General features: G+C 69.9%; 55 protein-coding genes and 4 tRNA genes (2 of these 59 running past the window's edge). 25 read left to right on the top strand and 34 right to left on the bottom strand.

Annotation, left to right across the window (positions count from 1 at the left end; translation table 11 throughout):
* The 3 genes from AC3A46_RS02690 to AC3A46_RS02680 form a co-directional block, all read left to right on the top strand.
* A protein-coding gene (locus tag AC3A46_RS02690; RefSeq protein ID WP_487663683.1) for an MFS transporter crosses the window boundary here: on the top strand, positions 1–694 show its 3' portion. It extends 644 nt beyond the left edge of the window; 694 of the gene's 1,338 nt are visible here — the last part of the coding sequence; its start codon lies beyond the left edge, outside the window; its stop codon occupies positions 692–694.
* Between the two features lie 146 nt (positions 695–840).
* Positions 841–3,456, top strand: coding sequence for a valine--tRNA ligase (gene valS / locus AC3A46_RS02685; protein ID WP_487663682.1), 2,616 nt, complete (start codon positions 841–843; stop codon positions 3,454–3,456).
* Position 3,457: 1 nt separating this feature from the next.
* Positions 3,458–3,706: a hypothetical protein gene (locus AC3A46_RS02680; protein WP_045302758.1), complete on the top strand. Its 249-nt coding sequence runs from the start codon at positions 3,458–3,460 to the stop codon at positions 3,704–3,706.
* Positions 3,707–3,717: 11 nt separating this feature from the next.
* Here the strand turns inward: AC3A46_RS02680 and AC3A46_RS02675 are convergent, their stop codons facing one another.
* From AC3A46_RS02675 to AC3A46_RS02665, 3 genes are read right to left on the bottom strand one after another with little or no spacing between them, the layout of a single operon-like run.
* On the bottom strand, positions 3,718–5,070 hold the full coding sequence (locus AC3A46_RS02675) for an MFS transporter (protein WP_487663681.1): 1,353 nt from the start codon (positions 5,068–5,070) through the stop codon (positions 3,718–3,720).
* Entirely contained in the window at positions 5,067–5,297 is a 231-nt protein-coding gene (locus AC3A46_RS02670; RefSeq protein ID WP_487663680.1) for a hypothetical protein, read from the bottom strand. The genes AC3A46_RS02675 and AC3A46_RS02670 overlap by 4 nt, the downstream gene beginning before the upstream one ends.
* Complete coding sequence (locus AC3A46_RS02665) at positions 5,294–5,932, bottom strand: ArsR/SmtB family transcription factor (protein ID WP_487663679.1); 639 nt, start codon at positions 5,930–5,932, stop codon at positions 5,294–5,296. Before AC3A46_RS02665 ends, AC3A46_RS02670 begins: the two co-directional genes overlap by 4 nt.
* Before the next feature lie 120 nt (positions 5,933–6,052).
* On the opposite strand from AC3A46_RS02665, the gene AC3A46_RS02660 reads away from it, so the two are divergent.
* Positions 6,053–8,104, top strand: coding sequence for a M3 family metallopeptidase (locus tag AC3A46_RS02660; protein WP_487663678.1), 2,052 nt, complete (start codon positions 6,053–6,055; stop codon positions 8,102–8,104).
* A 95-nt stretch (positions 8,105–8,199) separates the two neighbouring features.
* On the opposite strand, the gene AC3A46_RS02655 is transcribed toward AC3A46_RS02660, so the two are convergent.
* From AC3A46_RS02655 to AC3A46_RS02630, 6 genes are all read right to left on the bottom strand, one after another.
* On the bottom strand, positions 8,200–9,186 hold the full coding sequence (locus AC3A46_RS02655; protein WP_487663677.1) for a serine hydrolase domain-containing protein: 987 nt from the start codon (positions 9,184–9,186) through the stop codon (positions 8,200–8,202).
* Positions 9,187–9,216: 30 nt separating this feature from the next.
* Complete coding sequence (clpX, locus tag AC3A46_RS02650) at positions 9,217–10,485, bottom strand: ATP-dependent Clp protease ATP-binding subunit ClpX (protein ID WP_487663676.1); 1,269 nt, start codon at positions 10,483–10,485, stop codon at positions 9,217–9,219.
* A 195-nt stretch (positions 10,486–10,680) separates the two neighbouring features.
* A complete protein-coding gene (locus AC3A46_RS02645) occupies positions 10,681–11,358 on the bottom strand; it encodes an ATP-dependent Clp protease proteolytic subunit (RefSeq protein ID WP_487663675.1) in 678 nt (225 codons plus the stop codon).
* 32 nt (positions 11,359–11,390) lie between these two features.
* Positions 11,391–11,984 (bottom strand): ATP-dependent Clp protease proteolytic subunit, encoded by a 594-nt coding sequence (locus AC3A46_RS02640; RefSeq protein ID WP_487663674.1) that lies wholly within the window; start codon positions 11,982–11,984, stop codon positions 11,391–11,393.
* Between the two features lie 157 nt (positions 11,985–12,141).
* On the bottom strand, positions 12,142–13,656 hold the full coding sequence (gene tig, locus AC3A46_RS02635; protein WP_487663673.1) for a trigger factor: 1,515 nt from the start codon (positions 13,654–13,656) through the stop codon (positions 12,142–12,144).
* A gap of 81 nt (positions 13,657–13,737) precedes the next feature.
* Positions 13,738–13,811 (bottom strand) — tRNA-Pro (locus AC3A46_RS02630).
* A gap of 137 nt (positions 13,812–13,948) precedes the next feature.
* Between AC3A46_RS02630 and AC3A46_RS02625 the strand changes: the two genes are divergently transcribed.
* Together AC3A46_RS02625 and AC3A46_RS02620 are read left to right on the top strand one after the other, a co-directional pair.
* Positions 13,949–14,019: transfer RNA gene (locus tag AC3A46_RS02625), tRNA-Gly, on the top strand.
* Between the two features lie 151 nt (positions 14,020–14,170).
* Positions 14,171–15,076 carry an alpha/beta fold hydrolase gene (locus AC3A46_RS02620; protein ID WP_487663672.1) on the top strand — a complete coding sequence of 302 codons (906 nt, stop codon included), beginning with the start codon at positions 14,171–14,173 and terminating at the stop codon, positions 15,074–15,076.
* Positions 15,077–15,088: 12 nt separating this feature from the next.
* Here AC3A46_RS02620 and AC3A46_RS02615 read toward each other — a convergent pair whose 3' ends face one another.
* Together AC3A46_RS02615 and AC3A46_RS02610 are read right to left on the bottom strand one after the other, a co-directional pair.
* A complete protein-coding gene (locus tag AC3A46_RS02615) occupies positions 15,089–15,628 on the bottom strand; it encodes a gamma carbonic anhydrase family protein (protein WP_487663671.1) in 540 nt (179 codons plus the stop codon).
* Entirely contained in the window at positions 15,625–17,772 is a 2,148-nt protein-coding gene (locus tag AC3A46_RS02610; RefSeq protein WP_487663670.1) for an acyltransferase family protein, read from the bottom strand. Before AC3A46_RS02610 ends, AC3A46_RS02615 begins: the two co-directional genes overlap by 4 nt.
* A gap of 144 nt (positions 17,773–17,916) precedes the next feature.
* On the opposite strand from AC3A46_RS02610, the gene AC3A46_RS02605 reads away from it, so the two are divergent.
* Positions 17,917–18,399 carry a Dps family protein gene (locus AC3A46_RS02605; RefSeq protein WP_487663669.1) on the top strand — a complete coding sequence of 161 codons (483 nt, stop codon included), beginning with the start codon at positions 17,917–17,919 and terminating at the stop codon, positions 18,397–18,399.
* 44 nt (positions 18,400–18,443) lie between these two features.
* Here the strand turns inward: AC3A46_RS02605 and AC3A46_RS02600 are convergent, their stop codons facing one another.
* The 8 genes from AC3A46_RS02600 to AC3A46_RS02565 form a co-directional block, all read right to left on the bottom strand.
* Positions 18,444–19,112 (bottom strand): response regulator transcription factor, encoded by a 669-nt coding sequence (locus tag AC3A46_RS02600; RefSeq protein ID WP_487663668.1) that lies wholly within the window; start codon positions 19,110–19,112, stop codon positions 18,444–18,446.
* A 20-nt stretch (positions 19,113–19,132) separates the two neighbouring features.
* Positions 19,133–20,524 (bottom strand): sensor histidine kinase, encoded by a 1,392-nt coding sequence (locus AC3A46_RS02595; RefSeq protein WP_487663667.1) that lies wholly within the window; start codon positions 20,522–20,524, stop codon positions 19,133–19,135.
* Complete coding sequence (locus tag AC3A46_RS02590) at positions 20,505–22,070, bottom strand: multicopper oxidase family protein (protein WP_487663666.1); 1,566 nt, start codon at positions 22,068–22,070, stop codon at positions 20,505–20,507. The genes AC3A46_RS02595 and AC3A46_RS02590 overlap by 20 nt, the downstream gene beginning before the upstream one ends.
* 88 nt (positions 22,071–22,158) lie before the next feature.
* Positions 22,159–23,664 carry an amidohydrolase gene (locus tag AC3A46_RS02585; protein ID WP_487663665.1) on the bottom strand — a complete coding sequence of 502 codons (1,506 nt, stop codon included), beginning with the start codon at positions 23,662–23,664 and terminating at the stop codon, positions 22,159–22,161.
* The gene (locus AC3A46_RS02580) at positions 23,661–24,302 is read right to left on the bottom strand and encodes an FMN-binding negative transcriptional regulator (protein ID WP_487663664.1); all 642 of its coding nucleotides are present in this window, start codon (positions 24,300–24,302) and stop codon (positions 23,661–23,663) included. Before AC3A46_RS02580 ends, AC3A46_RS02585 begins: the two co-directional genes overlap by 4 nt.
* A gap of 41 nt (positions 24,303–24,343) precedes the next feature.
* Complete coding sequence (locus tag AC3A46_RS02575; protein ID WP_487663663.1) at positions 24,344–25,342, bottom strand: Fpg/Nei family DNA glycosylase; 999 nt, start codon at positions 25,340–25,342, stop codon at positions 24,344–24,346.
* Positions 25,343–25,345: 3 nt separating this feature from the next.
* Complete coding sequence (locus tag AC3A46_RS02570; protein ID WP_487663662.1) at positions 25,346–25,891, bottom strand: ribose-5-phosphate isomerase; 546 nt, start codon at positions 25,889–25,891, stop codon at positions 25,346–25,348.
* 84 nt (positions 25,892–25,975) lie between these two features.
* Complete coding sequence (locus AC3A46_RS02565) at positions 25,976–27,244, bottom strand: ferrochelatase (protein ID WP_487663661.1); 1,269 nt, start codon at positions 27,242–27,244, stop codon at positions 25,976–25,978.
* A gap of 115 nt (positions 27,245–27,359) precedes the next feature.
* On the opposite strand from AC3A46_RS02565, the gene pepN reads away from it, so the two are divergent.
* From pepN to AC3A46_RS02525, 8 genes are all read left to right on the top strand, one after another.
* Complete coding sequence (gene pepN, locus AC3A46_RS02560) at positions 27,360–29,906, top strand: aminopeptidase N (protein ID WP_487663704.1); 2,547 nt, start codon at positions 27,360–27,362, stop codon at positions 29,904–29,906.
* A 143-nt stretch (positions 29,907–30,049) separates the two neighbouring features.
* Positions 30,050–30,961, top strand: coding sequence for an ABC transporter ATP-binding protein (locus AC3A46_RS02555; protein ID WP_487663660.1), 912 nt, complete (start codon positions 30,050–30,052; stop codon positions 30,959–30,961).
* Positions 30,958–31,767, top strand: a complete 810-nt coding sequence (locus AC3A46_RS02550) for an ABC transporter permease (protein ID WP_487663659.1) — start codon at positions 30,958–30,960, stop codon at positions 31,765–31,767. The genes AC3A46_RS02555 and AC3A46_RS02550 overlap by 4 nt, the downstream gene beginning before the upstream one ends.
* A 10-nt stretch (positions 31,768–31,777) precedes the next feature.
* Entirely contained in the window at positions 31,778–33,079 is a 1,302-nt protein-coding gene (locus AC3A46_RS02545; RefSeq protein WP_487663658.1) for a sensor histidine kinase, read from the top strand.
* Positions 33,076–33,777 (top strand): response regulator transcription factor, encoded by a 702-nt coding sequence (locus AC3A46_RS02540; protein ID WP_487663657.1) that lies wholly within the window; start codon positions 33,076–33,078, stop codon positions 33,775–33,777. The genes AC3A46_RS02545 and AC3A46_RS02540 overlap by 4 nt, the downstream gene beginning before the upstream one ends.
* 46 nt (positions 33,778–33,823) lie before the next feature.
* Entirely contained in the window at positions 33,824–34,936 is a 1,113-nt protein-coding gene (locus AC3A46_RS02535; protein WP_487663656.1) for a mechanosensitive ion channel family protein, read from the top strand.
* Positions 34,933–35,415, top strand: coding sequence for a globin (locus AC3A46_RS02530; RefSeq protein ID WP_487663655.1), 483 nt, complete (start codon positions 34,933–34,935; stop codon positions 35,413–35,415). The genes AC3A46_RS02535 and AC3A46_RS02530 overlap by 4 nt, the downstream gene beginning before the upstream one ends.
* 37 nt (positions 35,416–35,452) lie before the next feature.
* Positions 35,453–37,108 (top strand): FAD-binding dehydrogenase, encoded by a 1,656-nt coding sequence (locus tag AC3A46_RS02525; protein ID WP_487663654.1) that lies wholly within the window; start codon positions 35,453–35,455, stop codon positions 37,106–37,108.
* 15 nt (positions 37,109–37,123) lie between these two features.
* On the opposite strand, the gene AC3A46_RS02520 is transcribed toward AC3A46_RS02525, so the two are convergent.
* A complete protein-coding gene (locus AC3A46_RS02520; protein WP_487663653.1) occupies positions 37,124–37,801 on the bottom strand; it encodes a DUF8185 domain-containing protein in 678 nt (225 codons plus the stop codon).
* Positions 37,802–37,912: 111 nt separating this feature from the next.
* Here AC3A46_RS02520 and AC3A46_RS02515 point away from each other — a divergent pair, with 111 nt between their 5' ends.
* Complete coding sequence (locus AC3A46_RS02515) at positions 37,913–38,773, top strand: acyl-CoA thioesterase (protein ID WP_487663703.1); 861 nt, start codon at positions 37,913–37,915, stop codon at positions 38,771–38,773.
* Between the two features lie 33 nt (positions 38,774–38,806).
* Here AC3A46_RS02515 and AC3A46_RS02510 read toward each other — a convergent pair whose 3' ends face one another.
* From AC3A46_RS02510 to ssb, 4 genes are all read right to left on the bottom strand, one after another.
* Entirely contained in the window at positions 38,807–39,319 is a 513-nt protein-coding gene (locus AC3A46_RS02510) for an acyl-CoA thioesterase (protein ID WP_487663702.1), read from the bottom strand.
* Between the two features lies 1 nt (position 39,320).
* Complete coding sequence (gene ettA, locus AC3A46_RS02505) at positions 39,321–41,000, bottom strand: energy-dependent translational throttle protein EttA (protein ID WP_487663652.1); 1,680 nt, start codon at positions 40,998–41,000, stop codon at positions 39,321–39,323.
* Between the two features lie 112 nt (positions 41,001–41,112).
* Positions 41,113–41,640, bottom strand: coding sequence for a DUF6993 domain-containing protein (locus tag AC3A46_RS02500; RefSeq protein ID WP_487663651.1), 528 nt, complete (start codon positions 41,638–41,640; stop codon positions 41,113–41,115).
* Between the two features lie 42 nt (positions 41,641–41,682).
* Positions 41,683–42,225, bottom strand: coding sequence for a single-stranded DNA-binding protein (gene ssb, locus AC3A46_RS02495; protein ID WP_487663650.1), 543 nt, complete (start codon positions 42,223–42,225; stop codon positions 41,683–41,685).
* A 227-nt stretch (positions 42,226–42,452) separates the two neighbouring features.
* On the opposite strand from ssb, the gene AC3A46_RS02490 reads away from it, so the two are divergent.
* Positions 42,453–42,716, top strand: a complete 264-nt coding sequence (locus AC3A46_RS02490; protein ID WP_487663649.1) for a hypothetical protein — start codon at positions 42,453–42,455, stop codon at positions 42,714–42,716.
* A 35-nt stretch (positions 42,717–42,751) separates the two neighbouring features.
* Here AC3A46_RS02490 and yczR read toward each other — a convergent pair whose 3' ends face one another.
* Positions 42,752–44,176 carry a MocR-like transcription factor YczR gene (gene yczR, locus AC3A46_RS02485; protein ID WP_487663648.1) on the bottom strand — a complete coding sequence of 475 codons (1,425 nt, stop codon included), beginning with the start codon at positions 44,174–44,176 and terminating at the stop codon, positions 42,752–42,754.
* Positions 44,177–44,237: 61 nt separating this feature from the next.
* Between yczR and yczE the strand changes: the two genes are divergently transcribed.
* The gene (yczE, locus tag AC3A46_RS02480) at positions 44,238–44,843 is read left to right on the top strand and encodes a membrane protein YczE (protein WP_487663647.1); all 606 of its coding nucleotides are present in this window, start codon (positions 44,238–44,240) and stop codon (positions 44,841–44,843) included.
* Between the two features lie 44 nt (positions 44,844–44,887).
* Here the strand turns inward: yczE and AC3A46_RS02475 are convergent, their stop codons facing one another.
* Positions 44,888–45,100: a hypothetical protein gene (locus tag AC3A46_RS02475; protein ID WP_056367484.1), complete on the bottom strand. Its 213-nt coding sequence runs from the start codon at positions 45,098–45,100 to the stop codon at positions 44,888–44,890.
* A gap of 106 nt (positions 45,101–45,206) precedes the next feature.
* Between AC3A46_RS02475 and AC3A46_RS02470 the strand changes: the two genes are divergently transcribed.
* The 6 genes from AC3A46_RS02470 (at position 45,207) to AC3A46_RS02445 (ending at position 47,292) form a co-directional block, all read left to right on the top strand.
* Positions 45,207–45,279, top strand: a tRNA-Arg gene (locus AC3A46_RS02470).
* Positions 45,280–45,356: 77 nt separating this feature from the next.
* Entirely contained in the window at positions 45,357–45,983 is a 627-nt protein-coding gene (gene orn / locus AC3A46_RS02465) for an oligoribonuclease (RefSeq protein ID WP_056367485.1), read from the top strand.
* A 37-nt stretch (positions 45,984–46,020) separates the two neighbouring features.
* Positions 46,021–46,096, top strand: a tRNA-His gene (locus AC3A46_RS02460).
* Positions 46,097–46,154: 58 nt separating this feature from the next.
* Positions 46,155–46,502: a metallopeptidase family protein gene (locus AC3A46_RS02455; protein WP_082496959.1), complete on the top strand. Its 348-nt coding sequence runs from the start codon at positions 46,155–46,157 to the stop codon at positions 46,500–46,502.
* A complete protein-coding gene (gene clpS / locus AC3A46_RS02450) occupies positions 46,499–46,801 on the top strand; it encodes an ATP-dependent Clp protease adapter ClpS (protein WP_487663701.1) in 303 nt (100 codons plus the stop codon). Before AC3A46_RS02455 ends, clpS begins: the two co-directional genes overlap by 4 nt.
* Positions 46,798–47,292, top strand: a complete 495-nt coding sequence (locus AC3A46_RS02445) for a DUF2017 family protein (RefSeq protein ID WP_487663646.1) — start codon at positions 46,798–46,800, stop codon at positions 47,290–47,292. Before clpS ends, AC3A46_RS02445 begins: the two co-directional genes overlap by 4 nt.
* Positions 47,293–47,299: 7 nt before the next feature.
* Here AC3A46_RS02445 and AC3A46_RS02440 read toward each other — a convergent pair whose 3' ends face one another.
* The 6 genes from AC3A46_RS02440 to gatC form a co-directional block, all read right to left on the bottom strand.
* Positions 47,300–47,893 carry a nucleoside/nucleotide kinase family protein gene (locus tag AC3A46_RS02440; protein ID WP_487663645.1) on the bottom strand — a complete coding sequence of 198 codons (594 nt, stop codon included), beginning with the start codon at positions 47,891–47,893 and terminating at the stop codon, positions 47,300–47,302.
* A complete protein-coding gene (locus tag AC3A46_RS02435) occupies positions 47,868–48,188 on the bottom strand; it encodes a hypothetical protein (RefSeq protein WP_487663644.1) in 321 nt (106 codons plus the stop codon). Before AC3A46_RS02435 ends, AC3A46_RS02440 begins: the two co-directional genes overlap by 26 nt.
* An 80-nt stretch (positions 48,189–48,268) precedes the next feature.
* Positions 48,269–49,531: a DNA polymerase IV gene (locus AC3A46_RS02430; RefSeq protein WP_487663643.1), complete on the bottom strand. Its 1,263-nt coding sequence runs from the start codon at positions 49,529–49,531 to the stop codon at positions 48,269–48,271.
* A 103-nt stretch (positions 49,532–49,634) separates the two neighbouring features.
* Entirely contained in the window at positions 49,635–51,158 is a 1,524-nt protein-coding gene (gatB, locus tag AC3A46_RS02425; protein ID WP_487663642.1) for an Asp-tRNA(Asn)/Glu-tRNA(Gln) amidotransferase subunit GatB, read from the bottom strand.
* Positions 51,158–52,678, bottom strand: a complete 1,521-nt coding sequence (gatA, locus tag AC3A46_RS02420; RefSeq protein ID WP_487663641.1) for an Asp-tRNA(Asn)/Glu-tRNA(Gln) amidotransferase subunit GatA — start codon at positions 52,676–52,678, stop codon at positions 51,158–51,160. The genes gatB and gatA overlap by 1 nt, the downstream gene beginning before the upstream one ends.
* 10 nt (positions 52,679–52,688) lie before the next feature.
* Positions 52,689–52,988, bottom strand: a complete 300-nt coding sequence (gene gatC / locus AC3A46_RS02415; RefSeq protein WP_116196676.1) for an Asp-tRNA(Asn)/Glu-tRNA(Gln) amidotransferase subunit GatC — start codon at positions 52,986–52,988, stop codon at positions 52,689–52,691.
* Positions 52,989–53,048: 60 nt separating this feature from the next.
* On the opposite strand from gatC, the gene AC3A46_RS02410 reads away from it, so the two are divergent.
* Positions 53,049–54,749 (top strand): long-chain-fatty-acid--CoA ligase, encoded by a 1,701-nt coding sequence (locus AC3A46_RS02410; protein WP_487663640.1) that lies wholly within the window; start codon positions 53,049–53,051, stop codon positions 54,747–54,749.
* A 4-nt stretch (positions 54,750–54,753) separates the two neighbouring features.
* Here AC3A46_RS02410 and AC3A46_RS02405 read toward each other — a convergent pair whose 3' ends face one another.
* Together AC3A46_RS02405 and ligA are read right to left on the bottom strand one after the other, a co-directional pair.
* Positions 54,754–55,062 carry a YciI family protein gene (locus tag AC3A46_RS02405; protein ID WP_487663639.1) on the bottom strand — a complete coding sequence of 103 codons (309 nt, stop codon included), beginning with the start codon at positions 55,060–55,062 and terminating at the stop codon, positions 54,754–54,756.
* Between the two features lie 53 nt (positions 55,063–55,115).
* On the bottom strand, positions 55,116–55,815 hold the final stretch of the coding sequence (ligA, locus tag AC3A46_RS02400; protein WP_487663700.1) for an NAD-dependent DNA ligase LigA. The gene runs 1,601 nt beyond the window's last position; the window shows 700 of its 2,301 coding nt (coding positions 1,602–2,301); its start codon lies off the right edge, out of view; its stop codon occupies positions 55,116–55,118.

The following is a 55,815-nucleotide window of genomic DNA, read 5'->3' as shown; positions in this document are numbered from 1 at the left end:
GATCACCGAGACCCCGGTGTTCGAGCGTGTCGTCGCCGAGGGGCGCCGCGACCGCGTCCCCTTCCTGACGATGTTCGCGAAGCGACCCGGCGCCATGGCCATCGCCATCGGCGCCGCCCTCCTCGGCATCGGGTCGTACTCGCTGATGAACACGTACACCGTCAACTACGGCGTGGAGCAGCTGGGCTTCAGCTTCCAGGACCTGCTCATCGCGACTACGATCGGCGGCTTGCTGCAGCTCGTCACCATCCCGCTGTTCGGCGCATGGGCCAGCCGTGTCGGCTCCGCGAACGTCGTCGTGTGGGGCGCCCTGGGCACACTCCTCATCACATTCCCGATGTACTTCCTCCTCCAGTTCGCGACCTTCCCGATCCTCATCGCGACGATGCTCGTCGGCGGCATCCTGCCGACGATGGCCTGGGCCGCGCTCGGGGGTCTCATGAACGACCTCTTCCCGGATCGCTTCCGGTACTCGGCGCTGTCGTTCGCCTACGCCCTGGCGGCGACGATCAGCGGCTTCGTGCCCTACCTCACGTTCGAGCTCGGCGTGGCGACGGGCTTCGCGTGGTGGCACCCGGGCGTGATCCTCGCGATCATGTCGGTCATCACCCTCGTCTCCGCGTGGCTGGCCTCCCGTCGCAGCGTCGAGCCCGAACTCGCGAGCGACCCGGCGACCGCGACGATCGGCGCCTGAGGGAAGACGCGTGAAGGCCAGCGGATGCCGGAACCCCCGGCATCCGCTCGCTTCTGCCGGTGCAGAGACACCCGGGTAGAATCGAGCGACATCCCACACTCAGGCACGCTCACACAGTGCCGCACATATCGCCTCGAGGAGACGCCATGACCGACGCCCGCCCCGCACAGGGTCAGATCCCGGACAAGCCCGCCCTGGAGGGCCTCGAGGAGAAGTGGGATGCTGCCTGGTCCGGGCAGGGTACGTACCTGTTCGACCGCGCCCGTGCCGTACAGGTCGGTCGCGCCGGCGTGTACTCGGTCGACACTCCCCCGCCCACGGCGTCCGGGAGCCTGCACATCGGGCACGTGTTCTCGTTCACGCACACCGACCTCAAGGTGCGGTACGAGCGCATGCGCGGGAAGACCGTGTTCTACCCGATGGGCTGGGACGACAACGGGCTGCCCACCGAGCGCCGCGTGCAGAACTACTACGGCGTGCGCTGCGACCCGTCGCTGCCGTACGACGCCGACTTCACGCCGCCGTTCGAAGGCGGCGACAACAAGTCGAGCCGCGCCGCCGACCAGGTGCCGGTCAGCCGCCGCAACTTCATCGAGCTGTGCGAGAAGCTCACGGTCGAAGACGAGAAGCACTTCGAGGCGCTCTTCCGCCAGCTGGGCCTCAGCGTCGACTGGACGCAGACCTACCGCACCATCTCCGACGACACGATCCGCACGAGCCAGCGCGCGTTCCTGCGCAACCTCGAGCGCGGCGAGGCGTATCAGGACCTCGCGCCGACGATGTGGGACATCGACTTCCGCACTGCCGTGGCCCAGGCGGAGCTCGAGGACCGCGAACAGCAGGCGTCGTTCCACACCATCGACTTCCCGTTCGCGGACGGCTCCGGCGCGATCACGATCGAGACCACGCGACCCGAGCTGCTGCCCGCGTGCGTCGCGATCGTCACCCACCCCGAGGGCCCCCACAAGCACCTCATCGGCACGAAGGTGCGCAGCCCGTTCTTCGGCGCCGACATCGAGATCCACGGCCACCACCTCGCCCAGCCCGACAAGGGCACGGGCGCGGCGATGGTCTGCACCTTCGGCGACGTGACCGACATCGTGTGGTGGCGGGAGCTGCGCACCACCGACGGCCGCCACCTGCCCAACATGACCACGATCGGCCTCGACGGGCGCTTCCTCCCGCAGGCGCCATCGATCGTCGCGAACGCGGAGGCGAGTGCCTGGTACGAGGCCGAGATGGCGGGCAAGACCGTCTTCTCCGCCCGCAAGGCTCTCGTCGAGAAGCTGCAGGAGACCGGCGACATCACCGCCGTCGGCAAGCCGTTCAGCCACGCGGTGAAGTTCTTCGAGAAGGGCGACCGTCCGCTGGAGATCGTCTCGACGCGCCAGTGGTACATCCGCAACGGCGCGCGCGACGCCGAACTGCGCGACAAGCTCATCGCGCTCGGACAGCAGATGTCGTGGCATCCCGATTTCATGCGGGTCCGCTACGAGAACTGGACCAACGGTCTCACCGGCGACTGGCTCGTGTCGCGCCAGCGCTTCTTCGGCGTGCCGATCCCGCTGTGGTACGCGCTCGACGAGAACGGCGAACGCGACTACGACCGCGTGCTCACCCCCGACCTGGCGTCCCTTCCCGTCGATCCGTCGACCGACGTGCCCCCGGGTTACAGCGCCGACCAGCGCGGCGTCGCGGGTGGTTTCGACGGCGAGAACGACATCTTCGACACGTGGGCGACGTCATCGCTCACGCCGCAGCTCGCGGGCGGCTGGGATCGCGATCCCGAACTCTGGAGCCTCGTGGCTCCGTTCGATGTGCGCCCGCAGGGTCAGGACATCATCCGCACGTGGCTGTTCTCGACCATGCTGCGCAGCGCCCTCGAGGACGACCGCGCACCGTGGTCGGATGCCGCCGTCTCAGGCTTCATCGTCGACCCCGACCGCAAGAAGATGTCGAAGTCGAAGGGCAACGTCGTCACCCCCGCCGACATCCTGGCGCAGCACGGCTCGGACGCGGTGCGGTACTGGGCGGCCTCGAGCCGTCTGGGCACCGATGCGGCGTTCGACCCGCAGAACCCGACGCAGATCAAGATCGGCCGCCGCCTCGCGATCAAGGTTCTCAACGCCGCGAAGTTCGTGCTGTCGTTCCCGGTGCCCGAGGGTGCCGAGGTGACGCACGCCCTCGACGCATCGATGCTCGCAACGCTCCACGGCGTCGTGCGCGACGCCACGAAGGCGCTCGAGAACTACGACCATGCCCGTGCGCTCGAGGTGACGGAGTCGTTCTTCTGGACGTTCTGCGACGACTACCTCGAGCTCGTCAAGGAGCGCGCGTACAACCAGACCGACGACGGCCAGGCCTCCGCCGCACTCGCGCTGCGCCTGGCGCTGTCGGCCCTGCTGCGGCTTCTCGCCCCCGTGCTGGCGTTCGCGGCCGAAGAGGCCTGGTCGTGGTTCAACGACGGTTCGGTGCACACCGCAGACTGGCCCGTGGCGCCTGAGGAGGACGGGGGCGACCCCGCAGTGCTGACCGCCGCGAGCGCGGCGCTCATCGGCATCCGCCGCGCGAAGACCGAGGCGAAGGCCTCGCAGAAGACCGCGGTCGCCCGCGCCGTCCTCGCCGGACCGGCCGCGGCACTCGATGCGCTGCGGCTCGCGGAGGGCGACCTCAAGGCGGTCGGCCGGATCGCCGAGATCGAGTACGCCGACGCCGACGCCGTCTCCGTCACGGAGATCGAGCTCGCCCCTCAGGAGGTATGACATGCAGCTCGGAACACGTTGGACATCGGGCGACGAACCGCCGAAGGCCGTCCCGGACGCGCTGGTGCGCGGCATCCGTTCCGTCGATGAGACGATCCCCGCCGACCAGCTGGGTCAGCCGCGTCCGCGCTGGACGCTCACGTGGCTGGAGGGCAAGCCGATCGCGGAGCTCGACACGGGAGTGATCGTGTCGCTGGACGCCGACGGCGAAGCCGTCGTCCGGCATGATCCGGACGACGGCTTCGCGTAAGCCTCAGCGGCTCATTCCTCCGGCGCGTCGTGATGCGACGCCGAGAGGAGCAGCCGGATGGCGAACAGGGTCGCGACGAGCGTCACTCCCGCGGCGATGAGGAACGGCAGCCGCAGATCGATGCGGGCGACCCACCCGCCGAGAAGCGTCGCGAAGGGGAAGATGCCCCACGTGAAGGTGCGGGTGATCCCCAGCACGCGTCCGAAGATGCGACCCGGCACGATCGTCTGGCGCAGCGCCCCCCACGGCACGTTCCAGACGGAGACGGCCGCGGCCATGAGGCCGTACGCGATGGTCCCCGTGATCGCCTCGGGCGCCGCCCACACCGCAGCGAGGCTGATCGCCGCGACGACGTTGGCGCCGAGCATCACCGGGCCGCGGCCGAACTTCGCGACGAGGGACGAAGCCACCAACGAGCCCGCGAGCCCTCCGAGCCCGATCCCGGCGGTGACGACGCCGATCGCGGCCGCAGGCACGTGCTGCACGTCGAGGAAGTACAGGTACACCGGTGCCTGGGCGAACGCGAAGGCCGAACCGACGATCGAGGTGAAGATCACCATCGAGCGCAGGAACCGGTGATTCCAGAGGTACACGAAGGCGTCGCGAGCCGAGACGTTCGCGGAGGCGGGGGCAGCAGCATCCGTCTCCGCAGCCTCTTCTGAGGCCGCCAGGGGGTCGCCGGCTGCGACGGCCGCCTCAGCCCGCACCGGCGTGGCGCCCGCATCGCGCAGTGGACGAGCGGCTGAGAGCGGGAGCATCACTGCGAGGACGATCGGGATGAGGTAGCCCGCGGCTCCCACCCACAGCGGGAGCGCGAGCGAGATCGCGAACAGCACGCCCCCGATCGGCGAGGAGATGAAGCTGTCGATCGTGATCTGCGCGGCCTGCATCCAGCCGTTCGCGCGATCCAGCGCCGGGCGCTGGACGACCGCCGGCATGATCGCGTTCGTCGCGTTGTCGAACAGCGTCTCGCCGAGACCGAAGACCAGCACGCCGGCGAACAGCCACCAGATGTCGAGATTCCCCGAGACGGTGAGCAGAGCGAGCCCGACCGCAGCGAGCCCACGGATGCCGTTCGCGACGGCCATGATCCAGCGGCGGTCGAACCGGTCGACGAGCATGCCGGCCGGCAGGCCGAAGACGAGCCACGGGAGGAACGCGAGCGCGGTGATCGCCGAGATCGCGAGCGGGTCTCGGGTCAGGGTGGTGGCGATGAGCGGGACCGCCACGCGACCGAGGCCGTCCGCGAGGTTGCTGAACGCGGCCGCGGTCCACAGCTTTCCGAAATCGCGGCCGAGCGGGACCCTGCGCGCCCGCCCGGCCGACGATCCGGTCCGCTCGGCCGCGTCGACGCGTTCGCTCATCGCGGCAGCAGCCCCATCGCGGCTCGGGCCTCGGCGTCACGCCGAGCCCCGATCGCCGCGGCCTGTGCGGTCAGTGCGCGACGCTCTTCGGCGTCGTCTCGCCTTTCGACGCGTGCGACGACGTACGCGTCGAGAGCGGATGCTGCGCGCAGCAGCGCGCGGTCGAATCGGGTGGCGGATGCCCGGAACCCACGTGCCGCGAGTTCGTCTGCCGTGATGGCGGTCATGACTGTCCTCCTATTTGCGGGAGCGGGAACAGGTCGGCCCGGATGGTGACGGGGCGGACGTTCTCGCCTGTCTGATTGCGGTAGTTGTCGACGGTCTCGTCGATGAGCGCCATGATCTTGAGCGCCAGGTCTTTGCTCTGCTCGGGGGTGAGGCGCGCGGTCGCGGTGGAGATCAGCGTGCCTTCCTGCCACATCTGGTCCTCGCCGCCGATCCCGCGGTTGACGAAGTCGAGCAGCTGGTCGTTGCGGTTGCGCAGGAACTCGTTCATCACGACCTGCGTCGCCGCACGACCGGCGGGCGTCGCCATCGCATCGGGGTTCGCGAACGACACGCCTCCGACGGGGCGCTCCCACCACCGCTCGCGGCCCGTGCCGCGGTCCTCCGCCTCCCGGATGAGGTCCTGCTTGGCGAGAGCTCGGAGGTGGTAGCTCGTCGAGCCGCTGGATTCCCCCAGCCGCTCCGCGAGCGAGCTCGCCGTCTGCGGGCCGTACTGGCTGAGGATGTCGTAGATCTTCACGCGCAACGGGTGCGCCAGAGCCCGCAGCGCCCCGGAGTCGAGGACGCGATCCTGGTTGTGGCGCTCCTCGGTGCGGGCGGCGGCATCCGCGGTCTCGGGTGTCTCGTTCTCTGCCATGACCTCAGACTAGCGATGCAAAGAGTTCTTTGCAAGCACTTCTTTGCAATCAATCATTTGCAAGTGGTTCTTTGCAAAAGAGCCGCGGCATGGCCGACCCGCGTGACTAGGCTGGACGCCATGCCGAACGAGAACCCGCTCCTGTCCCCCAGCACGCTGCCGTACGGCCTGCCCCGATACGCGGACATCCGTCCCGAGCACTACCTGCCGGCGTTCGAGCAGGCGTTCGCGGATCACACCCGCGAGGTGGCGGCGATCACGCGCGTGCGCTCGATGCCGACGTTCGAGAACACGCTGGTGCCGCTGGAAGAGAGCGGACGTCTTCTGGGTGACGTCGCCCGCACGTTCTACACCGTGTCTTCGGCCGACGCGGCGCCCGAGATCCAGGAGATCGAGGAACAGCTCGCGCCCCTCATGTCGGCGCACCGGGACTCGATCCAGCTCGATGCGGACCTGTTCTGGCGCATCAGGACGATCCACGAACAGCTCGACGAGCTCGATCTGACGCCTGAGCAGCGGTACCTCGTAGAGCGCCACCACACCGAGATGGCGCACGCCGGCGCGGGACTGGACGACGCGTCGAAACAGCGTCTCACGGAGCTCAATCGGCGGCTTTCGACCCTGACGACGCAGTTCGAGAAGAACCTCCTTGCCGACACCAACGACCTGGCCGTCGTGTTCGACGACGCGTCCGAACTCGACGGGCTGTCGGAAGGCGAGCTGTCGGCGGCGGCGCAGGCGGCGGCCGACCGCGGACTCGGCGGGAAGTGGGTCGTGACGCTGACCCTCTTCACGGGGCACCCCTACCTGTCGAGCCTGACGAACCGCGGATCCCGTGCGCGCCTGCTCGCGGCATCCCGCTCCCGGGGCTCGCGCGGCAACGAGCACGACAACCGTGCGACCCTGCTCGAGATCGTCCGCCTCCGCGCCGAGCGGGCTTCGCTGCTCGGCTATGACTCGCACGCGGCGTACATCACGTCGGACGAGACCGCCGGCTCCCCCGCAGCGGTCCACGATCTGCTGCGACAGCTCGCGGCGCCGGCCGCACGCAATGCCCGGCGTGAGCAAGCCAAGCTGCAGGCCATCATCGACGCCGAGGCGGAGCCGTTCGCGCTGGAGGCGCACGACTGGGCGTTCTACACCGAGAAGGTGCGCGCGGCCGAGTACGACCTCGACCGCGCCGCGCTGCGCCCGTGGTTCGAGGCGGAACGAGTGCTCCAGGACGGCGTGTTCCGGGCCGCCACCGATCTGTACGGCATCACGTTCGCCGAGCGCACAGACCTCAGCGGCTACCACCCCGACACCCGCGTGTTCGAGATCCACAACGCGGACGGATCGACGCTCGGGCTGTACATCCTCGATCTGTACACACGTGACAGCAAGCGCGGCGGCGCGTGGATGAACTCGATCGTGCTGCAGTCGGGGCTGCGCGGCACGCAGCCGATCGTGGTCAACAACCTCAACGTGCCGAAGCCGGCCGAAGGGCGGCCGACGCTGCTCAGTCTCGACGAGGTGACCACGCTGTTCCACGAGTTCGGACACGCCCTGCACGGGCTGTTCGCGACCGTGACCTACCCGCATTTCGCCGGTACCAACGTCTACCGCGACTTCGTCGAGTTCCCGAGTCAGGTCAACGAGATGTGGATCTACTGGCCCGAGATCCTTGCTTCGTATGCCCGCCACATCGACACCGGCGAGCCGCTGCCCGCCGAGATCGTCGAGAAGCTGCACTCGTCGGAGGCGTTCAACCAGGGCTTCGCGACGAGCGAGTACCTCGCCGCGGCATGGCTCGACCAGGCGTGGCACTCGCTGTCGGTCGACGACGCTGCGGCGGACATCGACGTCGCGGACTTCGAGGCGGCCGCACTCGCCGACATCGGGCTCGACAACGCGGTCGTGCCGACCCGATACTCCTCGACCTACTTCGCCCACGTCTTCTCGGGCGGCTACAGCGCCGGCTACTACTCGTACATCTGGAGCGAGGTGCTCGACGCCGACACGGTGGAGTGGTTCCGCGAGAACGGCGGCCTTCGTCGCGAGAACGGCGATCGCTTCCGCGGCCGGCTGCTGGGGGTGGGCGGTTCGAAGGACCCGCTCGAGGCCTACCGCGACTTCCGAGGCCGCGACGCCGAGATCCAGCCGCTGCTCGAGCGCCGCGGACTGGCAGGGTAGCCGACGCTCACCGCAGGTCGAGCCCGCGGGCGACGGCGCGCACCCGCTCGGCCATCACGGCCGAGAAGGGGCGCACGGTCGGCATGGGCCGAAGGCTACCCGGCCCCTCCGACACCGCCTGCCCGGATCGCGCCCATCAGCTCGCGGACGCGCACGAAGGTCGGCACCTCCACGTTCGCGAGGCCGGTGACGGTGGTCGCTGTCGGAGCGTGGTGCCGGCTCACCGCCACCACGCCGTGGTCGCCGCCTGAGATGACGAGATCCCCGCCATCGAGCCACACGCCGCGGCCGTAGCCGAGATCGTCGCCCGCGTCGGCGATGACCCGCTCGGTGAGCAGCGCCACCAGCGAGGGGTCGATGATGCGCCCCGCCAGGAGAGCCAGCCAGAACCGGTGGAGATCGCCCACGGTGGAGTGCGCTCCCCCGTCACCGGACCCGACGACCGGCAGTTCGAATATGTTGGTGCGGCCGTCATCCTTGTAGCCGGTCGCGGTGCCCGGCGGAAGCAGATCGGAGCGGGGGAAGCCGGTTGACGTCATGCCCGCGGGCTCGAACACGCGTGCCCGCAAGAGGTCGGCGAACGGGGTGCCCGAGACGCGCTCGGCGATGATCGCAAGCACCACGTAGCCGCCGTTGCAATAGGAGAACCGTTCGCCCGCGCGGAACTTCGTCGGGAAGCCCTCGAGCATCGGCAGATAGGCCGGCGTGGAGTCCAGAGTCTGCACCGGCACGCTGAGGGGCGCCAGCGCATCCACCTCCTCGTCGAGATAGTCCCCGATTCCGGACGTATGGCTCAGCAGATGGTCGATCGTGACGTCGTCGGCGATGAGCGGCAGGTCGTCCTGGAGGATCTCACGCGCGGGGCTGTCCTGCCGCAGCAGACCGTCGCCGATGAGCGAAAGCGTGGCGACGGCGGTGAAGGTCTTCGTTCCGCTCGCAAGCCCGAACCGCGTCTCGGGGCTGTTCGGCGCACCCGCCGTTCGGTCGGCGAGCCCGACAGCCCACTCCTCCAGCACATCGTCACCACGGCGCACGCTGATGACGCCGCAGAAGCCCTCGAGGTCCGGTACGACATCGCCCATTCGTGGAACTCCCGCGGTCGTGGATTCCGGTCAGGCGCTCTTGCGCTTCTCCCGCAGCACGAGAGTGGGCGGAGCGCCCTCGTCGACGGCGGCACGGGTCACGATGACCTTGTCGACGTCGTCGGTGGACGGGATCTCGAACATGATCGGGCCGAGGACGTCCTCGAGGATCGCTCGCAGTCCGCGCGCACCGGTCTTACGCGCCACCGCGAGGTCGGCGATCGCCTCGAGCGCCTCGCGATCGAACTCGAGCGTCACCCCGTCGAGTTCGAACATGCGATGGTACTGCTTCACGAGCGCGTTCTTCGGCTCGGTGAGGATCTCCATGAGCGCCTCGCGGTCAAGCGGCGAGACCGAGGCGACGACGGGGAGCCGCCCGATGAACTCGGGGATCAGGCCGAACTTGTGCAGGTCTTCCGGCTGCACGTCGCCGAACAGGTTGAGGTCTTCGTCCTTGCGGTGCAGCGAGGCGCCGAAGCCGACACCGTGCTTCCCGACGCGAGAGGAGATGATGTCTTCCAGCCCGGCGAACGCGCCGGCCACGATGAACAGCACGTTCGTCGTGTCGATCTGGATGAACTCCTGGTGCGGGTGCTTGCGGCCGCCCTGGGGCGGGACCGAGGCGACGGTGCCCTCGAGGATCTTCAGGAGCGCCTGCTGCACGCCCTCTCCCGACACGTCGCGCGTGATCGAGGGGTTCTCCGCCTTGCGGGCGATCTTGTCGACCTCGTCGATATAGATGATGCCGGTCTCGGCGCGCTTCGTGTCGAAGTCGGCGGCCTGCAGAAGCTTGAGGAGGATGTTCTCGACGTCCTCGCCGACGTAGCCGGCCTCCGTCAGGGCAGTGGCGTCGGCCACCGCGAACGGCACGTTGAGGCGTTTTGCGAGTGTCTGTGCGAGGTAGGTCTTGCCGCAGCCCGTCGGGCCGAGCAACAGGATGTTGCTCTTCGCGAGCTCGATCTCGTCGGCGCGCTGCTCTGCGGACTGGATCGTCCCGTGGGCACGGACGCGCTTGTAGTGGTTGTACACGGCGACCGACAGCGCGCGCTTGGCGTCGGTCTGGCCGACGACGTACTCCTCGAGGAAGGCGAAGATCTCCCGAGGCTTCGGCAGGTCGAAATCAGCGACGACGCCGGACGACGACTCGGCCATGCGCTCTTCGATGATCTCGTTGCACAGCTCGACGCATTCGTCGCAGATGTAGACGCCGGGGCCGGCGATCAGCTGCTGGACCTGCTTCTGGCTCTTGCCGCAGAAGGAGCACTTGAACAAGTCGGCGCTCTCACCGATGCGTGCCATGCCGCTCCTCCTCGTACGTCGGGGGCGAGCCCCCAGCTGTTCTCCGAGCCTAATAGCTGACGCCGACATGCGGCGGCATTGCGACGCACGTTGTGGATGACCCGCGGTTCGCGGAGAGAGAACCCCGCCCGCGCACGCGAGTGCCCCGCCGCCCGGTCCTCCGGGCGGCGGGGCACTGAGCTCCGCGTGGAGCGACTACTTCGTCAGGGCCTGCTGGCCGCGCTTGCGCGTGGTCAGCACCTGATCGACGAGGCCGTAGGTGACCGCCTCCTCCGCGGACAGGATCTTGTCGCGATCGATGTCCTTGTTGACCTCTGCCTGCGTCTTGTGCGAGTGCTTCGCGAGCGTCTCCTCGAGCCAGGTCCGCATCCGCAGGATCTCGGCCGCCTGGATCTCGATGTCCGACGCCTGACCGTGGCCGGCCTCGCCGACGGCGGGCTGGTGGATCAGGATGCGGGCATTCGGCAGCGCCAGGCGCTTGCCGGGTGCGCCGGCAGCGAGCAGGACGGCCGCAGCGGACGCCGCCTGACCCAGCACGACCGTCTGGATCTGCGGCGAGACGTACTGCATCGTGTCGTAGATCGCGGTCATCGCCGTGAACGAGCCGCCGGGCGAGTTGATGTACATGATGATGTCACGGTCGGGGTCCTGCGACTCGAGCACGAGCAGCTGGGCCATGACGTCATCGGCCGAGGCATCGTCGACCTGGACTCCCAGGAAGATGACGCGGTCCTCGAAGAGCTTGTTGTACGGATCCTGGCGCTTGTAGCCGTAGGCCGTGCGCTCCTCGAACTGCGGCAGGATGTAGCGGCTGCCGGGCATCTGGAGGCCCTGGGGCGCCAGCGGGGCGCCGCCGAAGGTGGGGGTCTGCATGCGGGTTCTCTCTCTTTCGCCTTCGGTTGCCGTCAGTTCGCGGATCCGGCGGTGCCGCCGCCGCCGATGACGTCGAGCGCCGAGTCGCGGATGTGGTCGACGAAGCCGTACTCGAGCGCCTCTGCGGCGGTGAACCAGCGGTCGCGGTCGCCGTCGGCGTTGATCTGCTCGACCGTCTTGCCGGTCTGCGAGGCCGTGATCTCTGCAAGCCGCTTCTTCATGTCGAGGATCAGCTGCGCCTGGGTCTGGATGTCGCTCGCGGTGCCGCCGAAGCCGCCGTGCGGCTGGTGCAGCAGGACGCGGGCGTTCGGCGTGATGTAGCGCTTGCCCTTCGTGCCTGCGGTGAGCAGCAGCTGGCCCATCGAGGCGGCCATGCCGATGCCGACCGTGACGATGTCGTTGGGCACGAACTGCATCGTGTCGTAGATCGCCATGCCTGCCGTGATCGAGCCGCCGGGCGAGTTGATGTAGAGGTAGATGTCCTTCTCGGAATCCTCAGCGGCGAGAAGCAGGATCTTCGCGCAGATCTCGTTGGCGTTGTCGTCACGCACCTCCGACCCCAGCCAGATGATGCGGTCCTTCAGCAGCCTGTCGAAGACGCTGGTCGCGACAAGTGGTTCGGCCATGTGTACTCCTGTTTCCTTGGGTCGCCATCGAATCTACCGGCGCCTCGCGAACGACCCGCCCGTGTTCGCCCTGGGCAGAGCGGGGTGAAGACGGAAGAGGACGGATGCCGCGGCATCCGTCCTCTTCTGTCGACCGGTCAGCAGACCGAAACGGGTCTCACTCGGCGTCGGCGGCCTTCTTGGCCGGGGCCTTCTTGGCGGCCGGCTTCTTGGCGGGAGCCTTCGCGGCGGTCTCGGCGCCCTCCGCGGCCGCCTTCTTCGCGGCGGGCTTGCGCGCGGGAGCCTTCTTGGCGGGCTTCTCGGCGGCCTCGGCCTCTTCGGCCTCGATCACGGCGTCGGCGTCGGCTGCGGCATCCGCGATCTCCTCCGCCTCCTCGACGACCTCTTCCTCGTCGTCGGTGGCGACGAAGCCGCTGAGGTCGACGGGCTTGCCGTTCGTGTCGACGACGTTGACCTTGCCGAGCGCCACGGCGAGAGCCTTGTTGCGGGCGACCTCGCCGATGATGGCGGGGAGCTGGTTGCCCTCCTGCAGCGCGTTCACGAAGTCCTGCGGTGCCATGCCGTACTGGGCGGCCGACTGCACGAGGTACTGCGTGAGCTCGTCCTGCGAGACCTGCACGTCGACCGTCTCGGCGATCTTGTCGAGCAGCATCTGCGTCTTGAACTGCTTCTCGCTCGCCTCGGCGACCTCGGCGCGGTGGACGTCGTCCTCGAGACGGCCTTCGCCCTCGAGGTGGTTGTGCACCTCGTCCTCGATGAGCTGCGGCGGGACGGGGATCTCGACCTGCTCGAGCAGCGTCTCGATCAGCTTGTCGCGGGCGGCAGAGCCCTGCGTGAAGGCGCCCTGCTGGCCGACGCGCTCCTTGAGGCTGTCGCGCAGCTCGGTGATCGTGTCGAACTCGCTCGCGATCTGGGCGAAGTCGTCGTCGGCCTCGGGCAGCTCGCGCTCCTTGACGGCCTTGACGGTCACCGAGACCTCGGCCTCGTCGCCGGCGTGGTCGCCGCCGACGAGCTTCGAGCGGAAGGTGGTGTCCTCACCGGCGGTGAGCGAGTCGATGGCCTCGTCGATGCCCTCGAGCAGCTCGCCCGAGCCGACCTCGTAGGAGACGCCCTCGGCGCGGTCGATCTCGTTGCCGTCGATCGTGGCGACGAGGTCCAGCTCGACGAAGTCGCCGGTGGCGGCGGGACGGTCGACGGTCACGAGCGTGCCGAAGCGGGCGCGCAGGCGGTCGAGCTCCTCGTCGATCGCGGCCTCGTCGACCTCGATCGCGTCGACCTCGACGGTGGTGCCCTCGAAGGACGGCAGGTCGAACTCGGGACGCACGTCGACCTCGACGGTGACCTCGAGGTCGCCCGAGAAGTCCTTCTCGTTCGGCCAGGTGGTGACGTCGGCCGACGGACGGCCGAGCACGCGCAGCTCGTGGGCGGCAGCGGCCTCGCGGTAGAAGGTGTCGAGACCCTCGCTGACGGCGTGCTCGAGCACCGCGACACGGCCGATGCGCTGATCGATGATCGGCGCGGGCACCTTGCCCTTGCGGAATCCGGGGATCTGCACGTCCTGCGCGATGTGCTCGTAAGCGTGCTTGATCGACGGCTTGAGCTCGTCGGGGGTGACCGTGATGTGCAGCTTGACCCGGGTGGGGCTGAGCTTCTCGACGGTGCTGTTCACCATGCCTGTACTTCTCCTCTTTCCGGCCGCACGCGGCAGCGTGCGGTTGAAGGTCTGGGTTCGAAAATTCCGAGGGCCGTGATGTCGGGGCGACAGGATTTGAACCTGCGGCCTCCCGCTCCCAAAGCGGGCGCTCTACCAAGCTGAGCTACGCCCCGGGCGGGTTCGCACGCGTGCGTGCGCCTTTCGGCCCCGAGAAGTCTAGCCGACGAGCCCGGGACGTTGCCCATCGCGGGTCGGAACGGGATGACCTCCGCGATGTAATACGATTGAGCGGTGCCCCTCAGCGGGCCTCGGGGATGTAGCTCAATGGTAGAGCCTCAGTCTTCCAAACTGATGGTGCGGGTTCGATTCCCGTCATCCCCTCCGAATGCCCTTCCGCGGCGGGCCGAAGGCCGCCGCGGAAGGGCTCTCTCATTCACATCGTGCGATCTGCTCCCGCGTGCCCTACTGTTCCCGGGTCGCACTGTCGCGGCACACTGGGTGCGGAACTGTTGCATGCCCTCCAGGAGTCGCGATGAGCAGCCGTAAGCCGAGTCCCGAGCCGGGTGAGCGCAAGCTCCCGCGGCGCCCCGCGTCGCAACTCGCCGAGAAGTGGACGCGCATCGACGGCGTCGACGTCTTCTACCGGGAGTCGCCGAATCCGACCGCGGACGAGCGCGTCATGGCGCACGTGCACGGGTTCGGGCTCTCCGGCCGCTACCTCCTGCCGACGGCCGAGCGGCTCGCCGACGAGTTCCACACCTATGTCCCCGACCTTCCCGGATTCGGCCGCAGCGGCAAGCGCAGGGACATGCTCGACATCCCCGATCTCGCGCGTGCCGCGGTCGACTTCCTCGACGACCGCGGCGTCGAGAAGGCGACGCTCGTCGGCAACTCGATGGGCTGCCCCGTCATCATCGAGTTCGCGCACCGCTACCCCGAGCGCATCGATCGCGCGGTGCTGGTCTCGCCGGCGGGCGGACTGTTCAACCAGCCGCTGCGCCGGGCGATCAAGCAGCTCTCGCAGGATGCTCCGCGCGAGCCGGTGAAGATGGCGCGGGTCGCCGTGCCCGACTACGTGCGCTTCGGGGTGCCGAGCACGATGAAGATGTTCCGCTCGCTCACGCAGTACCCGTCACTGCAGCGGCTGCTCGAGATGCGCATCCCCACGCTGGTCGTGCTGGGCCAGCGCGATCCGCTCCTGCCCCACGCGCACCGCGTCGACGAGATCGCCAGTCAGACCGACAGCCATGTGCTCGTCGTCATGCTCGAGGGCGCCGCCCACGCGATCAACTTCAGCCATCCGGGGCAGCTGGCCCACGTCATCCGTCACTTCATGGACGACCTGCCGATCGAGAACGATCCGGCCTGGCCCGGCCACGTGCGCCTGTACGAGGTGCACCGCGGCAAGCACCACCCGCCCGCGCAGCCGCGCGGCTGACGCCTCGCCGCCTCAGACGAGGGGCATCGCGTCGCGGTGCTCGTCGATGTGCGCGAGGTAGTGCTCGGCGTTGCGGAGAAGCCCTGCACGCTCCTGCGCGCTGAGCTCCCGGCGCACCTTCGCGGGCACACCCGCGACCAGGGACCCGTCCGGGATCTCGGAGCCCTCGAGCACGACCGCCCCACCGGCCACGAGGCATCCCGATCCGATCTTCGCGCCGTTGAGCACCACCGCGCCCATGCCGATGAGCGAGCCGTCGCCGATCGTGCAGCCGTGGACGACGGCGTTGTGGCCGACGGAGACGTTCTCGCCGATCACGACGGGCCTGCCGGCGTCGACGTGGACGGAGACGTTGTCTTGGAGGTTGCTGTTGGCCCCCACGGTGATGGTGTCGCCGTCGGCGCGGAGAACCGCGTTGTACCAGACGCTGGCACCGGGGCCGAGGGTGACGCCCCCGACCACGCGCGCACCGGCGGCGACGAACGACGTGGGGTCGAGCGAGGGCGTCCTGCCCGCTGCGACGAGGACCGATGCTCCGGGTGCGACCGTCATGATCCGACCCTATTCGTCAGCGCCTTCTCGATGGCGTCGGTGTACCAGGGCGCCAGCGTGTCGGAGAACGTGACCGTCAGGTGGTCCTGGTCCCGGTAGATGTTCGCCCCGCCGACGACCGGCGCGCAGGTGTCGGCGCCGCAGAACACGTCGGTGAAGTCGAGCAGTGTGACGGAGTCGAGACCGGATGCTGCGCCCCGGAGCGGATCGTCCTCCACCAGCACGTCGGAGCGCGGGCCATCGCATTCAGACATGTCGTGCGTGCGCAGGCACTTGTTCGGGTCGGTCTCCCACACCGGGTTGTCGGCGACGGTGATGACCGGGATCCCGCGGTCGGTGACCGTGCTCCACGCGTCGCGGTAGCCGGCGACGGCCGCGTCGTAGGAGGAGTCGTAGCCGGCCGCCGAGTACGGAGTGGTCGCGATCGCCGCGGTGAACACGGCGTCGAGGTCGGCGTCGTCGATCGCGTTCTGCACGCGGTCTCGCCATTCGGTGCAGGCCGCGCCGAACGCCCCCGGCGTAGCCAGCGGTGTGGCGTTCCAGGGACAGGCGCCCTTGAACCAGGTCACGAGCTGCCAGCCGTTCTCGTCCGCCATGCGCTGGAACGTCGACAGCAGCTGGTAGGCGTGGCTGTCGCCGATGAGCGCGACGCGCGGGGCGTCGGGGTCGTCCGAGCCGAAGGTGCACGAGACGGGTCTCGAATCGGTGAGCTGCACGAAGCAGTCCGGGTTCTCGGGCCGGTCGATGCCCGCGAAGCCGGGTGCGGGGAGGATCGTGTCGCCGAAGTCCGCGTCCGCGCAGGAGGGGTCGAGGACGGACGCTGCGCCGAAGCAGTCGGGCGGACTCTGCTGCAGCTCCGCGATGTCGCGGGTGCCCTGGCTGTACAGGGGCGCGTTGACGAACCAGGCGGAGGCGGCCACCAGAGCGACCACGATCATCGCGGCGAGCGACGACCACAGGGTCACGCGGGCGGGGCGCGAGGTGAGCACCTTCCAGCCGCGGGCGGGATCCTCGACGAATCGCTTCGTGAGCCATGCGAGAACGAAGCACAGCACCAGCAGCGCGACGCGATGGTAGATGGTGAGGCCCCAGAACGGCACGGAGGGTGCGATGACGATCAGCGGCCAGTGCCACAGGTAGAGCGAATACGAGATGTCTCCGACGAACTGCGCGGGACGGATCGCGAGGATGCGGGTGGGGTACCACCAGCGCTCGGTGTTCGAGGCTGCGATGACCGCGGCCGCGCCGAGAGTCGGCAGCGCCGCCATGTAGCCGGGGAACGGCGTCTGCCCGTCGAACGTGAAGGCGACGTAGAGAAGGAGCAGGATGCCGCCCCAGCCGAGCACGAAGCTCCCGATCGCATGACGGATCCTGAGCATCGGCACGAGCGCGATCAGGGCGCCCACGCCGAACTGCCACATGCGGCCGAACGTGACGAAGTACGCGGGCGCGGGGTTCGTGATCGTGAAGACGACGCAGAACACGAACGAGACGGCGGTCACGATGCCGAGCGTCGCGATGATGACGCGGCGCCGGGCGCCGCGGAAGAACTTCACGCCGATCCACGCTGCCAGCAGCATGATGAGCGGCCACATCACGTAGAACTGCTCTTCGAGCGACAGCGACCAGTAGTGCTGCACCGTGGTGGGCGAACCCGAGTGGTTGAGGTAGTCGGCGGAGTTGAGCGCCAGGTACCAGTTCTCGACGTAGAACGTCGACGCGAGGATCTCGCGCACCTCGTTCGGCAGCGCCGACGTGGGCATGAGATACGGCGACATCACGACGACGGCGCAGAACAGCAGGACGAGGAGGGAAGCCGGGAGCAGGCGCCGTGCGCGTCGCGCCCAGAACTGGCCCAGCTTCACCGAGCCGGTGGCGGTCAGCTCGCGCATGAGATGCGCGGTGATGAGGAAGCCCGAGATCACGAAGAAGATGTCGACGCCGATGTAGCCGCCCGTGAGCCGGCCCGGCCAGAAGTGATACAGCACGACGCACAGCACGGCGATCGCACGCAGACCCTGCACATGCGGGATGAAGCGCGAGGGCTCGGCGTGTTCGGGCGAGCGGTCGCGGGGCTCGCCGGTCACGGTCTTGGCGGGAACGCTCAGATGCTGCGGTCCGAGGTCGTGGTCGGCGGAAGGCACGAATCGACGTTAGCCGCTGTCAAGCCGTCGCCCCGCACCGACGGTGCGGATTCCCCGGTTTAGCCCAGCCTTCTCTTGCTTGCGGAATGACTCCCGCTGAGTAGCGTTGCAGTCACCGGAGGCCGAAAGATGGAGACGAGCGACATGACGAACACCCAGACCACCCCCGCAACCGCAGCGAACCCCGACGTCGCCGCCGCGACGGCGCAGTTCCTCACCCCCGTCGTCCTGGGCCTGCAGGCCCTGGCTGTCAACGGAAAGCAGGCGCACTGGAACGTGCGCGGCGCGAACTTCATCGCGATCCACGAACTGCTCGACTCCGTGGTCGCCCACGCTCAGGCCGGCGCCGACCAGGCCGCCGAGCGCATCGTGGCCCTCGGGCTTCCGATCGACGCCCGCGTCGGCACGGTCGCCCAGAAGACCTCGACTGCGGTCCCCGCAGGCTTCACGCAGTGGGATGCGCTCATCCGCAACGTGATCTCCGACATGGACGCGGTCATCGCCGACACGCAGGCCGCGATCGACGGACTGGACGAGTTCGATCTCACCAGCCAGGACATCGCGATCGGCATCAAGGAGTCGCTCGAGAAGGACCGCTGGTTCCTCTTCGCGCACCTCGCCGAGTGATCCGATGACGAAGGCCCCCGGGATTCCCGGGGGCCTTCGTCGTGTCACGGATTCTGCAGGAAGGCGAGCACCGCGAGGACCCGGCGGTGCTCGGTGCCCGACTCCTCGAGCCCGAGCTTCGCGAAGATCGCGCTGATGTTCTTCTCCACCGCTCCCACGCCGATGAACAGCCGCTGCGCGATGCTCGCATTGCTGCGCCCCTCGGCCATCAGCGTCAGAACATCGCGCTCGCGCGGCGTCAGCGTGGAGAGCGGATCCGGCCGCGCCGAGAGCAGCCCTTGTACGACGAGTGGATCGAGCACGGTCCCCCGCTCGCGGACACGGCGGACGGCGTTGGTGAACTCGTCGAGGGACGTGACGCGATCCTTCAAGAGGTAGCCGACGCCGCCCTCGCCGCCGGCGAGCAACTCCTTCGCGTAGACGCCCTCGACGTACTGACTGAGGACGAGGATGCCGACGGCGGGGAGAGCGGCGCGCACGGCCAGCGCCGCACGGATCCCCTCGTCACGGAAGCCGGGCGGGAGGCGGACGTCGAGGATCGCGACATCCGCCCGTGCGTCCGTCACACGCTCCACGACGTCATCGGCGTCGCCCCACGCTCCCGCGGTCGTATACCCGGCCTCGTCGAACAGGCGCACGAGTCCTTCGCGCAGCAGCACGGAGTCCTCGAACAGGACGACACGAAGGGGTGCGGAATCGGGCGACGCGGCCATCCCCTCAGAATAGGGATCCGTCATGGCGTCACCACGAGCGGGATGTGCGCGCCGACCGACGTCGGGCCGCCGACCGGACTCGTCATCACGAGCATCCCACGCAGGCCCGCGACGCGCTCGCGCAGACCTTCCAGGCCATGCCCCGGCGTGACGACGGCTCCGCCGCGACCGTTGTCGACCACCCAGACGTCCAGATGCGTGGGCGTGCCCGCAGCGCTGCGCCGCAGCGACGCGCGCAACGTCGCGCCGGTGGCGCCGGAATGCTTGACGGCGTTCGTCATCAGCTCCGCGACCACGAAATAGACCGTGCGGGCGACCTCCTGACTGACGACGCGGTCGATGGCCGGATCGACGTCCACCTGGACCCGCAGCGGCGAGCCCGTCGCGAGCGCGTCGAGCGCGGCGGCCAGGCCACGGTCCTGCAGAAGGGGCGGCGCGACGCCGCTCGACAGCGCACGCAGCTCGTCGAGCGCGGCCTTCGCGTGACCGCGCGCCTCGCGGGCGAGCTCGGCCGCGGCATCCGCGTCTCCCGATTCGGCGCGGCGCTCCAGAGCGGCCAGGTCCATCTGCAGCCGCACCAGGCGCTGCTGCGGACCGTCGTGGATGTCCCGTTCCAGGCGGCGCAGCGCCAGGTCTTCGGCATGGACGGCGGCACCGCGGGCGGCGGCTTCCGCGCGCACCTCGGCGGCGAGCTCGTCCGAGGTCCACCGGCCGAGCATGCCCTTCGCGACGGCGTGGTGGCCGAGGGCGAGCCCGCCGAGCACCCACGGCATCGTGAAGGTGAACACGATGCCCGCGACCAGGTAGAGCGTGACCTCGATCGCCCAGCCGCTCCATCCGCCGAACAGCCCCGGCACGGCGTCCGCAACGAAGCGGCCCCAGTCGCCGCCGTCGCCCCGGGGCAGGAAGACACCCCAGAACCAGTACGTGAGGCCACCCAGCCCGACGCTCAGCCATACGGTCGTCAGCACGAACGAGATGGTGCTGATGATCGGGCTCACGATCATGCCGTGAACGAGGTACAGCCAGTAATGGGCATTGCGGATGGGGCGCGTGAGCGTCATCCAGAATCCGGAGGTGTCGGGCTTGTCGCGGTTCCACTCCGGCTCGGCGATCGCGGGCAGACCCGTGAGCAGCAGCAGGAACCGGTCGGCCACGCCGAACCCGCGCGCGATGAGCAGCGTCAGCACGACGAGCGGCAGGCCGATCACGAGGATGAGCAGGCCCACACCCGTCGAGAAGAGCGCGGCGAGCACGCTCACCGAGACCATCGCGAGGACGAAGACGGCCAGGAGGTACAGCGCACTGCCCGGTGTGCGCACCCAGGCGCGTCCGTAGTGCGCCCAGAACCCTGCGGCGGGCTGAGCCGCGGCCGGCGGCAGCGGGGCGGGCTCAGTGGTCGTGACGGTCATCGGTGTCTCCCTCGGGACGCTTCAGCTCGGACCGCTGGCCCGGTTCGACGACCAGGAACTGTCCCATCATGCCCTGGTCCTCGTGCCACAGCAGGTGGCAGTGATACATGTACGGCGTGGTCGGATCGGCGTAGTCCTCGAACCGCACCAGCAGGCGGTACTCACGCTCGCCCTCGAGCGCGATCGTGTCTTTGAGACCCGCGAGTCGCGGCGGCGGCGGAGCGCCGTCGACGCTGAGGATCCGGAACTGCGTGTCGTGGACGTGGAACGAGTGCGGGAGCGGATTGCCGTTGCGCACGGCCCACACCTCGCTCGTGCCGACCGTTGCGACGACGTCGGCGCGGCCGAGGTCCATCTGCCGGTCGTCGATGCTGTGCCCCGACATCACGAACGTGCGCTCGGCGGCGGCATCCGCATCGTCCGCGGCCGGCAGGTTCGCGAGCCGTGTCGGCACCTCCGGCGAGGGGGTCAGGGATGCCGCGGCCCGCAGTTGCATCACGTCGAACGCCGCGGAACCCGCGTGAAGAGCCGGGTCGGGAGCCTCGGAGCGCAGCACGACCCGCTCCCCCGGGCTCATCGTCACCACGACCTCCGCACGTTCGCCGGGCGACAGCGGGATGCCGGTCGCGCGCACCGGCTCCTCGAGCAGGCCGCCGTCGGTCGCGATGAGGTCGAACGGGCGGCCATCGGCGAACGCGAAATCGTACATGCGCGCGCTCGAGCCGTTGAGCAAGCGCAGCCGCACCCGCTCGGTCCCGACCTCGAGATACGGCGCGACGGTGCCGTTGACGAGGATCGTGTCGCCGAGCACGCCGTCGAACTGCATGCCGAGCCCACCGGCGAACGACCCGTCGCTGTGGAACGAACGGTCCTGCACGATCACCGGGAAGTCGTCGACGCCGTACTCGCGCGGGAGCGGCAGCGCCGACTCGTCGTCGTCGCGGACCAGGAACATGCCGGCCAGCCCCGCGTCGACCTGCTCCCTCGTGCGCTCGTGCAGATGCGGGTGGTACCACAGCGTCGCGGCGGGCTGATCGATCGTCCACTCCGGCTGCCACGTGGCCCCGGGCGCGATCGGCGCGTACGGACCTCCGTCCATCGCTGCGGGCAGATGCATGCCGTGCCAGTGCACCGTCGTGGGGTCGGGGAGCCCGTTCGTCACATCGACGCGCACGGTCTCGCCGCGATGGGCGACGAGGGTGGGTCCGAGGTAGGCGCCGTCGTAGCCGAGAGTGGGCGTCTCGCCCGCGGTGACGAACGACGAGCTCCCTTCCTGAGGTGTCAGCTCGAAGACGCGCACGCCGTTGTCGACGCGCGATGGGGCGAGCGGCGGCACGGCGAGCGGTGCACCGAAGTCGAGCGTGCCCGCGGCGGGAGGTGTCGCCCGAACGGCGTTCGTCGCGAACCAGATCCCGGCGGCCCCGACGAGCAGGACGATGACGGCGAGAGGGATGGTGACGAGCGCGATGACGAGCCGGCGGCGTCGCCTTCTCCGGGGCGGAGCCGGCGGTGCGGCGGCGCTCACGGCAGACGGAGGGAGGGTCATGCCTCCAGCCTCGCGACGACGCCGGCGCGGCGGCATCCGACCCCCTCCCGAACCCGTACGGGGGAAGACCCCCGGACGAGGCGCGGGATTACGCGCGGTGCGTCAGGCGCCCGCCGAGGAGCGTCGCAGTTACGGGCATGCCTCGCAGGGCCGTCTCATCGGCGCACAGCGGGTCGCGTCCGACGATCGCGAGGTCGGCGAGGTCTCCCGGCTCGATGCGCGCGGGCACGGCCGAGCCGCCGCGCGTGGACGCCGCCAGCGCCGTCGCGGCGTCCACCCGCTGCTCGGGCTGCCAGGCGTCGCGGCCGTCGCGCGTGCGGAACACCGCCGAGGCCATCGCCGCCCACGGATCGAGTGGCGACACGGGTGCATCGGAGCCGAACAGCAGGTTCGCGCCGATGTCGGCGAAGGCGCGGAGCGGGTATGCCTGCGCGGTCTGGCCGGCCCAGATGCGGTCGGTCAGGTCGCGATCGTCCAGGGCGTGCTCGGGCTGCACGCTCGCGCCGATGCCGAGGCGGGCGAACCGCGGGATGTCGGCGTGCGCGACGAGCTGCGCGTGCTCGATGGTGCCCCAAGCACCGGTCGCGGCGAACGCGTCGAGCGCGTGCGAGTTCGCGACGTCGCCGATCGCGTGGATGGCCGAGGCGATGCCCGCCGCTGTCGCCCGCGTCATCAGGTCGACGAGCGTGGCGAGATCGACGGTGAGCAGGCCGTGGTTGGGCGGATCGCCGGGATACGCGTGCGAGCACGCGGCCGTGCGGGTGCCGAGCGATCCGTCGGTGATGACCTTGAGCGGGCCGACACGGACGAGATCGGATGCTGCGCCCCGAGGGACGTCTCCGGATCGGAGCCCGTCTGCGATCGCGCGATCGAGGAACTGAGGGTAGATCCCGAACGAGATGCGCAGCGCGTCGAACCCGGCGGCGAGGCGACGAGCCCAGGCGTCCTCGTTCCACGACATGTCGAGGTCGACCAGGCCCACGACGCCGCGGGCCGCGGCATCCTGCGCCATCCGCGCGACGAGCGGGTCGGACACCGCCGCGTCGACGGCGTTGAGCCTGCGGGAGATCTCGAACGCCGGCTCCTCGCGGAGGAGGCCGGACCCGTCCGGCTCGAACCCCTCGCGCCGCAGGGCGGCCGAGTTGAGCCACACGCTGTGCACATCGGCGTTGATGAGGTAGGTCGGGACCTCGCCCGTCGCGGCGTCGAGCAGAGCGAGGTCGGGCTTGTCGGGCCAGAACGCGTCACGGAAACCGCTGCCGACGCGGCGCCCGTCGGGCATCGGGTCCTCGGCTTGCATGAGACTCGCCGCCTGCGCGGCGGACGCCGCCCCTGCGAGCGGCACGCGCTGGGCCGAAAGGGCCCACTGCACGGTGTGGACGTGATGGTCCCAGAGCCCCGGGATCACCCAGCCGCCGTCGACGTCGAGCACGTGCCCGCGGCGCGGGAGTGCCGCTGCGGGCGCGATGTCGACGACGAGACCGTCCTCCAGGTGCACGTCGACCGGATCCGCACCGAACGGGTCGGTGCGGTCGGAGCCGGTGAGACGCGCGTTCGCGATGACGTCGACGGTTTCGCCGCGCGCCGCCGTCACCGAGCGGCCTTCCGGGTCTCGAAGTCGCGCCGCATCTCTGCGGCCAGGCGCGGGTCGGCGTACGGGCTCGCGCCGGCCTCGAGCTCCATGATGACGGTCTCGATGGTCTCGTCGGGCTTGTTCTGGCTCAGCTTGCGCTTGCCGACGACCTTCGTCGGCGTGAGCCGGAAGCCCGCGGTGCCCCTCTCGAGCCGGCGCACGTACTCCGGGTCATTCGGCGGCTCCCACATCAGGCGGGGCTGCGCCAGGCCGCTCTCGAAGCGCGCGACGAGGCGCTCGAGCACCTCGAGGTTCTCCTCCGGTGCGAGCAGCTCCGGGATGCCGCTGAGGTGTGCCGAGACGAAGTTCCAGGTCGGGACGCTCTGCGCGTCGCCGTACCAGCCGGGCGAGATGTACCCGTGCGGCCCCTGCACGACCACGAGCAGCTCACGCTCTCCGAGCCCGTGGATGAGATCGTCGGGCTTGCCGACGTGGCCGACGATCGTCAGATCTTCGCGGTCGGCGTCGAGGAGCACCGCGTAGTGCGAGGCGACGAGCCCGTTCTCGGTCGACGAGACGATCGTGACCCACGGATTCTGCTCGATGAGCCGGCGGATCTCGCCGACATCCGACATCGCGAAGCTCGGGTTCTGACGCATGCGCCCAGCCTATTCGCGCAGCCTGCCGCCGCGGATCGTCGTCATGCCTGGCAGCGCGGGCACCAGTAGAGCTTCCGCCCCGCCGCCTCCTCGACGACGATCGCGGTGCCGCACACCCGGCACGGCAGCCCGGCGCGGTGGTAGACCCAGTGGCGGTCGTCGCGGCTGGCCATCGCCGCGCGGTACGCCTCGGCGTCGAGATCGTCCATCGTCATCATCTGCCCGGTCTCGACGCCGATGGCGAGCAGTCGCACCCAGTCCCGCCAGATGTCGCGCACGACCTCCTCGGGGACGTCGCGCCCCGGCGTGTGCGGATTCTGGCGCGCTCGGAACAGCAGCTCGGCGCGGTAGACGTTGCCGATGCCGCTCACGACGTTCTGGTCCATGAGCAGCAGGCCGATGGACGTCGGCTTGCGACGCACGACCGAAGTGAAGAGCTCCTCGCCCTCGGCCACATCGTCGACGAGCGGGTCGGGGCCGAGCTTTGCGATGGTGGCGGCGACCTCGTCCGGGGTCTGCAACTGGCACGCCGTCGGTCCGCGCAGGTCGGCGCACGTGACGTCCGTGAGCAGCCGCAGGCGCACCTGGCCGACCACGGGCGGCGGCCACTCGTCGCCCTCGTCGGCGAGCCCGGTGGTCTGCTCCGACATGCGCACGTGCACGCGGGTGCGCCGCGGGGCGCCGATCGAGGTCAGCGAGTTCTCCCCCGCGCTGTCGAGGATCGGGTCGTCGAGTTCCGTGCCGCGCTGGTTCGTCTGTCCCATGCGGCCATTGGCCGAGGCGATCGTCGGATCGACCAGGATCTCACCCGCGAAGTCCCACGCCCCGTACATGCCCAAGTGCACCCGCAGCCAGAGGTCATCGTCGAACTCGAGGAACATCTGCTTGCCGACGGCCCGCACCGACGTCGCGGTGCGTCCGCTCAGGATCTGCGCGCCCTCGGCGAAGCGGCCCTGGGGGCTCGACGCCGCGACTGCGCGCCCGACGAAGTTGCGGTCGAACTGGCGGGCGATGCGATGGACGGAATGCCCCTCGGGCACGGCTCAGCCGGCTTCGGGGTCGAATGAGCTGTCGTCGGCGGCGAGGACGTCCGGCTGCCCGGCGGCGGTGCGGGGGTCGGGCTCGAGGGCGCCGTCCTCCTCGTAGGCCGCGAGCTGGGCGATGCGGCGCGCGTGGCGCTCCTCGCCCGAGAACGGCGTCGCGATGAAGCGGTCGATGAAGGTCGCCGCCTCGTCGAAGGTGTGCTGGCGCGCGCCGATCGCGATGACGTTGGCGTCGTTGTGCTCGCGGGCGAGCTCAGCCGTGGCGATGCTCCACGCGAGGGCGGCACGCACGCCCACGACCTTGTTCGCGGCGATCTGCTCGCCGTTGCCCGAGCCGCCGAAGACGACGCCGAGCGCCTCGATGCCCGCGGTCTGGTCGCGTACGACGGCCTGGGCGGCCCGGATGCAGAACGCGGGATAGTCGTCGAGCGGGTCGTACTCGATCGGGCCGTGGTCGACGACCTCGTGACCGGCGGCCGCGAGGTGGTGCTGCAGCTGCGTCGAGAACTCGAGGCCGGCGTGGTCGGTCGCGATGTGGATGCGCATGGGCTCAATCCTAAAGAGGGCGGGAGGCGGAGGACGAAGGATGCTGCGGCCGCGGCGAGCGGTGCGCTCAGGCGGTTCGCTCGCTCAGGGCGCGATGCCCGCGGCTGCCGGCTTGAAGCCTGCGCGCACGTTCTCGCAGCAGGCGGGACGACAGACGTCGAACCAGGGTCCGAGGTCGGTCGCGTGGGGCCGTTCCCCCGCAGGCGTGCCGTTCAGGCGCTCTTCGACGAGGTCGACCAGCCCCGACACGAACACCGGGTCGACGCCGGGCGTGGGCGTGCGCACCGCGCGGATGCCGGCCTCGGCCGCGGCATCCATCGCCTCGGTGTCGAGGTCCCACAGCACCTCCATGTGGTCGCTCATGAAGCCGAGCGGCACGATCGCGACCGCCTGCACACCGGCCGCGGGCAGCTCGGCGATCACGTCGTTCACGTCGGGCTCGAGCCACGGCTGGCTCGGCGGGCCGGACCGCGACTGGTAGACGAGATCCCACGCGACGCGGTCGGCGCCGGGAACCTCTGCGGCCACGGTCGCCATGACCACCTCGGCCACCGCGAGGTGCTGCGCGGCGTAGGCGCCGCCCTCGCCCAGCTCGCGATGCCGCTCGTCGCCCGCGCGCGGACCGGAGCGCTCGGCATCCGCCGTCGGAATGCTGTGGGTCGAGAACAGCACCCGCACGCCCTCCGGTGCGATGCCGTCGGCGAGGAAGGCGGCCACCGCGTCGCGCACGCCGTCGACGAAAGGCTGCACGAAGCCCGGGTGATCGAAGAACTGACGCACCTTGTCGATCGTGACGCGCCCGGCGAGGTCCGTCTCCGTCAGCACGCGCGCGAAGTCCTCGCGGTACTGGCGGCAGCTCGAGAAAGACGAATAGGCGCTGGTCGCGAGTGCCAGGAGGTTCGTGTGACCGGCGTTCGCGGCATCCGTCACGGCCTCGCCCAGGTAGGGCGCCCAGTTGCGGTTTCCCCAGTAGACGGGCAGGTCCAGTCCGCGCCGGGCGAGCTCGGTCTCGAGGGCCGCCTTGAGGGCGCGGTTCTGCGCGTTGATCGGGCTCACGCCGCCGAAGTGACGGTAGTGGTGCGCGACCTCTTCAAGGCGCTCATCGGGGATGCCGCGCCCGCGGGTGACGTTGCGGAGGAAGGGGATGACATCGTCCTGACCCTCGGGACCGCCGAAGCCGGCGAGGAGGAGGCCGTCGTAGGCGACAGGCTGCTCGACGAAGGGCGAACCGGGCGCGGCGGCAGGAGAGGCGAAGGGGACGACGTGCTGCTCGGGAGAAGTCACCCCTCCATCCTGGCACCGCGTGCGGGTGCTTTCAGTCACGGGATCGGGCGTTCGCGGGCCCGCTGGCATAGGCTGGGACGGTTGTCATCGGTGCCAGCAGCGCTGGTGGCGGCCGCCGGATCGAGCGCTCGCGCGACGAGCCGATCGACCACCTCCGTCATCCTCACCCATGGGAGCCACAGCAGTGCCTGGAGAGAACCTCACCCGCATCGAGGCGCAGGAGCGCCGCGCGATCGTCGACACGCAGTCGTACGAAGTCGCGCTCGACCTGACGAAGGGCGCCGAGGTCTTCGGATCGCGCTGCGTCGTCCGCTTCACCGCGACGCCCGGTGCCGCGACGTTCATCGACCTGATCGCGCGCGAGGTGCGTGAGATCACCCTCAACGGCCACTCGATCGACCCCGCCACGGCGTTCGCCGACTCGCGCATCGCGCTCGGCGACCTGGCCGCCGACAACGAGCTCGTCATCGACGCGGACTGCCTTTACACGAACACCGGCGAGGGCCTGCACCGCTTCGTTGACCCGGTCGACGACGAGGTGTACCTCTATTCGCAGTTCGAGGTGCCCGACTCCCGCCGCGTCTTCGCGGTGTTCGAGCAGCCCGACCTCAAGGCGACGTTCGCCTTCACGGTCACTGCTCCCGAACCGTGGAAGGTCGTCTCCAACTCCCCCACCCCCGAGCCGAACAAGCACGGCGACGGCACCGCGACCTGGCGCTTCGAGCCGACGCCGCGCATCTCGTCGTACATCACGGCCCTCATCGCCGGCCCCTACGAGGCGACCTTCTCCGAGCTGATCAGCTCGTCGGGCCGCGTCATCCCGCTCGGCGTCTACGGCCGCAAGAGCCTCTGGCAGTTCCTCGACGCCGACTACATCTTCGACAAGACGCGCCAGGGCTTCGCCTACTTCGAGGAGAAGTTCGACTACGCCTACCCGTTCGCGAAGTACGACCAGCTCTTCGTACCCGAGTTCAACGCGGGCGCGATGGAGAACGCCGGCGCCGTCACCTTCACCGAGACGTACGTCTTCCGCTCGAAGGTGACGGACGCCGTCAAGGAGCGTCGCGTCGTCACCATCCTGCATGAGCTCGCGCACATGTGGTTCGGCGACCTCGTCACCATGAAGTGGTGGAACGACCTGTGGCTGAACGAGTCGTTCGCCGAGTGGGCGTCGACGATCGCCACCGCCGAGGCGACCGAGTGGACCGAGGCGTGGACCACGTTCAACGCGATGGAGAAGACCTGGGCGTACCGCCAGGACCAGCTCCCCTCGACGCACCCGGTGGTCGCGCAGATCAACGACCTCGAAGACGTGCAGGTCAACTTCGACGGCATCACGTACGCCAAGGGCGGCTCGGTGCTCAAGCAGCTGGCCGCGTGGGTGGGCATCGAGGCCTTCTTCGCGGGTGTCGCCGCGTACTTCAAGAAGCACGAGTGGTCGAACACCGAGGTGGGCGACCTGCTCGCCGAGCTCGAGGCCACGAGCGGTCGCGAACTGTCGACGTGGTCGAAGAAGTGGCTCGAGACGGCGGGCGTGAACACGCTCTCGCCCGAGATCGTGACGGATGTCGACGGCACCATCACGCGGTTCGCGATCGTGCAGACAGCCCCCGCGGACTACCCGACGATCCGCCCGCACCGTCTCGGGGTCGGCTTCTACGAGCTCCGGGGCGAGGCTCTGGTGCGCGTGCACCATGTCGAGCTCGACGTGGACGGCGACCTCACCGAGGTGCCCGAGCTCAAGGGGCACAAGCGCCCGGCGCTCGTGCTGCTGAACGACGAGGACCTCGCCTACGCGAAGATCCGCCTCGACGACCGGTCCCTTCAGACTGCGATCGACCACCTCGGCAAGATCAGCGACCCGCTCGCCCGCTCGCTGGTGTGGGGTGCCGCTTGGGACCAGACACGCGATGCCGAGGCATCCGCTTCCGACTACGTCGACCTGGTGCTGCGCAACATCGGCGCAGAGACCGAGTCGACCACCGTCCGCACCACCCTCGCGCAGCTGCAGCTCGCCGCGAACTCGTACGTCGCGCCCGAGAAGCGCGACATCACGCGCGCCAAGGTCGCCGACGCGCTGTGGAAGCTCGCCGAGAGCGCCGAGGCCGCAAGCGACAGCCAGCTGCAGTTCGTGACCGCGTTCGCGTCCGCCGCGGCCACTCCCGGCCAGTGGGAGAAGGTCCGTCAGCTGCGCGACGGCGAGACGACGTTCGACGGGCTCGACATCGACACCGACCTCTCGTGGCAGCTGCTCGTGTCGCTCGCCGCCGGCGGGGTCGTGACGGCGGCCGACATCGACGAGGCCCTCGCAGCCGACAACACCGCCAAGGGCGGCGAGTTCGCCGCGCAGGCCAAGGCGGCGCTGCCGTCGGCGGACGCGAAGGCGGCGGCATGGTCGTCGCTCGTCGACAACGACGACCAGCCCAACACGATCGTGCGGGCCGCCGCTCTCGGCTTCGTGCACCCCGCAGGACGCGGACTGCTCGCCGACTTCGTCGCGCGCTACTTCGCGTCGCTGCTGCCCATCTGGAACTCGCGCACGTACCAGATCGCGCAGTACCTCATCGTGGGTCTGTACCCCGCACCGCTCGCCGACGTCGCACTGCGCGACGCCACGCGCGCGTGGCTCGAGGCGAACGGCGACGCCGCTCCCGCCCTCCGCCGTCTCGTCGCCGAGAACCTCGCGGGCGTCGAGCGTGCGCTGTCGGTGCAGGACCGCGACGCCCAGTAGGCAACGACGACGGATGCCTCGACCCGGCCACATGGCCGGGTCGAGGCATCCGTCGTCTTCGGCACCCTGGTACCACTCCGTGGCCGATTGTTCATCCCGAAGGCTGACGCGCACGGGCACAGCTGACTCATAGCGTTGTGGGCATGATCGTTGCAGAACAGCTCACGAAGCGCTTCGGAGACAAGACCGCGGTGTCCAACGTGTCGTTCACCGTGCAGCCGGGGAAGGTCACCGGGTTCCTCGGTCCGAACGGCGCCGGCAAGTCGACCACCATGCGGATGATCGTCGGCCTCGACCGCCCCACATCCGGCACGGTGACCGTCGCCGGCCAGGACTACGCGCGCCTGCGCTCACCGCTGACCGAGGTCGGCGTCCTGCTCGACGCGAAGGCCGTGCACACGGGTCGCTCGGCCCGCAACCACCTGCGCGCCATGGCCGCGACCCACGGCATCGGCCGCGCGCGCGTCGACGAGGTGATCGAGCTCACCGGCATCTCGTCGGTCGCCGGCAAGCGGGCGGGCAAGTTCTCGCTCGGCATGGGCCAGCGGCTGGGCATCGCGGCGGCGCTGCTCGGCGATCCGCGCACGCTCATCCTCGACGAGCCCGTGAACGGCCTCGATCCCGAGGGCGTGCGGTGGGTGCGCCAGTTCGTGCGGCACCTCGCCGCCGAGGGGCGCACCGTCCTGCTCTCCAGCCACCTCATGAGCGAGATGGCGCAGACGGCCGACCACGTCATCGTGCTCGGCCGCGGGCAGGTGCTCGCCGATGCCGAGCTGTCCGAGCTCGTCCAGGCGTGGACCACGAACAACGTCATCGTGCGCTCGCCGCGCCTGCCGGAGCTCGTCGCCGCCCTCGCGGGCCCCGACGTCACCGTGACGGCGTCGTCCCCCGGGGCCGCCGAGATCTCGGGCGTCACCGCCGCGTCGATCGGCGACCTCGCCGCCTCGCTCGGCATCCCCGTCCACGAGCTCATCCCCCGCACCGGATCACTGGAAGACGCCTATCTGGCCCTCACCGGTGACGCCGTCGAGTACACCTCCAAGGAGATCGCATGACCGCCCTCGCCCCCGCCACGCGTGCCGACGCCGGAGCGCGCGCCGCGTCGCCCTACCGCCTGACGTTCGCGAATCTGCTGCGCAGCGAGTGGATCAAGATCACGACGCTCCGCTCGACGTGGTGGTCGCTCGCGATCACCGCTGTGCTGTCCATCGGCATCTCGATGATGATCGCGTCGGCGTCCGCCCAGTTCGGCGGCGGATTCCCCGCGGTCAGCGCGATCCTCTCGCCGACACAGTTCACCATGCTCGTCGCCGGCATCCTCGGCGCGATCGTCATCACCGGCGAGTACTCGACCGGCATGATCCGCTCGACACTCACCGCCGAGCCGCGGCGCGGCGCCGTCGTCGTGGCGAAGGCCGTCGTCACCGGTGTGCTCATCGCGCTGACGACGGTGGTGACCTACGCCCTCGCGATCGCGGCGACCGCCCCCTTCCTCGCCGAGGGGATCGACTGGTCGGAACCTGCGCAGTCGATCGTGCCGCTCGCGCTGGGCGTGCTCTCGATGGTGGTCTTCACCCTCATCGGTCTCGGGTTCGGATTCCTCCTGCGCAACGGCGCCGGAGCCATCGCGGTGACCGTCGGCGTCCTGTTCGTCCTGCCCATCGTGTTCAGCCTGTTCTCGATGTTCGGTGAGAGCTGGAGCTGGATCGCCGATCTCGCCGAGTACCTCCCGATGAATGCCGCGTCCGCGGTGACCGCTCCGGGCGCGGAGGACCTCGCCGTCCCGCTGGTCACCCTGGCTGCCTGGGGCCTCGTGCCCCTCGTGGGCGGCTGGGCGGTGCTGCGCGGACGCGACGCGTAGAGTCGACCGAATGCCGCGATCCGCCAGCCAGGCCGTCGTCGGTGCCGCTCCCGGCGCCGACGACGGCCTCCTGCTGCCGCGACCCCCGGGGGTCTTCCGGCGCTTCTGGGCGAGGCATCCGCTAGCCGCCGATGTGATCGTCGCGGCCCTCGCGTTCCTGCTGTCCGCACCCGCTGCCGCGTTCCGCTCCGAATACCCGATCCCCCCGACGCCGCCGCAGACGGTGTACGCGATCGTCGTGGTCGTCGGCGCCTGCGTCGCCCTGGTGTTCCGCCGCTCGAGGCCGCTCCTCGTCTTCGCCGCGGCGGCGCTGCCCCTGGTGATCCTGCCGCCGAGCCTGGTCCCGGTGTCCCACGTCCTTCCGGCTTTCGCGATCTACGCGGTCGCGGTCTATCGGTCGGTGCGGTCGTGCTGGATCGCCTTCGCGACGGCGACCGGGCTGATGGCCGTCTACACGGTCATCGCCGGCCTCGCGGATCCGACGACGTGGGGCTACCTGATCACTTCGCTGGTCTCGGGCGCGATCGCCATGCTCATCGGAGCGTTGATCGGGATCAACGTCGGCAACCGGCGGCGGTACCTCGAGGCGCTCATCGACCGATCCCGCCAGCTGCTCGTCGAACGCGATCAGCAGGCGCGCCTGGGTGCCGCCGCCGAGCGCACGCGGATCGCCCGCGAGATGCACGACATCGTCTCGCACAACCTGACCGTCATCGTCGCCCTCGCCGAGGGGGCGACCGCGACTGCGGATCCGGCCCGCGCGCGGGCGGTCACCGCGCAGATCGCCGACACGGCACGCGGCGCCCTGACCGAGATGCGTGCGATGCTCGGCGTGCTGCGCGATCCCGAACTGTCCCCCGACGCGCCCCTCGCGCCGGTCGACGCGGCGTCGGTCGCGGATGCGGTCGAGTCGGCGCAGCGCGCCGGGTTCCCCGTCGTGCTGCACGTGGAGGGGCGCCTCGACGATGTCCCCGCGGAGGTGAGGTTCGCCGTGGCGCGCATCGTGCAGGAATCCCTCACCAACGCGATGCGGCACGCCCCCCTCGCCACCACGATCGACGCGCGGATCGCCGTGCGGGCGGATGCCGTCGAGCTCGACATCATGAACGACGGCGTGCGGCCGCGGGCCGAAGCCGCGGATTCGCCCGGGGGCGCGGGGTTCGGCCTCCCGGGGCTCCGCGAGCGCGCGGCGCACGTGGGCGGCTCGCTGCAGGCCGGACCCGTCGACGGCAGACGGTGGGCCGTGCGTGCTTCCCTCCCGCTGCCGGCACAGGCGAGCGCGACGGCCGACCGGGAGGAGAACACGACATGACGACACGCATCCGCGTCCTCCTGGTCGACGACCAGGAGCTCATCCGGCTCGGCTTCCGTCTGGTGCTCGAGGCCGAACCGGACGTCGAGGTGGTCGGTGAGGCGGCAGACGGCGACGAAGCCATACGTGCGGTGGCGGCGCACGCACCGGATGTGGTGCTGATGGACATACGGATGCCGCGCACCGACGGCATCGCGGCCACCCGATCCATCGTCGCCGCGCACCCGTCGACGCGCGTTCTCGTGCTCACCACCTTCGACCTCGACGAGTACGCCGTGGGAGCGCTCGATGCCGGCGCCAGCGGATTCCTCCTCAAGGACGCGCACCGCTCCGAGCTCACCGCGGCGATCCGTGCCGTGCATCGGGGCGACGCGGTGCTGGCGCCGTCGGTCACACGGCGGCTCATCGACCGGCTCCACGCGGCCCCGCCCGTCACGGAACCCCCGAGGCCGGCGGGCGACCCGACGGCCGAGCTCACCCACCGCGAGCGGGAGGTGTTCCTCGCGATCGCGCGCGGGATGAACAACGCCGAGATCGCGGGCCATCTGTTCCTCAGCGAATCGACGGTGAAGACCCACGTCGGCCGCGTGCTGGCCAAGATCGGGGCGCGCGACCGGGTTCACGCCGTGATCCTCGCCCACCGTCATCGGCTGGTCGACGAGTCCGCGCCGCCCGACGGTGAGCGGTCCACAACCTGAGCGCCGCCCAGGCTGAGCGCACCCTCACCTCGTTAGGATCGAGACGATGATCAGCCTCCCTCTCGACACCGTCCGTGTTGCCGAAACCGTCGACTTCACCGATGCCGGACTGTGGCAGAAGGTCGGCGAGTTCTTCGTCAGGGCCGGCTGGAACCTGCTCACCGTCGCCGGCATCATCGTCGGCGCATTCATCCTCGCCTGGATCCTCCGGTTCGTGATCCACCGGGTCGTCGGCCGCATCGTCAACGGCGCCAAGAACAAGGCGAACGTCGACGACACCCAGGCGCTCGAGCGGTCACCGCTCGCGTCGGTACGGCTCGTCCAGCGAACGCGCACGCTCGGTTCGATCCTCGGCAACATCGTCAACGTGACGATCGTGATCGTCGCGCTGCTGCTGATCATCAACGTGCTGGCGCCGACCGCGCTCGGATCGCTCACGCTCCTCACCGCCGCCATCGGCGCCGGCCTCGGCTTCGGCGCGCAGAACATCGTGAAGGACGTGCTCAACGGCATCTTCATCGTCGCCGAGGATCAGGTGGGGATCGGCGACGTCGTCGACCTGGGACTGGCGACCGGCATCGTCGAGTACGTCAGCGTCCGCGTGACGCACGTGCGCGATGTCAACGGCACGCTCTGGTACGTCCGCAATGGCGAGATCACCCGCATCGGCAATCTCTCGCAAGGATGGTCGCGGGTCATCCTCGACCTCTCGGTGGCCGCCGACTCCGACATCGGCGAGGTCGAGAAGGCGATGCTCGACACCGCCAAGGAACTCGCAAAGGATCCGAAGTGGCGCACGCGCATCCTCGAACAGCCCGAGGTGTGGGGGCTCGAGTCGATCTCGGGCGACGCGCTCGTCATCCGTCTCGTCATGAAGACCCGCGCGAACGCGAAGGACGACGTGGCACGCGAGCTGCGCATGCGCCTGAAGCACACGATCGACGACATGGGGATCACGCTGCCCGCCCTCACCGCGGTCATGCCGAGCGGCCTCGAGGGCGCGCAGCGTGTCCGCGGCGCCAACCCGCCCAGGACCAAGCCCACGCCGGTCGCTTCCACGCCGGAGCGCCCCGTGTGGAAGCCGAAGCGCACCCCCAAGAAGCCGTCGACACCGTCCACGGGCGATGAGTCCGGCCCGACCACCGGAGGAACCCCATGACGGACCCGGCCACCCCGCTGAGCTTCTACGACGAGGTCGGCGGCCACGACACGTTCGTGCGGCTCGTCGACGCGTTCTACCGAGGAGTCGCCGAGGACGAGGTCCTGCGCCCCATGTACCCCGAGGAGGACCTCGGCCCGGCGCAGGAGCGGCTCACACTGTTCCTCGAGCAGTACTGGGGCGGTCCGACGACGTACAGCCAGCAGCGCGGCCACCCCCGGCTGCGCATGCGTCACGCGGCGTTCCACGTGGACCCTGACGCGCGCGACCGCTGGCTCGCGCACATGCGGGTGGCCGTGGACGAACTCCAGCTCCCGCCCCTCCACGAGGCCACTCTCTGGGACTACCTGCAGCGCGCCGCGTATGCCATGGTGAATACCTTCGAGCCCTCGGGCATCGGACCCGCCGCAGGACCCCGGGCTGCGGCATCCCTTCCCGTCACGGCGGCGCCGCCGGCCGACACCGACCCCGCTCGCTGAGCTTCGCCTCAGCCCCCTCGCCGACGAAGGAGTCGACATGCCCTCCCACCACACCGACATCCTCGTCATCGGATGGGGACTCGCCGGCCTCGTCGCCACCGCGGAGGCGGTCGCGGCGGGCAAGCGCGTGACGATCGTCGACCAGGAGCCCCGGTCGAACCTCGGCGGACAGGCGTGGTGGTCGTTCGGCGGCCTCTTCTTCGTCGACTCGCCCGAGCAGCGGCGCCTCGGCATCCACGACTCGCTCGAGCTCGCTCGGCAGGACTGGTTCGGCAATGCCGGGTTCGACCGCGACGAGGACCTCTGGCCCCGCCGCTGGGCCGAGGCCTACCTGCAGTTCGCGCACGAGGAGAAGCGCGCGTGGCTGCGCGAGAAGGGCGTCGGCTTCTTCCCGATCGTCGGCTGGGCGGAGCGAGGCGGATACACCGCGACCGGTCCGGGCAACTCGGTGCCGCGCTTCCACATCACGTGGGGCACCGGGCCCGGGATCGTGGCGCCGTTCCAGGCGGCTGTGGAAGCCGGCGAGGCCGACGGCCGCGTGACGATCCTCCCCCGCCATCGCGTCACCGCCCTCACTGTCGACGGTGGCGTCGTCACGGGCGCCGCGGGTGACGTGCTGGCTCCGTCCGGCGCCGCGCGCGGCGTCGCGAGCTCACGGGAAGTCGTCGACAGCTTCGAGGTCACGGCGGACGCGACGATCGTGTCGTCCGGGGGCATCGGCGGAAACCACGACCTCGTCCGCCGGTGGTGGCCGCAGCGCCTCGGCACTCCTCCCGCGACGATGGTCACCGGGGTGCCGGCGTATGTCGACGGCTCGATGCAGCCCGTGTCGGAGGCAGCGGGCGCGCGCCTGATCAACGGCGACCGCATGTGGCACTACGTCGAGGGCATCCAGAACTGGGATCCGATCTGGCCGGATCACGGCATCCGCATCCTTCCCGGCCCGTCGTCGGTGTGGGTCGACGCGACGGGCAATCGGCTGCCGGTGCCGCTCTTCCCCGGCTTCGACACATTGGGCACGCTCGCACACCTGCGCGCCACCGGGCACGACCACTCGTGGTTCGTGCTGTCGCAGAAGATCATCGAGAAGGAGTTCACGCTGTCCGGCAGCGAGCAGAACCCCGACCTCACCGGCAAGGATGTCAAGCTCCTCGCGAAGTCCCGCCTCGGAAAGGGCGCCGCCGGTCCCGTGCAGGCGTTCATGGATCACGGCGCCGACTTCGTGGTGCGCGAGAACCTCGACGACCTCATCGCGGGCATGCAGTCGCTCCCCGGCGGCGACGTGCTCGACGCCGACCGCGTCCGGTTCGAGGTCGAGGCTCGCGACCGTGAGATCGACAACGACTTCACCAAGGACTCCCAGATCGCGATGCTGCGCTCGGCGCGCGCGTTCCGCGGCGACCGCCTCATCCGCACCGCGAGCCCGCACCGCATCCTCGACCCCAAGTCGGGGCCGCTCATCGCCGTGAAGCTGCACGTGCTCACCCGAAAGTCCCTGGGCGGCATCGAGACCGACCTGTCGGGCCGCGCCCTCGGTGCCGGCGGCGAGCCCGTTCCCGGCCTGTACGCCGCGGGCGAGGCGAGCGGCTTCGGCGGCGGCGGCATCCACGGCTATCGCGCCCTCGAGGGCACTTTCGTCGGCGGATGCCTCTTCTCGGGGCGGGTCGCCGGGCGCGCGGCGGCGGCCGTGTGACCGCGAGGGCCGGGCTCAGTTCGCGGACGATCCCGTACGACGCACGGGCGTGAGTCCGGTCGCCACCGGTCCGCGCACCAGCACGTGCCCCCGGCTGAGGCTCACACGCGTCCATGGTCCGCTCGCGAAGACCCGAGCGGTCTCGCCGCCGCTGATGAAGCCCAGGCTCAGTGCTGCGAAAGCGACGCCGAGCGGCAGACCGCCCAGCTCGTCGTCGGGCGCACCCCACACGGCTGCGCGGACGGTGCGCACCACGTCCTCGCCGGCATCCGTCGGCACCGTGTCGGCGACGCGGGCGATCCCCCCTTGGGCCTTGGCGGCGAGCGTCGAGGCCTCGATGCCGGGCCGCGCGTCCCAGCCGCTGCGCGGCGGGGTGATGCCCGCCCAGGCGGGCGACAGGGCGGTCTCGGGAAGCGAGAGCGCGCGCGGATCATCGGCGGCCGCAGACAGGGCGGATGCCTCGACCACGAGGTCGCACACGAGTTCGGGGTCCGCGTTCAGTGAACGGAGTGCAAGGACGGTCGGGGTCGGATCCCCGAAGCCGCGCGGTGCGAGCGGTGCCGCGGTCATCGCCAGGATCCCGCCGGAGGCCTGCAGTCGCACGCCCTCGACGGTGAAGCGCGCCGCCCGACCCGCGAAGGTGAGGGCGTCGGCGGCGGACTCGGGATCGGCGAGCAACAGGCGCGGTGACATCGCCCTCTAAGCTACCAAGCGGACTTACGGGCGGCCGCCGCCCCGGAGAGGAGCACCGTGGATGCCGAGCCGAACGCCGAGACCGCGCCGGAGAAGGATCCGGTCGCCTCGATGCTGTCGGTCATCGATCTGAGCGCATCCGATGCGCGCACCACGGAGGACATCTTCACCGGCACATCGCAGTCGATGCCACTCGGGCGCGTCTACGGCGGCCAGGTGCTCGCGCAGTCCATCGTCGCCGCATCGCGAACGATCCCCGAGGAGCGCGTCGTGCACTCGATGCACGGATACTTCCTCCGCCCCGGCGACTCGGCGAAGGGCATCACGTTCTCGGTGGACCGCATCCACGACGGCCGCTCGTTCTCGACCCGGCGCACGCAGGCCTTCCAGGAGGGGGTCCCCATCTTCTCGATGATCGCGTCCTTCCAGGACGAGGATCCGGGGCTCGAGCATCAGGAGCCGATGCCGGAAGACGTACCCGCGCCCGAGGACCTCCCCGACATCGAATCGCACCTCGCCGGCCTGCATCCGAGGTCCAAGCGGCTCTTCACCGATCGACCGGTGGATCTGCGGCACGTTCCGGCGCCGATCTATGTCACGGCGGACGCCGAGAAGGCGCCGCGCCAGGCGGTCTGGATGCGCGTTCGTCGCCCGATCCCCGACGATCCCGCGCTTCACCGCGCCGCGCTCGCGTATTTGAGCGACCTGACCATCCAGGAGTCGATCCTGCGCGCACATGGCGTCTCATGGGCGACGCCGGGTCTGAAGGTCGCGAGCCTCGACCACGCCATGTGGTGGCATCGGTTCGGCCGCGCGGACGAATGGATGCTGTACGTCCAGGAGTCCCCGAGCGCCCGCGGTGGCCGGGGCCTGGCGTCAGGACGGATCTACGCCGCCGACGGCACTCTGCTGGCCAGCGTCGCCCAGGAGATCATGGTCCGGGTTCCCGGGGCCGGCGGCGACGCCGGCTGACTCGGTCGGCCGGTCAGCGCCGGTGGGCGCCGGTCAGCGCCGGTGGGCGTAGTGGATCGGCTCGCCGACGTAGGGGCCCCACGCCGCGCGCTCCTCGCCCGTGAGGCGGAGCGGGCGCCCGGTCTCGGCATCCACTTTCACGATGACCGTGGTGGCGCGGGCGTACAGCGTTCGACCGCCGGCAGCGGACGGGACCGGGCTGTAGACCTCGTAGCAGACCTCTATGCTCGACCCGCCCAGCTTGCCGAACCACATCTGCACGTCGAGCGGATGCCGCTGATACGGGACGGGCGCCAGGTACTCGATCTCCTGCCGGGCGATGAGCGTCAGCATCCCGCTGAAGATGCTCGAGTCCAGCACCGCCGTCGACGGCGCGTCCTCGCCAGGCTCGGGGAGCCAGAACGCCCGCACGCGGGCCTCTTCGAGCAGCTTCAGCATCGACGTGTTGTTGACGTGGTTGAACGCGTCGAGGTCTCCCCATCGCAGGTGGACGGGGATGTGCAGGCGGCGGTCGCCGGCCGCGGCTGCGACCGCCGCGTCGCCCATCTCAGTCACGCGTGAGCTTGCGGTACGCGGTGCGGTGGGGACGCGCCGCCTCCGCGCCCAGACGCTCGACCTTGTTCGCCTCGTACGCCTCGAAGTTCCCCTCGAACCAGTACCACTGGTCGGGGTTCTCGTCGGTGCCTTCGTAGGCGAGGATGTGGGTCGCGATGCGGTCGAGGAACCAGCGGTCGTGCGTGATGACCACCGCACACCCGGGGAACTCGAGCAGCGCGTTCTCGAGCGACTGGAGGGTCTCGACGTCGAGGTCGTTCGTCGGCTCGTCGAGGAGCAGCAGGTTGCCGCCCTCCTTGAGCGTGAGCGCGAGGTTGAGGCGGTTGCGCTCGCCGCCGGAGAGCACTCCGGCCTTCTTCTGCTGATCAGGACCCTTGAATCCGAACTTCGACACATAGGCGCGCGAGGGGATCTCGGTCTTGCCGACCGTGATGATGTCGAGCCCGTCCGACACGACCTCCCACAGCGTCTTGTTGGGGTCGATGCTGGACCGCGACTGGTCGACGTAGCTGATCTTGACCGTCTCGCCCACCTTGAGGTCGCCGCCGTCGAGGGGCTCGAGTCCCACGATGGTCTTGAAGAGCGTCGTCTTGCCCACGCCGTTTGGGCCGATGACTCCGACGATGCCGTTGGGCGGGAGCGTGAAGCTCAGCCCGTCGATGAGCGAGCGGCCGTCGAAGCCCTTCTGCAGCTTCTTCGCCTCGATCACGACGCTGCCCAGGCGCGGCCCGGGCGGGATCGTGATCTCCTCGAAGTCGAGCTTGCGCGTGCGATCGGCCTCGGCCGCCATCTCCTCGTAGCGCGCGAGACGCGCCTTCGACTTGGCCTGGCGCCCCTTCTGGTTCGAGCGCACCCAGTCCAGCTCCTCAGCGAGGCGCTTGGCGAGCTTGGCGTCCTTCTTGCCCTGGATGGCGAGCCGCTCGGACTTCTTCTCCAGGTAGGTCGAGTAGTTGCCCTCATAGCCGATCAGGCGCCCGCGGTCGACCTCGGCGATCCATTCCGCAACGTTGTCGAGGAAGTACCGGTCGTGTGTGATCGCGATGACGGCGCCGGCGTACTTCTGCAGGTGCTGCTCGAGCCACAGCACGCTCTCGGCGTCGAGGTGGTTCGTGGGCTCGTCGAGCAGCAGCAGGTCGGGCTTCTGCAGCAGGAGCTTGGTCAGCGCGACACGGCGCTTCTCACCACCCGAGAGCGGGCCGATCTGGGCGTCGCCCGGAGGCGTGCGCAGCGCGTCCATCGCCTGCTCGAGCTGGGAGTCGAGATCCCAGGCGTCCGCGGCGTCGATCTCTTCCTGCAGCACGCCCATCTCGGCGAGCAGTGCGTCGAAGTCGGCGTCGGGGTCTGCCATGAGCCCCGAGATCTCGTTGAACCGGTCGACCTTCGCCTTGATCGCGATGCCGTCCTGGATGTTCTCGAGGACCGTCTTGGTCTCGTCGAGCTCGGGCTCCTGCATCAGGATGCCGACCGTGAACCCGGGGCTCAGCTTCGCCTCACCGTTGGACGGCGTGTCGAGCCCGGCCATGATCTTCAGGATCGTCGACTTTCCGGCGCCGTTGGGGCCGACCATGCCGATCTTCGCGCCGGGGAGGAACGCCATCGTGACGTCGTCGAGGATCAGCTTGTCGCCGACGGCCTTACGGGCGCGGACCATCGAGTAGATGTACTCAGCCATGCGGGTTTCTGCTCTCTTTGGACTTCAGACGTCAGCGTCCCAGCCTACCGGGCGACGCGACGAGCGGCGTGAGCCGACTCGCGTCCGTCCTGGTGTGAGCGGCGGGCTGACCTCACCAGTCGATGGGCCGCGTCTGCCCGACGAGGCAGGTCCCCTCGGCGAGCACCGGCACCACGACGGTGACCGGGTCACCCGTCGCCGGGCCCACCTGGCCGATCAGGCACTGATCGTTCCAGCGCACCGAGAACTGGATGCTCTCGGCGGGATTGCCCACGGTCGATTGATCCTGGGTCACCTGCATCGCGGCTTTGTCGAACCCTGCCGCAGCGAGCGCGTCGATGTACGCCCGCCCCGTCACCCGGGCGTCCGTCGCCCACACCGCAGCAGTGACCGACGAGAACAGCGGGAGGTTGTCCTCCGCGGTTCCGTCCGGCACGAGCGCGGGCGCGGCCGGTGTCGTCGGCGTTGCGCTCGGGCTCGGCGCGCCGTCGGTGGCGGTCGCGGTGGGGGTCGGCGTCGACCGCGGGTCGCCGGGGCTGCACGCCGTGAGCACCCCGACGAGCGCGGCGGTCAGGATCACCCGCGCGGCGCGCCGTGAACGCAGATCGAAGCGAGCGCGGGGCGGGAGGTCTCGGGCCACGGGGAGAGTTTAGGGCCGCCGGCCCCGCGCACGCTGAATGCCTCAGAAGGGCGCCTCGATGCCGTCCGTCGACGAGTCCCCGCTCGCCCCGACTGCGACGAGCATCGGCCTCGCGGCCGGTTCGACCTCGCCCGCGGGCCCGCCATCGATTCCGGGGGCCGCCCACACGTCGCCGCCCGCCGGAGCCGGCCGCGCCTGGGCGGCGTCGATCGCAGCGCCGCGGGAATCCTTCACGAACGTCGTCGTCCCCCAGAGCAGGTCGTGTCCGATCGCCTCGGCGTCGATCTCGATCGCCGTGCCACGCCGCGTCCCGTTGTCCCATTCCCGCAGCCGGAGGCGGCCCGTGAGGATCACCCGATCTCCCTTCTGCAATGACTGGTAGGCGTGGTCGGCGAGCGAACGGAACACCGACACGGTGTACCAGTTCGTCCCGGCGTCGGTCCACGCCTCCGTTTCGCGGTCGTAGCGGCGCTGACCGCTCGCGACCCGGAAGGTGGTGATCGGCACCCCGGCCGGCGTCCGTTTCAGCTCCGGAGGTGTCGCCACATTGCCGGTGATCGTGATGTTGTCGCCTCTGTCGCTCATCGCTCATCCTCTCTGTCACCCGAGGACCCTCCTCGGTCCTGCCGGCGCCCCGTGCCCGAGGACGCCGGCAGTGGATCCAGACTCGCCGCCCCGATGCGCTCGACGTGCGGCGTGCGGGCGATCTGTGGACAGCGGCACTGTGCGCTCGGCTGGGGAGGAAACGCCGGAGGACATCGCCGCTCTGAATGTCGGCGGTCGTAGCTATGTTCGACAGCGAAGGAGGCATCATGTCCACTCCCGTCGAAACCCGCACATCTGGCGCTCCGCTGCTCAGGTCGCGGACCAGCATGCGTCTGGTCGCTGCGGCACCTTGCCTGTGGCGGGTGGTGGAACCGGGCGGCCGCGTGATCGGCCATCTCCAAGTAGTCGCACAGGCGGGCGGCGTCCGCTTCCGCGCGCGGCGTTACAGCCCCGCAGCTCACGTCTTCCGTGATCTGGGCGATTTCTGGAACGCGGACGACGCGGTCGAGTGCCTGGCGTTCGCCCGCTGAACCAGGTACAGCGGGCAGGAGCGCCGCCCGGTGGTTCAAATGACGGCGCCGACCTGCTCCCCGAAGGTCGAGGGCGCGCCGGCACGGACCGATGACCAGGCGTCCGCGAGCACGTCTGCGGCGCGCACCATCTCCTCGGGCGGGGCGGTGAACGGCACGCGGAGGTGTCGCTCATGTCCGCCCTCCACGGAGAAGCGCGGCCCGGCGCTCAGCAGCACGCCGCGCGCCCGCGCCTCGAGGACCAGCGCGGAACTGAGCGGCGCACCCAGCTCGATCCAGAGTGAGACGCCACCGTGCACTTCAGGGACGTCCCACCCGGGCAGACGCTCCCCCAGCGCGCGTACCAGCGCGTCGCGACCCGATCGCAGCAGTTCCGATCGCTGCCGGACGATGTCGTCGAACTGCGAGTGCAGCCGGGTGGCGATCGCCTGCTCGAACTCGGGCGTGCCGAGGTCGTGCGCCGGCCGCGCCGCGACCAGCCTGCGGATCAGGTCGCCGTCGGCGCGCACCCATCCGAGCCGCAGCCCGCCCCACACCGTCTTGCCCAGGGAGCCGATGCGCACGACCGTCCCGGGCTCGGACGCCGCGAAGCCGGCCGCGAGCGGCCCGCGGTCGATGTCCAGCTCCGCGGTCGTCTCATCGAGGACGAGCACCGATCCCGACCGCTCCCCCGCCGCGAGCATCGCCTCACGCTCTCCGACGCTCATGCTCCGGCCGGTGGGATTCTGGAAGTCGGGCATCAGGTACGCCATCACGGGAAGCGTGCGTGCGAAGGCCTGCTCCGCCCGATCGAGGTCCCAGCCCTCCTCGGTCATGACGGGGACGCCCACCAACCGGGCGCCGGCCCGGCGGAGAGCGTCGGCCGCGTGCGGATAGGTCGGTGTCTCGACCAGCACGCGGTCGCCGCGGCCGATCAGCACGGTCGACACGAGATGGATCGCACTCTGGGCGCCCGTCGTCACGAGCACCTCATCAGGGCGCGTGGGCACCCCGCGTGCGGTGTACCGGTCGGCGATCGCCTCACGCAGCTCGATGCGCCCGAGGACGTCGTACCCCACGCGCGACACCAGCGCCGACGCACCGCCTGCCATCTCAGCCATGATCCCGGCCAATCCCGGCCATGCGGGCGGGCTGGCCTGCTGGAGATCGATCATCCCCTCGCCGGCGTCGGCGCGCCCGGGCTCCCGGCGTCCGAGCGGCAGCGTGACGCTGCCCGATCCGCGCAGACTCGCGATGTGGGCCGTCTCCCGAAGGCTCCGATAGGCCGCCGCCACCGTGCTGCGGCTCACGTGAAGGGCGGACGCCAGCTCACGCTCGGCCGGCAGGGCGGTGCGAGGGGCGAGGCGGTTGTCCAGGCAGAGCAGACGGATGCCGTCCGCCAGCGCTTCGTACGCAGGCTCGCGCGTGCGCCAGCCGCCGAGGGCTGCCGCCAGGGCGCGCGCGGAGATGCGGGAGTCCATGAGGCCAGAGTAGTCGCATTGGACTGGACTCAGCGATCCAATACTGCGATTGGATAGCTCCATGCCGCGCCGAATCATCCAGCTGCTCGTCGGCCTCTTCCTTTACGGAGCGGGTTGCGCCCTGACCGTCGAAGCCGGCCTCGGCGTCGATCCCTGGACCGTCTTCGCTCAGGGGCTCTCCGTCCGCACCGGGATCGGAATCGGCTGGATCACCAATATCGTGGGCTTCTTCGTGCTCCTGCTGTGGATTCCGCTCCGGCAGAAGCCGGGAGCCGGCACGATCGCCAACATCCTCCTGGTCGGCACCAGCATGCAGATCGTCCTCGGTGTCGTCCCGCCGGTATCGGGGTTCGTCGCTCAGTTCGCGACACTGTCGGGCGGGATCGTCCTGGTCGCGTTCGCATCGGGCCTGTACATCGGGGCGCATTTCGGCCCCGGGCCCCGCGACGGACTGATGACAGGCATGCACGCGCGCCTCGGCTGGCCGATCTGGCTGTGCCGTGCACTGGTCGAGGTGTCGGTGCTGATCGCGGGATGGCTCCTCGGCGGCACGGTCGGGATCGGCACGGTGCTGTTCGCGATCCTGATCGGCCCGCTGGTGCACGTCGCACTGCCACTGCTGGACACCCGCAGGCGCACGCGCGTCGCCGCCGAGCGCTCGGCGTGACGCGTCACCCGACGGCGCGCCCGCGACCGGGCGCGCCGTGCGGGTCAGTGCTCGCGGAACATGGGCCAGTCGCTGCCCGGCGTCATGTGCGAGTGCAGTGCGCTCTTCGCGATCTCCATCGTCGGGTATGTACCCGTCGCCTCGCTCGCGCCGGCCATCGTGACCGTGTAGCCGTCGTCATCCTTGCGGATGCTTCCGGCGACGCCCGATGCTCCGTAGGCGACCCAGAGAGGGTGGTGCGTCTGCGTGGTGCTCATCGGTGAACTCCTTTCGATGCCTCCGGTGCTGACGGTACGCCGAGAGACCGTCGTCCGCCAGCGTCCGCGACGGCGTGGTGCGACCCGGTAGTGTGGAAGGACCTTTCCCTCCGTAGCTCAGGGGACAGAGCGAGCGGTTTCTACCCGCCAGGTCGGGGGTTCGAATCCTCCCGGAGGGGCGAACGGGTCCGGCGTGGGAGTCGGCACCCGAGTCCAGGCCCGTGGGATGTCTGGACTAGTGACAAGGATGGAGCACATGGTGGGTGCATCCGAGAACGACCGTCTGGTGTGGATCGACTGCGAGATGACCGGGCTCGACCTGGGCGTGGACGAACTGGTGGAGATCGCTGTGGTCATCACCGACTTCGAGCTGCGCACTCTCGATCCGGGATTCTCCGTCGTGATCAAACCCGACGACTCGGCGCTGGCGAACATGAATGAGTTCGTGACCAATATGCACCGCAGCTCCGGGCTGCTCGACGAGATCCCGCACGGCGTGAGCCTGGCGGACGCCGAGTTCCAGGTCCTCGAATACATCCAGCGGTTCGTCCCGCTCGAAGGCAAGGCCCCTCTCGCCGGCAACACCATCGGCACCGACCGGATGTTCCTGGCGAAGTACATGCCGCGGGTCGACCGGTGGCTCCACTACCGCAACGTCGACGTGTCGAGCATCAAAGAGCTCTCACGCCGCTGGTACCCGCGCGCGTACATCCACGCACCCGCGAAGGACGGCGGTCACCGCGCCCTGGCCGACATCCTCGAGTCGATCCGCGAACTCGCCTACTACCGCCAGGCGGTGTTCGTTCCGGAGCCCGGTCCGACGAGCGACGGCGCGCGCGCAGCCGCTGCCTCCGTCGTGTCGTCGTTTGCTCCGGAGGTGTGAGAGAATCGTCTGGTTGCCCGCGCGAGCGGGAGACGTGGTGGGTATAGCTCAGTTGGTAGAGCACCTGGTTGTGGTCCAGGGGGTCGCGGGTTCAAGTCCCGTTACTCACCCCAAATCGATCGAATGGGGCGCGTCTTACGCGCCCCATTCGCGTAGAAGCGGGGCATCATGATGGAGATGGATGCCGCGACCTTCGAGACGCTCGTGATCGACGAGCTGGATGCGCTCCCGGACGACATGGTCGAGGGGCTCGACAACGTCGTGTTCGTGGTCGAAGACCGACCCGAGGACGGCAGCCTCGACCTTCTGGGACTCTACGACGGCTGGGCGCTGACCGAGCGCGAGCGCTACGGGATCGGCGAGCTGCCCGACCGCATCATCGTGTACCGGGAGCCGCACCTCGCGGTCTGCGACGACGAGGACGAGCTGCGCGACGAGGTGCATACGACGCTGGTGCACGAGATCGCGCACTTCTACGGAATCGATGACGACCGCCTTCACGAGCTGGGGTGGGCATGATGGCAGCGCTCGCCACACCCTCGGTCGACGAGGACATCCACCTCTCCGAACGCGCAGATCCTGCGCGCCCCTGGCAGACCGTCGTCTGGGACGATCCGGTCAACCTCATGAGCTATGTCACGCACGTGTTCCGCGAGTACTTCGGCCTCGCCCGCCCTGACGCCGAGCGCCTCATGCTCGCGGTACACAACGAGGGACATGCCGTCGTCTCTCGCGGCCCCCGCGAGCAGATGGAGTTGCACGCGCAGGCGATGCACGACTACGGCCTGTGGGCCACCGTGAGACAGGAGCCCCGATGAGCGCCCGGATCGTCGTGCTCGAGCTCGCCCGCCTCGAGGCCGCCCATCTCGCGGGCCTGGTCGGCCAGTTTGCCGAACTGCTGCGCGATTCCGCGCCTGACGACGGCGACCCCGCCATCGCCCGGCTGGTGCCGTCGGCCTACTCGGACGACGAGGACGCGGCGCGGGAGTTCCGGGCGTTCACGCAGTCCGACCTGCTCGACCGGCGTGCCTCCGACGCAGGTCTCGTGCTGGCATCCCTGCAGGACGCGGCCGAGATCCCGGAGGACCCCGACGACCCGGCACTGCTGGAGCAGGTGGAGATCAGGCTCGCCCCCGAGACGGCTCAGGCCTGGTTGCGCACCCTCGCCGCCGTCCGCCTGGTGCTCGCCACCCGCCTGGGCGTCGTCGACGAGGACGACCACGAGCACGATGATCCGCGATTCGGCGTCTACGACTGGATCGGGTACCGGCTCGACGGTCTCGTGGCGGCTCTCGACAGCGAGGACTGAACCGCGCTCACGGCACGGCGAACACGAGGGACGCGAGGCTCATCGGATCGTCGCGGGTCACATGCCGCTGCTCCTGACGCGCCCACCGATCCCAGTGAGGACGGTACGTCTCGCCGTCGCGGGCCAGGGCGCGCTCCTTGCGCGACGCCGCCGGCGACTCGAGCCACACCCGCACGTCGGCGAGCCGAGCGGTCGCCGGGGTGAGCACACCGGCACCTTCGACGATGAGCGGCAGAGACGGATCGACGGCATGCGCCTCGGCAGGTTCGCCGACGGTCCAGTCCCACCGCTCCCACACCCCCACCAGTCCCTTGGCGTGCGGCGTCAGGATCAGCTCCCTCGCGCGCTCGACGCCGTCGTCCAGGCCGTCCCAGCCCGGGTAGATCGAGTCGAGCGCCACGAGTTGAACGCGGCCACGCAACGGCCATCGCGCGACGAGCGTGCGTGCCAGCGATGTCTTGCCCGCACCGCTTCGTCCGTCGATGAGCACCACGGGGTTGGATGCGGCGACCTGTGCGACTGCCGCGATGATCCGCTCGACCGCGAACCCGAGCGAACTGCCGACCGCGTCCGGGTTACTTCTTGAGGGTGCGGATGACACGGCTGAGCGCGCGACCGGCGATGAAGACGAACGGAACCGCGACGGTCAGCAGCGCGATGATGTTCGGCTCGAACCGGAGGTCGTCGCCCCGGCGGATGTATGCACCGACCGGGATGGCCCAGCCGCCACCGCCGCCACCGCCGTTCCCCGCCTCGTCAGATCCGCCGCCGAAGCCGGACCACGTCAGCGCCACCGGGATGATGCGGACGCCGTCGACGTCCTGCTGATCGCCGTATGCGCTCTTCACGCCGAAGGACGCGGACTGCTTGCCGAGTTCGAGTGCGATGTTGGGCATGGGTCCAACGTACTCGCCGCCGAGCCGCGCGCACAGCGCGCCGGCGAACTCCGGCGAACCCGCCCGGCCCTGTGCCGGCGTCACCCCTGGTCGCGACGGGGCGGGGGCGGGCTGGAGGGCAGGGTGCCTCCGCCGCGCGTACCGAGCAGCGTCGCGCGGGTGACCGCGCCTCGTCCGAACTTCGCGGTGGCACCGTCGAGCGCGTCCTCGATGCGGCGCCATCCCTCGTCGTCGTCCCACAGCGTCGGCATCGCCGCACCCGCCGGGCGCAGCTTCTCCGCGCGCACGCCGATGAGCCGTACCGGCAGCGCACGATCCACCGACGCGAACAGTTCGTGGGCGGCATCGCCGATGCGCTGCCCGACAGCCGTGGGCTCGGGGAGCGTCTGCGAGCGGGAGATCGTCGTGAAGTCCGCGTAGCGCACCTTGATCGCGACGGTCGACGCCTCCCACCCGCTGCTGCGCAGTCGGGCGCCCACACGATCGGCGAGGCGTCGGAGTTCGGAGCGCAGGATGGCGGTGTCGCCGATGTCTTCGTGGAAGGTCTCCTCGTGCCCCACGCTCTTCTCGACGCGGCTCGTGTCGACCTCGCGCGCGTCGATCCCCCTCGCCAGGTGCCAGATCCGATCCCCCATCGCGACCCCGAGCGCCCGATCCAGCAGCTCGCGGGGCGTGTCGAGCACGTCGGCGATGGTGCGGATGCCGCGTGCCTCGAGCGCTTCGGACGTCTTGGGGCCGACGCCCCAGAGTGCGCGCACCGACCGCGGCGCGAGGAACGCGGCCGTGTCGGCCTCCGCGACGATGAGCAGCCCATCGGGTTTGCTCATCGTCGAGGCCATCTTCGCGACGTGCTTGGTCGCTGCGACACCCACGCTGCACGTGAGGCCGGTCTCGTCGAGGACGCGGCGGCGCAGCATCCGAGCGATCTCTCCGGGACTCCCCCACAGCCGGCGCGCTCCCCGCACATCGAGGAACGCCTCGTCGATCGAGAGCGGCTCGACCAGGGGGGTGACGTCGCGGAAGATGCGCATGACCTGCGCCGACGTCTCGAGATACCGGTCGAAATGAGGGGGGACGACGATCGCGTGCGGACACAGTCGGAGTGCCTGGCCGACCGGCATGGCCGAACGCACGCCGAAGCGGCGGGCCTCGTAGGACGCGCTGGACACGACCGAGCGGCTCTCGGGCGCGCCGATGATGATCGCCTTACCGCGCAGCGACGGATCGTCCAGCTGCTCGACCGACGCGTAGAAGGCGTCCATATCGACGTGCAGGATGCCGGCGCCACTGTCGTCAGCACCCTCTGGTGAGACGACACGGCCAGTCCCGTCGCCACGCCCCATGGCCCGATCCTTCCACCGATCTCCGACATCGAGAGCGAGAGGGCGGATCCCGGTCGGAATCCGCCCTCTCCGAGCAACACGGGTGCTCGCGCACCCTCAGCCGCTACGCGCCGGTCGAGCCGGCCCGCTCGAGCACGAGCTCGCGCACGCGCGCGGCGTCCGCCTGGCCCTTCATCGCCTTCATGACCGCTCCGATGACGGCGCCCGCCGCCTGCACCTTGCCGTCGCGGATCTTCTCGAGCACATCGGGCTGAGCAGCCAACGCCTCGTCGATCGCCGCGATGAGCGCGCCGTCGTCCGAGACCACCGCGAGGCCGCGGGCATCGACGATCTCCTGCGGCGTGCCCTCACCGGCGATCATGCCTTCGAGCACCTGACGCGCGAGCTTGTCGGTGAGCGTTCCCGCGTCGACCAGCGCCTGCAGCGCGGCCACGTCCGCAGGCGTGGCGAGCTCAGCGGGCTCACGCCCCTCGGCGTTCGCGATGCGCAGCAGCTCACCCGTCCACCACTTGCGCGCCGCCGCGGGCGACGTGCCTGCGGCGATCGTCGCCTCGACCTCGGCGAGAAGGCCGGCGTTCACGACGCCCTGGAACTCGATGTCGGCGAACCCCCAGTCCGCCTTGAGACGGCGGCGGCGGGCTGCCGGCGGTTCGGGCAGCGCGGCGCGCAGCTGCTCGATCAGCTCGACGGACGGCGCCACCGGCAGCAGGTCGGGCTCGGGGAAGTAGCGGTAGTCGTCCGCGTCGGACTTGGGACGACCGGGCGACGTGGTGCCGGTGTCCTCGTGCCAGTGGCGCGTCTCCTGGGTGATCGTCCCGCCTGCGGCGAGGATGGCGGCCTGACGCTGGATCTCGTACCGGACGGCGCGCTCGACCGAGCGCATCGAGTTGACGTTCTTCGTCTCGGTGCGCGTGCCGAGCTTCTCCTGGCCTCGGGGGCGCAGCGAGACGTTGGCGTCGCAGCGGAGGTTGCCCCGCTCCATGCGCGCCTCCGAGATGCCCAGTGCGATCACGATGTCGCGGATCGTCGCGACGTACGCCTTCGCGATCTCGGGCGCGCGGTGCTCGGCGCCGAAGATCGGCTTGGTGACGATCTCGACGAGCGGCACGCCGGCGCGGTTGTAGTCGACCAGCGAGTACTCGGCACCCTGGATGCGACCGGTCGAGCCGCCGACGTGCGTGAGCTTGCCGGCATCCTCCTCCATGTGCGCGCGCTCGATCGGCACGGTGATGATCTCGCCGTCGGCGAGCTCGATGTCGACCGAGCCCTCGAAGGCGATGGGCTCGTCGTACTGCGAGATCTGGTAGTTCTTGCCCAGGTCGGGGTAGAAGTAGTTCTTCCGCGCGAACCGGCTCGACGGCGCGATCGAGCAGCCGAGGGCAAGGCCCAGGCTGATCGAATACCGCACCGCGGTCTCGTTGACGACGGGGAGCGCGCCCGGCAGTCCCATGTCGACGGGAGCGACGAGCGTGTTCGGCTCGGCACCGTGGTTCGCGTCGTTCGCCGGGTTGGCCGCCGCCGAGAACATCTTGGTCTCGGTGTTGAGCTCGACGTGCACCTCGAACCCGAGCACCGGCTCGTAGAGCTCCAGCGCCTTGTCGAAGTCCATCAGCTTGTCCTTCGCCATCAGCGGGCACCTCCGTTCGCGCCGAGCGCCGGCGCCCTGTCGAGGAGCGGGCCGCCCCACGAGTCGACGAGCAGGGACTCCAGCGCCGCACCGACGCGGTACAGGCGAGCGTCCTCGTGGGCCGGAGCGAGGAACTGGATGCCCACCGGCAGGCCGTCCTCGGACGCCAGGCCGGACGGGATCGAGATTCCGGGCACGCCCGCGAGGTTCGCCGGGATGGTCGTCACGTCGTTGAGGTACATCTGCAGCGGGTCGTCGATCTTCTCGCCGAGCTTGAACGCCGTGGTGGGCGCCGAGGGCGTCGCGATGACATCCACCGTCGAGAACGCGTCCGCGAAGTCCCGCTGGATGAGCGTGCGCACCTTCTGGGCCGATCCGTAGTAGGCGTCGTAGTAGCCCGCCGAGAGAGCGTAGGTGCCGAGGATGATGCGGCGCTTCACCTCGTCGCCGAAGCCGGCGTCGCGGGTCTTGGCCATGACGTCCTCCACGGTGCCGCCGGGAACGTCGACGCGCAGTCCGAAGCGGACCGAGTCGAACTTCGCCAGATTGCTGGATGCCTCGGCCGGGAGGATCAGGTAGTACGCGGCGACGCCGTACTCGAAGTGCGGCGCACTGACCTCGACGATCTCGGCGCCCTGAGCCTCCATCGCGGCGAGGGCCGCGCGGAAGGACTCCGACACGCCGGCCTGGAAGCCGCTGTCGGGGAGCTCGCGGATCACGCCGACCTTGAGGCCCTTGAGCACCTCGCCGGTAGCGCCCTCGCGGGAGGCGGCCGCGAACGACGGCCAGTCGTGGGCCAGCGACGTGGAGTCGTGCGGGTCGTGCCCGCCGATCACGTCGTGGAGGAGGCCGGCGTCGAGCACCGTGCGCGTGACGGGGCCGACCTGGTCCAGACTCGAGGCCAGCGCGATCGCGCCGTATCGGCTGACGCCGCCGTAGGTCGGCTTGATGCCCACGGTGCCGGTGACGTGCGCGGGCTGGCGGATGGACCCGCCGGTGTCGGAGCCGAGGGCGAGCGGGGCTTCGAAGGCCGCGACCGCGGCGGCCGAGCCGCCGCCCGAACCGCCGGGGATACGCGAGAGGTCCCAGGGGTTGCGTGTCGGACCGTACGCCGAGTGCTCGGTCGACGAGCCCATCGCGAACTCGTCCATGTTGGTCTTGCCGAGCGGCACGAGGCCGGCGGCGCGCGAACGCGCGACGACGGTCGCGTCGTACGGCGACATGTAGCCCTCGAGGATCTTCGAGCCGCTGGTCGACGGCATGTCCGTCGTGACCAGCACGTCCTTGATCGCGAGGGGGACGCCGGCCAGCGGGCCGAGGTCGTCGCCGGCTGCGCGCCGGCGGTCGATGTCGGCAGCCACGTCCAGCGCGTGCTCACTGACGTGCAGGAAGGCGTGCACATCGGCATCGACGGCGGCGATGCGGTCGAGGTGGGCCTGCGTGGCCTCCACGCTCGACACCTCGCCGGCGGAGAGCTTGGCTGCGAGCGCGGCGGCGCTCAGCTTCGTGAGATCGGTCACGTCGGGCCCCTTACTGCTCTTCGCCGAGGATCGCGGTCACGCGGAATCGGCCGTCCGCGGAATCCGGTGCGTTCTGCAGCACCTGTGCGGGCGTCAGCAGATCGCCGGGCACGTCCGACCGGAAGACGTTCTCGAGGGCGATCGGGTGACTGGTGGCGGGGACGTCGGGCGTGGCGACTTCGGAGACCTTGGCGATGTTGTCGACGATCGCGTCGAGCTGGCCGGTGAGGCGCTCGACCTCTCCGTCGCTCAGCTGGATCCGGGCGAGCACACCGAGATGGCGCACGAGATCGGGGGTGATTTCAGACACCACACAAGACTACCGGGGCCGCGCCCATGGCCCCGGGCGTCCCCGGCGTAGGCTGTGCCCGTGACGACCTACGACCCGCCGCGCCCCTGGATCGCCAGCTATGCCGAAGGGGTTCCGGAGGACCTCGCCCCCGTGACCGGCTCGCTCGTCGACATCGTCGATGCGTCGGCACGCGATTACCCGGATGCTGCGGCCCTGCAGTTCTTCGGACGCGAGACGTCCTACCGGTCGCTGCACGAGCAGATCGAGCGCGCGGCGGCAGGACTTCGTGGCCTCGGGGTGAAGGCCGGCGACCCGGTCGCGATCGTGCTGCCGAACTGTCCGCAGCACATCGTCGCGTTCTACGCGATCCTGCGCCTGGGCGCGGTCGTGATCGAGCACAACCCGCTCTACACGCCGCGGGAACTGCGCAAGCAGTTCGAGGACCACGGCGCGAAGCACGCGATCGTCTGGACCAAGGTCGTCGCGACCGTGCAGGACTTCCCCGCAGACCTCGACGTGACGAATCTCATCTCCGTCGACGTGATCACGGCGATGCCGTTCGGCACCCGCCTGGCCCTCAAGCTTCCCATCGCCAAAGCCCGCGAGGCGCGGGAGGCGCTGACCGAGCGGGTCTCGGGGACGGTGACATGGGAGAAGGTCGTCGGGTCGCCGGCGCTGCCGGCATCTCATCCGCGCCCCGGCACCGACGATCTCGCGCTCATCCAGTACACGAGCGGAACCACCGGCACTCCGAAGGGTGCCTCGCTCACGCATCGGAACCTGCTCTCGAACGCGGCGCAGGCGCGCGCATGGGTGCCGTCGATCGTCCGCGGAGACGGATGCATCGTCTACGCGGTCCTGCCGATGTTCCACGCCTACGGGCTCACCCTGTGCCTGACGTTCGCGATGTCGATGGGCGCGCGCCTGGTGCTCTTCCCCCGCTTCGACCCCGACATGGTGCTCGACGTGACGAAGAAGCATCCCGCCACCTTCCTCCCGCTCGTCCCGCCGATCGCCGATCGCCTCCTCAAGGCCGCGCGTGAGAAGGGCGTGTCGCTCACGGGCACCGAGGTCGCGATCTCAGGCGCCATGGCGCTCCCGCATGAGCTCGTGGTGCCCTTCGAGGCGGCGTCCGGTGGGTTCCTGGTCGAGGGTTACGGGCTCAGCGAGTGCTCGCCGGTTCTGATGGCGAACCCGGTCGCCGACAACCGGGTCCCGGGGACGGTCGGTCTGCCGCTGCCGGGCACCGAGTGCCGCGTCGTCGACCCGGACGACCCGACGCAGGATGTGCCCGCCGGCGAGCGGGGTGAGCTGGTCGTGCGCGGCCCGCAGGTGTTCAGCGGCTACTACGGCAAGCCCGAAGAGACCGAGGCGGTGTTCACCGAGGGCTGGTTCCGCACCGGCGACATCGTCACGATCGACGACGCCGGGTTCGTGCGGATCGTCGACCGGATCAAGGAGCTGATCATCACGGGCGGCTTCAACGTGGCGCCCACCGAGGTCGAGAACGCGCTTCGCCAGTACCCGCAGGTGGAGGACGCCGCTGTCGTCGGACTCCCGAGCGAACGCTCCGGCGAGGAGGTCGTCGCCGCGATCGTGGTCGCCCCGGGCCAGGAGATCGACGTCGAAGCCGTGCGTGACTTCGCACGGGGCATCCTCACGCCCTACAAGGTGCCGCGACGCATCTACGTGGTCGACGAGCTGCCGAAGTCCCTGATCGGCAAGGTGCTGCGCCGCCAGGTGCGCGACCGCCTGCTCGCGCTGAACACGGGAGCCTGACGGCTCAGTCCTCGAGGCCGTCGCGCGCGACGGCGATCCGATAGGGATGCAGGGACGCGACGAAGACGCCGGCCGCCACCGCGGGGTCGGAGTTCATCACCTCGCGCGCCGCGCGCTCGTCGTCTGCCTCGAAGATCGCGATGCCGAAAGCGCTCTCGGTCTCCTGTGTCCGCCCCGCGATGACCAGCACACCGCGCTCGCGCAACGAGACCAGGTAGGCGAAATGCTCGCCCACGATGCGCTGTTCGTCGGGCGTCGCATGGGCGACCATCTCGGGCCGGGAGGGGACGATGCGATAGAGCCACTGCGCCATGCCGTCATCATCTCAGCCGTCGCCGGCTGATGCATGGGCCGGCCCAGGCGCTGTCAGCCTGCGTCGGGCAGGAGCGCGTCGAGGGCCTCGGGCCCCTGCGTCACGAGGATGTGGAACTGTGCGGCGTCGAGGATGCGGATGCCGAGCTCCTCCGCTTTCGTGAGCTTCGATCCGGCACCCGGGCCGGCCGCGACGAAGTCGGTCTTCTTCGACACGCTCGATGCGGCCTTGCCGCCGGCCTGGAGAATGGCCTCCTGCGCCCCCTCACGGCTGTAGCCGTCGAGTGAACCGGTCGCCACGACGGTGAGGCCGTCGAGCACACCCCCGGTGCTGACGGCCGCTCCAGGACCGGGGTGGCCGGGCGTGGCGAGCTGGGCGCCTGCCGCCGCCCACCGATCGACGATGTCGCGGTGCCAGTCCACTTCGAACCACTCGCTCAGCGAATCGGCGATGATCCCACCCACGCCCTCGACCGCGGCGAGGTCGTCGCGGGATGCCTCACGGATCGCCGCGACCGAGCCGAACCACTGGGCCAGCGCCCGCGCCGCCACCGGACCGACGTGGCGGATGTTGAGAGCCACCAGGAAACGCCACAGCTCTTTGGACTTCGCGCGCTCCAGCTGATCGATGAGCGTGAGGGCCTGCGCCGACGGCTGCGCGTCGATGATGCCGGCTTTCCTCTCGGCGGGTGTGGGATTGCGCCGGAAGGGCGCTCGCCGAACGACCTCGCCGGACTTCTCGTCGACGCGTGGC

It is taken from the genome of Microbacterium sp. Soil_C_42, from assembly GCF_057656735.1.
Note: the sequence above shows the minus strand (reverse complement) of the source record. Positions and strands in the feature narration are given on the sequence as shown.

Bases quoted from the DNA above. Each gene is read 5' to 3' on its own strand.
- valS (WP_487663682.1), top strand. From the start codon at position 841: ATGACCGACGCCCGCCCCGCACAGGGTCAGATCCCGGACAAGCCCGCC.
- AC3A46_RS02680 (WP_045302758.1), top strand. From the start codon at position 3,458: ATGCAGCTCGGAACACGTTGGACATCGGGCGACGAACCGCCGAAGGCC.
- AC3A46_RS02675 (WP_487663681.1), bottom strand. From the start codon at position 5,070: ATGAGCGAACGCGTCGACGCGGCCGAGCGGACCGGATCGTCGGCCGGG.
- AC3A46_RS02670 (WP_487663680.1), bottom strand. From the start codon at position 5,297: ATGACCGCCATCACGGCAGACGAACTCGCGGCACGTGGGTTCCGGGCA.
- AC3A46_RS02665 (WP_487663679.1), bottom strand. From the start codon at position 5,932: ATGGCAGAGAACGAGACACCCGAGACCGCGGATGCCGCCGCCCGCACC.
- AC3A46_RS02660 (WP_487663678.1), top strand. From the start codon at position 6,053: ATGCCGAACGAGAACCCGCTCCTGTCCCCCAGCACGCTGCCGTACGGC.
- AC3A46_RS02655 (WP_487663677.1), bottom strand. From the start codon at position 9,186: ATGGGCGATGTCGTACCGGACCTCGAGGGCTTCTGCGGCGTCATCAGC.
- clpX (WP_487663676.1), bottom strand. From the start codon at position 10,485: ATGGCACGCATCGGTGAGAGCGCCGACTTGTTCAAGTGCTCCTTCTGC.
- AC3A46_RS02645 (WP_487663675.1), bottom strand. From the start codon at position 11,358: ATGCAGACCCCCACCTTCGGCGGCGCCCCGCTGGCGCCCCAGGGCCTC.
- AC3A46_RS02640 (WP_487663674.1), bottom strand. From the start codon at position 11,984: ATGGCCGAACCACTTGTCGCGACCAGCGTCTTCGACAGGCTGCTGAAG.
- tig (WP_487663673.1), bottom strand. From the start codon at position 13,656: ATGGTGAACAGCACCGTCGAGAAGCTCAGCCCCACCCGGGTCAAGCTG.
- AC3A46_RS02620 (WP_487663672.1), top strand. From the start codon at position 14,171: ATGAGCAGCCGTAAGCCGAGTCCCGAGCCGGGTGAGCGCAAGCTCCCG.
- AC3A46_RS02615 (WP_487663671.1), bottom strand. From the start codon at position 15,628: ATGACGGTCGCACCCGGAGCATCGGTCCTCGTCGCAGCGGGCAGGACG.
- AC3A46_RS02605 (WP_487663669.1), top strand. From the start codon at position 17,917: ATGACGAACACCCAGACCACCCCCGCAACCGCAGCGAACCCCGACGTC.
- AC3A46_RS02600 (WP_487663668.1), bottom strand. From the start codon at position 19,112: ATGGCCGCGTCGCCCGATTCCGCACCCCTTCGTGTCGTCCTGTTCGAG.
- AC3A46_RS02595 (WP_487663667.1), bottom strand. From the start codon at position 20,524: ATGACCGTCACGACCACTGAGCCCGCCCCGCTGCCGCCGGCCGCGGCT.
- AC3A46_RS02590 (WP_487663666.1), bottom strand. From the start codon at position 22,070: ATGACCCTCCCTCCGTCTGCCGTGAGCGCCGCCGCACCGCCGGCTCCG.
- AC3A46_RS02580 (WP_487663664.1), bottom strand. From the start codon at position 24,302: ATGCGTCAGAACCCGAGCTTCGCGATGTCGGATGTCGGCGAGATCCGC.
- AC3A46_RS02570 (WP_487663662.1), bottom strand. From the start codon at position 25,891: ATGCGCATCCACATCGCGACCGACCACGCCGGCCTCGAGTTCTCGACG.
- AC3A46_RS02565 (WP_487663661.1), bottom strand. From the start codon at position 27,244: ATGCCAGCGGGCCCGCGAACGCCCGATCCCGTGACTGAAAGCACCCGC.
- AC3A46_RS02555 (WP_487663660.1), top strand. From the start codon at position 30,050: ATGATCGTTGCAGAACAGCTCACGAAGCGCTTCGGAGACAAGACCGCG.
- AC3A46_RS02550 (WP_487663659.1), top strand. From the start codon at position 30,958: ATGACCGCCCTCGCCCCCGCCACGCGTGCCGACGCCGGAGCGCGCGCC.
- AC3A46_RS02545 (WP_487663658.1), top strand. From the start codon at position 31,778: ATGCCGCGATCCGCCAGCCAGGCCGTCGTCGGTGCCGCTCCCGGCGCC.
- AC3A46_RS02540 (WP_487663657.1), top strand. From the start codon at position 33,076: ATGACGACACGCATCCGCGTCCTCCTGGTCGACGACCAGGAGCTCATC.
- AC3A46_RS02535 (WP_487663656.1), top strand. From the start codon at position 33,824: ATGATCAGCCTCCCTCTCGACACCGTCCGTGTTGCCGAAACCGTCGAC.
- AC3A46_RS02530 (WP_487663655.1), top strand. From the start codon at position 34,933: ATGACGGACCCGGCCACCCCGCTGAGCTTCTACGACGAGGTCGGCGGC.
- AC3A46_RS02525 (WP_487663654.1), top strand. From the start codon at position 35,453: ATGCCCTCCCACCACACCGACATCCTCGTCATCGGATGGGGACTCGCC.
- AC3A46_RS02520 (WP_487663653.1), bottom strand. From the start codon at position 37,801: ATGTCACCGCGCCTGTTGCTCGCCGATCCCGAGTCCGCCGCCGACGCC.
- AC3A46_RS02515 (WP_487663703.1), top strand. From the start codon at position 37,913: ATGCTGTCGGTCATCGATCTGAGCGCATCCGATGCGCGCACCACGGAG.
- AC3A46_RS02510 (WP_487663702.1), bottom strand. From the start codon at position 39,319: ATGGGCGACGCGGCGGTCGCAGCCGCGGCCGGCGACCGCCGCCTGCAC.
- ettA (WP_487663652.1), bottom strand. From the start codon at position 41,000: ATGGCTGAGTACATCTACTCGATGGTCCGCGCCCGTAAGGCCGTCGGC.
- ssb (WP_487663650.1), bottom strand. From the start codon at position 42,225: ATGAGCGACAGAGGCGACAACATCACGATCACCGGCAATGTGGCGACA.
- AC3A46_RS02490 (WP_487663649.1), top strand. From the start codon at position 42,453: ATGTCCACTCCCGTCGAAACCCGCACATCTGGCGCTCCGCTGCTCAGG.
- yczR (WP_487663648.1), bottom strand. From the start codon at position 44,176: ATGGACTCCCGCATCTCCGCGCGCGCCCTGGCGGCAGCCCTCGGCGGC.
- yczE (WP_487663647.1), top strand. From the start codon at position 44,238: ATGCCGCGCCGAATCATCCAGCTGCTCGTCGGCCTCTTCCTTTACGGA.
- AC3A46_RS02475 (WP_056367484.1), bottom strand. From the start codon at position 45,100: ATGAGCACCACGCAGACGCACCACCCTCTCTGGGTCGCCTACGGAGCA.
- orn (WP_056367485.1), top strand. From the start codon at position 45,357: ATGGTGGGTGCATCCGAGAACGACCGTCTGGTGTGGATCGACTGCGAG.
- AC3A46_RS02455 (WP_082496959.1), top strand. From the start codon at position 46,155: ATGGAGATGGATGCCGCGACCTTCGAGACGCTCGTGATCGACGAGCTG.
- clpS (WP_487663701.1), top strand. From the start codon at position 46,499: ATGATGGCAGCGCTCGCCACACCCTCGGTCGACGAGGACATCCACCTC.
- AC3A46_RS02445 (WP_487663646.1), top strand. From the start codon at position 46,798: ATGAGCGCCCGGATCGTCGTGCTCGAGCTCGCCCGCCTCGAGGCCGCC.
- AC3A46_RS02435 (WP_487663644.1), bottom strand. From the start codon at position 48,188: ATGCCCAACATCGCACTCGAACTCGGCAAGCAGTCCGCGTCCTTCGGC.
- AC3A46_RS02430 (WP_487663643.1), bottom strand. From the start codon at position 49,531: ATGGGGCGTGGCGACGGGACTGGCCGTGTCGTCTCACCAGAGGGTGCT.
- gatB (WP_487663642.1), bottom strand. From the start codon at position 51,158: ATGGCGAAGGACAAGCTGATGGACTTCGACAAGGCGCTGGAGCTCTAC.
- AC3A46_RS02405 (WP_487663639.1), bottom strand. From the start codon at position 55,062: ATGGCGCAGTGGCTCTATCGCATCGTCCCCTCCCGGCCCGAGATGGTC.